This is a genomic window from Kitasatospora sp. P5_F3 (genome assembly GCF_054049135.1).
In genome coordinates this window covers 1-48,196 of the sequence record NZ_JBFUMY010000022.1, presented here as the reverse complement: position 1 = coordinate 48,196, position 48,196 = coordinate 1, and the positions used below count along the sequence as shown (strand labels likewise).

Annotated in this window: 44 protein-coding genes and 1 tRNA gene; 26 read left to right on the top strand and 19 right to left on the bottom strand. The window is 71.6% G+C overall.

The window, feature by feature from the left end:
• The 12 genes from ACXJMZ_RS15890 to ACXJMZ_RS15835 form a co-directional block, all read left to right on the top strand.
• Nucleotides 1-914: molybdopterin-dependent oxidoreductase (locus tag ACXJMZ_RS15890; RefSeq protein WP_457030684.1), on the top strand; the 914-nt coding region annotated here is incomplete at its 5' end.
• The gene (gene nuoH / locus ACXJMZ_RS15885; RefSeq protein WP_457030683.1) at nt 911-2,239 is read left to right on the top strand and encodes an NADH-quinone oxidoreductase subunit NuoH; all 1,329 of its coding nucleotides are present in this window, start codon (nt 911-913) and stop codon (nt 2,237-2,239) included. The genes ACXJMZ_RS15890 and nuoH, both read left to right, overlap by 4 nt.
• Nucleotides 2,240-2,241: 2 nt before the next feature.
• Entirely contained in the window at nt 2,242-2,823 is a 582-nt protein-coding gene (gene nuoI / locus ACXJMZ_RS15880; protein WP_457030682.1) for an NADH-quinone oxidoreductase subunit NuoI, read from the top strand.
• A complete protein-coding gene (locus ACXJMZ_RS15875) occupies nt 2,820-3,677 on the top strand; it encodes an NADH-quinone oxidoreductase subunit J (RefSeq protein ID WP_457030681.1) in 858 nt (285 codons plus the stop codon). The genes nuoI and ACXJMZ_RS15875 overlap by 4 nt, the downstream gene beginning before the upstream one ends.
• A complete protein-coding gene (gene nuoK, locus ACXJMZ_RS15870) occupies nt 3,674-3,973 on the top strand; it encodes an NADH-quinone oxidoreductase subunit NuoK (RefSeq protein ID WP_057227572.1) in 300 nt (99 codons plus the stop codon). Before ACXJMZ_RS15875 ends, nuoK begins: the two co-directional genes overlap by 4 nt.
• 14 nt (nt 3,974-3,987) lie before the next feature.
• On the top strand, nt 3,988-5,883 hold the full coding sequence (gene nuoL / locus ACXJMZ_RS15865) for an NADH-quinone oxidoreductase subunit L (RefSeq protein WP_457030680.1): 1,896 nt from the start codon (nt 3,988-3,990) through the stop codon (nt 5,881-5,883).
• Between the two features lie 31 nt (nt 5,884-5,914).
• Nucleotides 5,915-7,531: an NADH-quinone oxidoreductase subunit M gene (locus ACXJMZ_RS15860; protein ID WP_457030679.1), complete on the top strand. Its 1,617-nt coding sequence runs from the start codon at nt 5,915-5,917 to the stop codon at nt 7,529-7,531.
• Entirely contained in the window at nt 7,528-9,159 is a 1,632-nt protein-coding gene (gene nuoN / locus ACXJMZ_RS15855) for an NADH-quinone oxidoreductase subunit NuoN (RefSeq protein ID WP_457030678.1), read from the top strand. The genes ACXJMZ_RS15860 and nuoN overlap by 4 nt, the downstream gene beginning before the upstream one ends.
• A 160-nt stretch (nt 9,160-9,319) precedes the next feature.
• Nucleotides 9,320-10,333: a polyprenyl synthetase family protein gene (locus ACXJMZ_RS15850; protein WP_457030677.1), complete on the top strand. Its 1,014-nt coding sequence runs from the start codon at nt 9,320-9,322 to the stop codon at nt 10,331-10,333.
• A gap of 74 nt (nt 10,334-10,407) precedes the next feature.
• Nucleotides 10,408-11,070, top strand: coding sequence for a response regulator (locus ACXJMZ_RS15845; protein WP_457030676.1), 663 nt, complete (start codon nt 10,408-10,410; stop codon nt 11,068-11,070).
• A gap of 188 nt (nt 11,071-11,258) precedes the next feature.
• Nucleotides 11,259-13,205 (top strand): 2-oxoacid:acceptor oxidoreductase subunit alpha, encoded by a 1,947-nt coding sequence (locus tag ACXJMZ_RS15840; protein WP_457030675.1) that lies wholly within the window; start codon nt 11,259-11,261, stop codon nt 13,203-13,205.
• Nucleotides 13,205-14,236: a 2-oxoacid:ferredoxin oxidoreductase subunit beta gene (locus ACXJMZ_RS15835; RefSeq protein ID WP_457030674.1), complete on the top strand. Its 1,032-nt coding sequence runs from the start codon at nt 13,205-13,207 to the stop codon at nt 14,234-14,236. Before ACXJMZ_RS15840 ends, ACXJMZ_RS15835 begins: the two co-directional genes overlap by 1 nt.
• A gap of 7 nt (nt 14,237-14,243) precedes the next feature.
• On the opposite strand, the gene ACXJMZ_RS15830 is transcribed toward ACXJMZ_RS15835, so the two are convergent.
• The gene (locus ACXJMZ_RS15830) at nt 14,244-14,624 is read right to left on the bottom strand and encodes a winged helix-turn-helix transcriptional regulator (protein ID WP_457030673.1); all 381 of its coding nucleotides are present in this window, start codon (nt 14,622-14,624) and stop codon (nt 14,244-14,246) included.
• Between the two features lie 93 nt (nt 14,625-14,717).
• On the opposite strand from ACXJMZ_RS15830, the gene ACXJMZ_RS15825 reads away from it, so the two are divergent.
• The 3 genes from ACXJMZ_RS15825 to ACXJMZ_RS15815 all read left to right on the top strand — a co-directional run bounded on the left by ACXJMZ_RS15825 (nt 14,718) and on the right by ACXJMZ_RS15815 (nt 17,125).
• Nucleotides 14,718-15,569: an SDR family oxidoreductase gene (locus ACXJMZ_RS15825; RefSeq protein WP_457030685.1), complete on the top strand. Its 852-nt coding sequence runs from the start codon at nt 14,718-14,720 to the stop codon at nt 15,567-15,569.
• Between the two features lie 106 nt (nt 15,570-15,675).
• A complete protein-coding gene (gene rarD / locus ACXJMZ_RS15820) occupies nt 15,676-16,632 on the top strand; it encodes an EamA family transporter RarD (RefSeq protein ID WP_457030672.1) in 957 nt (318 codons plus the stop codon).
• 103 nt (nt 16,633-16,735) lie between these two features.
• Nucleotides 16,736-17,125, top strand: a complete 390-nt coding sequence (locus ACXJMZ_RS15815) for a hypothetical protein (protein WP_457030671.1) — start codon at nt 16,736-16,738, stop codon at nt 17,123-17,125.
• A 171-nt stretch (nt 17,126-17,296) separates the two neighbouring features.
• Here the strand turns inward: ACXJMZ_RS15815 and ACXJMZ_RS15810 are convergent, their stop codons facing one another.
• From ACXJMZ_RS15810 to ACXJMZ_RS15800, 3 genes are read right to left on the bottom strand one after another with little or no spacing between them, the layout of a single operon-like run.
• Nucleotides 17,297-18,157 carry an ABC transporter permease gene (locus ACXJMZ_RS15810; protein WP_457030670.1) on the bottom strand — a complete coding sequence of 287 codons (861 nt, stop codon included), beginning with the start codon at nt 18,155-18,157 and terminating at the stop codon, nt 17,297-17,299.
• Entirely contained in the window at nt 18,144-19,115 is a 972-nt protein-coding gene (locus ACXJMZ_RS15805; RefSeq protein ID WP_457030669.1) for an ABC transporter ATP-binding protein, read from the bottom strand. The genes ACXJMZ_RS15810 and ACXJMZ_RS15805 overlap by 14 nt, the downstream gene beginning before the upstream one ends.
• Entirely contained in the window at nt 19,116-20,249 is a 1,134-nt protein-coding gene (locus ACXJMZ_RS15800; protein ID WP_457030668.1) for a LolA family protein, read from the bottom strand.
• A 178-nt stretch (nt 20,250-20,427) separates the two neighbouring features.
• On the opposite strand from ACXJMZ_RS15800, the gene ACXJMZ_RS15795 reads away from it, so the two are divergent.
• The gene (locus tag ACXJMZ_RS15795; protein ID WP_457030667.1) at nt 20,428-23,010 is read left to right on the top strand and encodes a bifunctional FO biosynthesis protein CofGH; all 2,583 of its coding nucleotides are present in this window, start codon (nt 20,428-20,430) and stop codon (nt 23,008-23,010) included.
• 150 nt (nt 23,011-23,160) lie between these two features.
• Here the strand turns inward: ACXJMZ_RS15795 and ACXJMZ_RS15790 are convergent, their stop codons facing one another.
• The gene (locus tag ACXJMZ_RS15790; RefSeq protein ID WP_457030666.1) at nt 23,161-24,258 is read right to left on the bottom strand and encodes a tyrosine-protein phosphatase; all 1,098 of its coding nucleotides are present in this window, start codon (nt 24,256-24,258) and stop codon (nt 23,161-23,163) included.
• Nucleotides 24,259-24,453: 195 nt separating this feature from the next.
• Between ACXJMZ_RS15790 and ACXJMZ_RS15785 the strand changes: the two genes are divergently transcribed.
• Entirely contained in the window at nt 24,454-25,548 is a 1,095-nt protein-coding gene (locus tag ACXJMZ_RS15785) for an ADP-ribosylglycohydrolase family protein (RefSeq protein ID WP_457030665.1), read from the top strand.
• A gap of 73 nt (nt 25,549-25,621) precedes the next feature.
• Here the strand turns inward: ACXJMZ_RS15785 and ACXJMZ_RS15780 are convergent, their stop codons facing one another.
• From ACXJMZ_RS15780 to ACXJMZ_RS15770, 3 genes are all read right to left on the bottom strand, one after another.
• Nucleotides 25,622-25,831 (bottom strand): DUF397 domain-containing protein, encoded by a 210-nt coding sequence (locus ACXJMZ_RS15780; RefSeq protein ID WP_184915246.1) that lies wholly within the window; start codon nt 25,829-25,831, stop codon nt 25,622-25,624.
• The gene (locus tag ACXJMZ_RS15775; RefSeq protein ID WP_457030664.1) at nt 25,828-26,685 is read right to left on the bottom strand and encodes a helix-turn-helix domain-containing protein; all 858 of its coding nucleotides are present in this window, start codon (nt 26,683-26,685) and stop codon (nt 25,828-25,830) included. The genes ACXJMZ_RS15780 and ACXJMZ_RS15775 overlap by 4 nt, the downstream gene beginning before the upstream one ends.
• 327 nt (nt 26,686-27,012) lie before the next feature.
• Nucleotides 27,013-27,768 carry a GOLPH3/VPS74 family protein gene (locus tag ACXJMZ_RS15770; protein ID WP_457030663.1) on the bottom strand — a complete coding sequence of 252 codons (756 nt, stop codon included), beginning with the start codon at nt 27,766-27,768 and terminating at the stop codon, nt 27,013-27,015.
• A gap of 278 nt (nt 27,769-28,046) precedes the next feature.
• Between ACXJMZ_RS15770 and ACXJMZ_RS15765 the strand changes: the two genes are divergently transcribed.
• Nucleotides 28,047-29,861 (top strand): hypothetical protein, encoded by a 1,815-nt coding sequence (locus ACXJMZ_RS15765; protein ID WP_457030662.1) that lies wholly within the window; start codon nt 28,047-28,049, stop codon nt 29,859-29,861.
• 19 nt (nt 29,862-29,880) lie between these two features.
• Here the strand turns inward: ACXJMZ_RS15765 and ACXJMZ_RS15760 are convergent, their stop codons facing one another.
• The 4 genes from ACXJMZ_RS15760 to ACXJMZ_RS15745 all read right to left on the bottom strand — a co-directional run bounded on the left by ACXJMZ_RS15760 (nt 29,881) and on the right by ACXJMZ_RS15745 (nt 34,666).
• Nucleotides 29,881-30,738, bottom strand: coding sequence for a YhjD/YihY/BrkB family envelope integrity protein (locus ACXJMZ_RS15760; protein ID WP_457030661.1), 858 nt, complete (start codon nt 30,736-30,738; stop codon nt 29,881-29,883).
• A gap of 128 nt (nt 30,739-30,866) precedes the next feature.
• Nucleotides 30,867-31,631, bottom strand: a complete 765-nt coding sequence (locus tag ACXJMZ_RS15755; protein ID WP_457030660.1) for a polyprenol monophosphomannose synthase — start codon at nt 31,629-31,631, stop codon at nt 30,867-30,869.
• A gap of 2 nt (nt 31,632-31,633) precedes the next feature.
• Nucleotides 31,634-33,124, bottom strand: a complete 1,491-nt coding sequence (locus ACXJMZ_RS15750) for a glycosyltransferase family 39 protein (RefSeq protein ID WP_457030659.1) — start codon at nt 33,122-33,124, stop codon at nt 31,634-31,636.
• A 105-nt stretch (nt 33,125-33,229) separates the two neighbouring features.
• Nucleotides 33,230-34,666: a carboxyl transferase domain-containing protein gene (locus tag ACXJMZ_RS15745; protein ID WP_457030658.1), complete on the bottom strand. Its 1,437-nt coding sequence runs from the start codon at nt 34,664-34,666 to the stop codon at nt 33,230-33,232.
• 72 nt (nt 34,667-34,738) lie between these two features.
• On the opposite strand from ACXJMZ_RS15745, the gene ACXJMZ_RS15740 reads away from it, so the two are divergent.
• The gene (locus tag ACXJMZ_RS15740; protein WP_457030657.1) at nt 34,739-35,716 is read left to right on the top strand and encodes a phosphotransferase family protein; all 978 of its coding nucleotides are present in this window, start codon (nt 34,739-34,741) and stop codon (nt 35,714-35,716) included.
• Here the strand turns inward: ACXJMZ_RS15740 and ACXJMZ_RS15735 are convergent.
• Entirely contained in the window at nt 35,685-36,239 is a 555-nt protein-coding gene (locus ACXJMZ_RS15735) for a phosphatase PAP2 family protein (protein WP_457030656.1), read from the bottom strand. The two genes, ACXJMZ_RS15740 and ACXJMZ_RS15735, sit on opposite strands and share 32 nt — an antisense overlap.
• Before the next feature lie 71 nt (nt 36,240-36,310).
• Entirely contained in the window at nt 36,311-37,612 is a 1,302-nt protein-coding gene (locus tag ACXJMZ_RS15730) for a diacylglycerol/lipid kinase family protein (protein ID WP_457030655.1), read from the bottom strand.
• A 187-nt stretch (nt 37,613-37,799) separates the two neighbouring features.
• Here ACXJMZ_RS15730 and ACXJMZ_RS15725 point away from each other — a divergent pair, with 187 nt between their 5' ends.
• The 5 genes from ACXJMZ_RS15725 (at nt 37,800) to ACXJMZ_RS15705 (ending at nt 40,450) form a co-directional block, all read left to right on the top strand.
• Nucleotides 37,800-38,288, top strand: coding sequence for a hypothetical protein (locus ACXJMZ_RS15725; RefSeq protein ID WP_457030654.1), 489 nt, complete (start codon nt 37,800-37,802; stop codon nt 38,286-38,288).
• Nucleotides 38,289-38,406: 118 nt separating this feature from the next.
• Nucleotides 38,407-38,745: a DM13 domain-containing protein gene (locus tag ACXJMZ_RS15720; RefSeq protein ID WP_457030653.1), complete on the top strand. Its 339-nt coding sequence runs from the start codon at nt 38,407-38,409 to the stop codon at nt 38,743-38,745.
• 179 nt (nt 38,746-38,924) lie between these two features.
• Nucleotides 38,925-39,734: an alpha/beta fold hydrolase gene (locus tag ACXJMZ_RS15715; protein ID WP_457030652.1), complete on the top strand. Its 810-nt coding sequence runs from the start codon at nt 38,925-38,927 to the stop codon at nt 39,732-39,734.
• A 151-nt stretch (nt 39,735-39,885) separates the two neighbouring features.
• Nucleotides 39,886-39,958: transfer RNA gene (locus ACXJMZ_RS15710), tRNA-Arg, on the top strand.
• Nucleotides 39,959-40,078: 120 nt separating this feature from the next.
• The gene (locus ACXJMZ_RS15705; RefSeq protein WP_457030651.1) at nt 40,079-40,450 is read left to right on the top strand and encodes a YrdB family protein; all 372 of its coding nucleotides are present in this window, start codon (nt 40,079-40,081) and stop codon (nt 40,448-40,450) included.
• Nucleotides 40,451-40,463: 13 nt separating this feature from the next.
• Here the strand turns inward: ACXJMZ_RS15705 and ACXJMZ_RS15700 are convergent, their stop codons facing one another.
• The 3 genes from ACXJMZ_RS15700 to ACXJMZ_RS15690 form a co-directional block, all read right to left on the bottom strand.
• Nucleotides 40,464-42,317 (bottom strand): N-acetylmuramoyl-L-alanine amidase, encoded by a 1,854-nt coding sequence (locus ACXJMZ_RS15700; RefSeq protein ID WP_457030650.1) that lies wholly within the window; start codon nt 42,315-42,317, stop codon nt 40,464-40,466.
• A 161-nt stretch (nt 42,318-42,478) separates the two neighbouring features.
• Nucleotides 42,479-44,443 (bottom strand): murein biosynthesis integral membrane protein MurJ, encoded by a 1,965-nt coding sequence (gene murJ, locus ACXJMZ_RS15695; RefSeq protein ID WP_457030649.1) that lies wholly within the window; start codon nt 44,441-44,443, stop codon nt 42,479-42,481.
• 304 nt (nt 44,444-44,747) lie between these two features.
• Entirely contained in the window at nt 44,748-45,638 is an 891-nt protein-coding gene (locus tag ACXJMZ_RS15690) for a phosphatase PAP2 family protein (protein ID WP_457030648.1), read from the bottom strand.
• A 346-nt stretch (nt 45,639-45,984) separates the two neighbouring features.
• Here ACXJMZ_RS15690 and ACXJMZ_RS15685 point away from each other — a divergent pair, with 346 nt between their 5' ends.
• Complete coding sequence (locus tag ACXJMZ_RS15685; RefSeq protein WP_457030647.1) at nt 45,985-46,956, top strand: sigma-70 family RNA polymerase sigma factor; 972 nt, start codon at nt 45,985-45,987, stop codon at nt 46,954-46,956.
• Nucleotides 46,957-47,087: 131 nt separating this feature from the next.
• Nucleotides 47,088-47,279 carry a hypothetical protein gene (locus tag ACXJMZ_RS15680; protein ID WP_457030646.1) on the top strand — a complete coding sequence of 64 codons (192 nt, stop codon included), beginning with the start codon at nt 47,088-47,090 and terminating at the stop codon, nt 47,277-47,279.
• Nucleotides 47,280-47,328: 49 nt separating this feature from the next.
• On the opposite strand, the gene mscL is transcribed toward ACXJMZ_RS15680, so the two are convergent.
• Both mscL and ACXJMZ_RS15670 read right to left on the bottom strand, forming a co-directional pair.
• Nucleotides 47,329-47,745, bottom strand: coding sequence for a large conductance mechanosensitive channel protein MscL (gene mscL, locus ACXJMZ_RS15675; protein ID WP_457030645.1), 417 nt, complete (start codon nt 47,743-47,745; stop codon nt 47,329-47,331).
• A gap of 71 nt (nt 47,746-47,816) precedes the next feature.
• Complete coding sequence (locus tag ACXJMZ_RS15670; protein ID WP_457030644.1) at nt 47,817-48,107, bottom strand: hypothetical protein; 291 nt, start codon at nt 48,105-48,107, stop codon at nt 47,817-47,819.
• Nucleotides 48,108-48,196: the final 89 nt, after the last annotated feature.

The following is a 48,196-nucleotide window of genomic DNA, read 5'->3' as shown; positions in this document are numbered from 1 at the left end:
GGGCCGGTGAGCGCGGCGCCGTCGAGGCGGGTGCGCTGCCCGGCCTGCTGCCCGGCGGCCGTCCGGTCGCCGCCGCCGAGGCGCGGACCGAGGCCGCCGCGATCTGGGGCGGTGCCGAACTCCCGTCCAGGAGTGGCCGGGACACCGACCAGATCCTGGCCGCCGCCGCACACGGCGACCTGGACGCGCTGGTGATCGGCGGCCTGGGGCTGGACGACCTGGCCGATCCGGCGCTGGCCGACGAGGCGCTGGCCCGGGTCCGGTTCGTGGTCTCGCTGGAGATCCGTCCTTCCGCGGTGACCGAACGCGCCGACGTGGTGCTGCCGGTGGCCGCCGTGGCGGAGAAGACCGGCACCTTCCTGGACTGGGAGGGCCGGGTCCGGATGTTCGAGACCGCGATCAAGCCCGACCAGCTGATGGGCCGTCACCTGCACTCGGACGTCCGGGTGCTGAGCATGCTCAGCGACGCGCTGGACCGGCCGATCGGCCTGCCCGACGTCCGCGCCGCCCGGCTGGAGCTGGACCGGTTCGCCCCCTGGACGGGTGACCGTCCGGCGGCGCCGAGCACCGCCACCGTCCCGCTGCCCCGCCCGGCCGTCGGCCAGGCGGTGCTCGGCGGCCACCGGCTGCTGCTCGACCAGGGCACGCTGCAGATCGGCGACGAGCACCTGGCCGGCACCCGGCACCCGGCGGTGGCCAGGCTCTCGCCCACCACCGCGGCCGAGATCGGCGCCACCACCGCGCTCCGGATCACCGGACCGGCCGGTTCGCTCACCCTGCCGCTGGAGCTGAACCCCGAGCAGCCCGACCGCACGGTCTGGCTGCCGCTCAACTCCACGCCGGGCGGCGCCTACCGCACCCTCGGCACCACCACCGGCCACCTGGTGACCATCGCCCCGGCGGAGGAGTCATGACACTCGCTGCTTCCGACACCCTGAGCTTCTTCGGGCACGACCCGTGGTGGCTGGTGCTGATCAAGGCGGTCTTCGTCTTCGCCTTCCTGGTCGGCACGGTGCTGATCGCGATCGTCTGGGAGCGCAAGGTCGTCGCCTGGATGCAGCTGCGGATCGGCCCGAACCGGCACGGCCCCTGGGGCATGCTGCAGTCGCTGGCCGACGGCATCAAGCTGGCGCTGAAGGAAGACCTGGTGGTCACAGGCGCCGACAAGGTGGTCTACGTACTGGCCCCGATCGTCGCCGCGATCCCGGCCTTCATGGCCTTCGCGGTGATCCCGCTCGGCCCGGCCGACAACGAGATCTCGATCTTCGGCACCCGCACCCCGATGCAGCTCACCGACCTGCCGATCGCCCTGCTCTACATCCTGGCGGTGGCCTCGATCGGCATCTACGGGATCGTGCTGGCGGGTTGGTCCTCCGGCTCGACCTACCCGCTGCTCGGCGGGCTGCGCTCGGCGGCCCAGATGATCAGCTACGAGATCGCGATGGGCCTGTCCTTCGCGGCGGTCTTCATCTACTCGGGCTCGATGTCCACCTCGGAGATCGTCGCCTCCCAGCAGCCGACCTGGTTCGCGGTGCTGCTGCCGGTCTCCTTCATCATCTACATCATCGCGATGGTGGGCGAGACCAACCGGGCGCCGTTCGACCTCCCGGAGGCCGAGGGCGAGCTGGTCGGCGGCTTCAACACCGAGTACTCCTCGCTGAAGTTCGCGATGTTCATGCTGGCCGAGTACGTCAACATGGTCACCGTCTCGGCGCTGGCGGCCACCCTGTTCCTGGGCGGCTGGCGGGCCCCGTACCCGATCTCCACCTTCTGGGAGGGCGCCAACCACGGTTGGTGGCCGCTGCTCTGGATCACCATCAAGATCCAGCTGCTGCTGTTCTTCTTCATCTGGCTGCGCGGCACGCTGCCCCGGCTCAGGTACGACCAGTTCATGAAGCTGGGCTGGAAGGTGCTGCTGCCGGTCTCGCTGGTCTGGCTGGTGATGGTGGCCAGCGTCCGCGCCCTGCGGAACGAGGGCTACGCGTTCGGTCAGCTGGTGCTGTACGTCGGGGCACCGATCGTGGTGATCCTGCTGGCCTTCCTGATCCGGGACCTGGTCAAGCCGAAGGAGACGGACGGAGCCGCCGAGGCGGCCGAGTTCGACCCGATGGCGGACGGCTACCCGGTGCCGCCGCTGCCCGGCCAGACCCTGCCGCCGGTACCGCGCCGGCCCAGCCGGGCCCCGAAACTCCAGGACGCCCTCAACGGCGCCAACCACCCCTCGTCGGAAGGGAGCTGACCATGTCTGACGAGACCGACAAGGCGTCGATCCTCGGCCCGGCCGCAGGCTTCGGCGTGACCTTCAAGGCCATGTTCAAGAAGCGGCTGACCGAGCAGTACCCGGAGCAGAAGAAGCCCACCGCTCCGCGCTTCCACGGCCGCCACCAGCTGAACCGGCACCCGGACGGCCTGGAGAAGTGCGTCGGCTGCGAGCTCTGTGCCTGGGCCTGTCCGGCCGACGCGATCTACGTCGAGGGCGCGGACAACACCGACGAGGAGCGCTACTCGCCCGGTGAGCGGTACGGCGCGGTGTACCAGATCAACTACGCCCGCTGCATCCTGTGCGGGCTGTGCATCGAGGCCTGCCCGACCCGGGCGCTCACCATGACCAACGAGTACGAGCTGGCCGACTCCTCCCGGGAGAACCTGATCTTCACCAAGGAGCAGCTGCTGGTGGGGCTCACCGAGGGCATGGTGGACACCCCGCACGCCTACTACCCGGGTGCCGACGAGGGCGCGTACTACCGCCTGGAGATCACCCAGGCGGCACCGGGCACCGTCCAGCAGGAGCGGACCGACCGGGAGCGGGAGGTGCAGGGATGACCTCCACCGGAGAGGCGGTCCAGTTCTGGATCATCGCCGTGCTCGCGGTCGGCGGCGCGCTCGGCATGCTGCTGATGAAGAAGGCGGTGCACAGCGCACTCTGCCTGGCCGCCACCATGATGGCGCTGGCGGTCTGTTACTTCGCCCAGGGTGCGGTCTTCCTGGGCGTGGTGCAGATCGTGGTCTACACCGGCGCGATCATGATGCTGTTCCTGTTCGTGCTGATGCTGGTCGGTGTGACGAGTGAGGACTCGCTCAAGGAGCAGCTGAAGGGCCAGCGGATCGCCGCCGTGCTCTGCGGTCTCGGCTTCGGCGTACTGCTGATGGCCGGGATCGCCAACGCCAAGCTCTCCACCTTCGCCGGCCTGGCCGAGGCGAACGCCGAGGGCAACGTGCAGGGCCTGGCCCGGCTGCTGTTCACCACCTACGTCTGGGCCTTCGAGCTGACCGGCGCGCTGCTGATCACCGCGGCGATCGGCGCGATGGTACTGACCCACCGTGAGCACGTCCGGGCCCCGCTGACCCAGCGTCAGCTGGCCGCCCAGCGGGTCAAGGACAACATCCAGCTGCCGCCGCTGCCCGCCCCCGGCGTGTACGCCCGGCACAACGCGGTGGACATCCCGGCGCTGCTGCCGGACGGCACCATCAGCGAGGACTCGGTGATGAACACGCTGCGCGAGCGCGGCCAGATCCGCGACGTCAGCCGCGACATGCTGGACCGGATGGCCGAGCTGGAGGCGAGCACCGCCGACTGGCTGGGCCGCGCGCCGTCGGCCCGTCCGCCGGTGACCGGCCCGCGCAAGGCGCTGGAGACCACGCCGAAGACCGAGCCGGAGCGGGAGGAGCAGGCGTGAATCCCGTCAACTACCTATACCTGTCGGCCCTGTTGTTCACCATCGGTGCCTCCGGCGTGCTGATCCGGCGGAACGCGATCGTGCTCTTCATGTGCGTCGAGCTGATGCTCAACGCCTCGAACCTCGCGCTGGTCACCTTCTCCCGGCTGCACGGCAACCTGGACGGGCAGATCATCGCGTTCTTCACCATGGTGGTCGCCGCGGCCGAGGTCGTGGTCGGCCTCGCCATCATCGTGTCCATCTTCCGGTCCAGGCACTCGGCTTCGGTCGATGACAGCAACCTGATGAAGCTGTAGGCGGAGGGCCCACGGTGAACTCACTCATTCCGCTGCTCGTGGCGGCCCCGTTGCTCGGTGCCACCCTGCTGCTGCTCGGTGGTCGGCTGTTCGACCGCTACGGGCACTGGCTCGGCACCGCGCTGGCCGCCACCTCGTTCGGGCTCGGCCTGGCACTGTTCTCGGACATGCTGGGCCGGGACGCCGAGCACCGCTCGATCTCCCAGTACCTCTACACCTGGATCGAGGTCGGCGACTTCAAGGCCGACGTCGCCTTCCAGCTGGACCAACTGTCCGTCACCTTCGTGCTGTTGATCACGGGTGTCGGCACGCTGATCCACATCTACTCGATGGGCTACATGGCGCACGACCCGCGCCGCCGTCGCTTCTTCGCCTACCTGAACCTCTTCCTGGCCGCCATGCTGCTGCTCGTGCTGGCGGACAACTACCTGCTGCTGTACGCGGGTTGGGAGGGTGTGGGCCTGGCCTCGTACCTGCTGATCGGCTTCTGGCAGCACAAGCCGAGCGCTGCGGTGGCCGCGAAGAAGGCCTTCCTGGTCAACCGGGTCGGCGACCTCGGGCTCTCGATCGCCATCATGCTGATGTTCGTCGAGTTCGGCGACTTCAGCTTCGCCGGGGTCTTCGGCAACGCCGACCAGGCGAGCGAGGGCAAGCTGACCGCGATCGCGCTGATGCTGCTGCTGGCCGCCTGCGGCAAGTCCGCCCAGGTGCCGCTGCAGTCCTGGCTCGGGGACGCGATGGAGGGCCCGACCCCGGTCTCGGCCCTGATCCACGCGGCCACCATGGTGACCGCCGGGGTCTACCTGATCACCCGGTCCAGCGTGATCTTCAACCTGGCCCCCGACGCCCAGACCGTGGTCGTGGTGGTCGGCGCGGTGACGCTGCTGTTCGGTGCGATCGTCGGTTGTGCCAAGGACGACATCAAGAAGGCGCTGGCCGGCTCGACCATGTCGCAGATCGGCTACATGGTGCTGGCGGCGGGCCTCGGCCCGATCGGCTACGCCTTCGCCATCATGCACCTGGTGACGCACGGCTTCTTCAAGGCCGGGCTGTTCCTCGGCGCCGGGTCGGTCATGCACGGCATGAACGACGAGGTGAACATGCGGCACTACGGCGGCCTGCGCAAGTACATGCCGGTCACCTTCGTCACCTTCGGCCTCGGCTACCTGGCGATCATCGGGTTCCCCGGTCTGTCCGGCTTCTTCTCCAAGGACCAGATCATCGAGGCGGCGTTCGCCAAGGGCGGCACCGAGGGCTGGATCCTCGGCCTCTGCACCCTGGTCGGCGCGGCGGTCACCGCGTTCTACATGACCCGGGTGATGCTCCTGACCTTCTTCGGTGAGAAGCGCTGGCAGCCCGACCCTGAGGGCCACGAGCCGCACCCGCACGAGTCCCCGGCCGTCATGACGCTGCCGATGGTCGTACTGGCCTTCGGCTCGGTCTTCGCCGGTGGGCTGTTCGCCTGGAACGAGTCCTTCGTCGACTGGCTGGAGCCGGTCACCGGACTGGCGCACGGCGACTCGCCGCTGAACGCCACCACGGTCACCCTGCTCACTTCGGTCTGCGTGCTCGCCGGTGTGCTGCTGTCCTGGCTGATGTACGGCCGCTCGTCCGTGCCGGTCACCCCGCCGGTGGGCTCGCTGCTCACCCGGGCGGCCCGCCGCGACCTGCTGCAGGACGACTTCAACCACGCCGTGCTGGTCCGCCCCGGCTCCGCCCTGGCCGCCTCGCTGGTCTACCTGGACAGCAAGGCCGTGGACGGCTTCGTGAACGGTCTGGCCGCCGCGATCGGCGGCATCTCCGGCCGGCTGCGCCGGATCCAGACCGGCTACGTCCGGACGTACGCGCTCTCGATGTTCGGCGGCACCCTGGTGCTGGTCGCCACCACTCTCCTGATGAGGTCGGTCTGATGTCTCGTCACTTCGCAAGGGAGGTACGGCGATGAGCTACCTGCTGACCGCCACCTGTGCCGTCCCCGCCGCCGGGGCGGTGCTCACCGCGGCGCTGCCGGGCGGCACCACCGAGGCCCGCCGCCGGACGGCGAAGCTCACCGCGATGGCCGTCTCGACGGCCGCCCTGGTGCTGGCCGTGCTGGTCGCCGTCCGGTACGAACCCGGCGGTGACCGCTACCAGCTGACCGAGTCGTACAGCTGGATCAGGTCCTTCGGGATCAGCTTCTCGCTCGGCGTGGACGGGATCGGCGCGGTCCTCGTGCTGCTCACCGCCGTGCTGGTGCCGATCGTGCTGCTGGCCTCCTGGCACGACGCGGAGCCGATCCAGAACCCGGACGGCACCTTCGAGAACCTGCGCCGGACCCAGGGCTTCTTCGCCCTGGTGCTGGCGGTCGAGGCGATGGTGATCGTCTCCTTCCTGGCCACCGACGTCTTCGTGTTCTACGTCTTCTTCGAAGCCATGCTGATCCCGATGTACTTCCTGATCGGCGGCTTCGGCGACCGGGCCGGCGGCCCGGACGCGAGCGCCCAGCGCTCGTACGCCGCAGTGAAGTTCCTGCTCTACAACCTGCTCGGCGGGCTGGTCATGCTGGCCGCCGTGATCGGGCTGTACGTGATCGCCGCCGGGCAGGGCCTGGCCACCTTCGACCTGCCGACGCTGACGAACGCGATCGCCGACGGCAAGCTGGTGATCGACCCGACCGCCGAGAAGGCGCTCTTCCTGGGCTTCTTCTTCGCCTTCGCGGTGAAGGCCCCGCTCTGGCCGCTGCACACCTGGCTGCCGAACGCGATGGGCGAGGCCACCGCCGGAACGGCCGTGCTGATCACGGCAGTTGTGGACAAGGTCGGCACCTTCGCGATGCTGCGGTTCTGCCTCGGGCTGTTCCCGGAGGCGTCCACCACCTTCGGCCCTGTCATCCTGGTGCTGGCCCTGATCGGGATCGTCTACGGCGCGCTGCTGGCGGTCGGTCAGAAGGACATCAAGCGGCTGGTCGCGTACGCCTCGATCTCGCACTTCGGCTTCATCATCATGGGCATCTTCGCCTTCACCACCCAGGCGCAGAGCGGTGCCACCCTCTACATGGTGAACCACGGCATCTCCACCGCCGCCTGGATGCTGGTCGCGGGCTTCCTGATCTCCCGTCGGGGATCGCGTCTGATCAGCGACTTCGGCGGGGTGCAGAAGGTCGCCCCGGTGCTTGCCGGGACCTTCCTGATCGGCGGCCTGGCCACCCTCTCGCTGCCGGGGCTCGCCCCGTTCGTCAGCGAGTTCCTGGTCCTGGTCGGCACGTTCAGCAAGTACCCGGTGATCGGGATCATCGCCACCCTGGGCATCGTGCTGGCCGCGCTGTACGCGCTGCTGCTCTACCAACGCACCATGACCGGACCGGTCAAGGAGGGCGTGGCGGGCATGGCGGACCTGAAGGTCCGTGAACTCGCCGTGGTGGCCCCGCTGGTGGCCCTGACCATCCTGCTGGGCGTCTACCCCAAGCCGCTCACCGACCTGGTCAACCCGACCGTGGACGCCACCCAGTCCCAGGTCCAGCAGACCGACCCGGCACCGGCCCACCCGGTCGCCGCCACCACCGGAGGTGAGCACAAGTGAGCGGTTGGCTCGCCGCCGCGGGCGGCAACAGCCCCAGCATCCCGGCGCCGCACATCGAGTACGGCCAGCTCTCGCCGATGCTGATCGTCTTCGGCGCGGCCCTGCTGGGCGTCCTGGCCGAGGCCTTCCTGCCGCGCCGGGCCCGGTACGGCGCCCAGCTCACCATCGCGCTGCTCGGTCTGGCCGCCTCGTTCGGCGCCGTGGTGGTGCTGGCCGCCCAGGGGCACGCCACCACCGAGGCCGGGCTGCTGGCGATGGGCGCGGTGGCCATCGACGGCCCAGCGCTGTTCCTCCAGGGCCTGATCGTGCTCTCCGCCGCGGTGGCCGTGCTCACCTACGCCGAGCGCCGGCTGGAGCCGAGGCTGAACGGCAACGCGGTGGACGCCTTCGCCCCGCAGGGCGCGGCCGTCCCCGGCAGCGAGCAGGAGCGGGAGGCCACCAGGGCCGGGTTCGCCTCCACCGAGGTCTTCCCGCTCACCCTGTTCGCGGTCGGCGGCATGCTGCTCTTCCCGGCCGCCAACGACCTGCTGACCATGTTCGTCGCGCTGGAGATCTTCTCCCTCCCGCTCTACCTGCTGTGCGCCCTGGCCCGGCGCCGCCGGCTGCTCTCCCAGGAGGCAGCGGTCAAGTACTTCCTGCTCGGCGCCTTCGCCTCGGCCTTCTTCCTGTTCGGCACCGCGCTGCTGTACGGCTACGCGGGCACCGTCAGCCTCGGCGGGATCGCCGACGTGGTGTCCGGGGTCGCCCAGGTCACCCCCGCGCTGGCGGGCTCCACCCAGAACGACGCGCTGCTGCTGATCGGCCTGGCGATGCTCTCGGTCGGCCTGCTCTTCAAGGTCGGTGCGGTGCCGTTCCACTCCTGGACCCCGGACGTCTACCAGGGCGCGCCGACCCCGGTCACCGGCTTCATGGCCGCGGCCACCAAGACGGCCGCGTTCGGCGCCTTCCTCCGGCTGTTCTACGTGGCCTTCCCCGGCCTGCGCTGGGACTGGCGGCCCGTCATGTGGGGTGTGGCGATCCTGACCATGGTGGTCGGCGCGGTGCTGGCCGTCACCCAGCAGGACGTCAAGCGCCTGCTGGCGTACTCCTCGATCGCGCACGCCGGTTTCATCCTCACCGGGGTGATCGCCTCCAACAAGCAGGGCATCGGTGCGGTGCTCTTCTACCTGGCCGCGTACTCCTTCGTCACCCTCGGCGCGTTCGCGGTGGTGACCCTGGTGCGCGACTCCAAGGGCGAGGCCACCCACCTCTCCAGCTGGGCCGGTCTGGGCCGGCGCTCGCCGCTGCTGGCAGCGGTCTTCGCGCTCTTCCTGCTGGCCTTCGCCGGTATCCCGCTGACCTCCGGGTTCACCGGCAAGTTCGCGGTGTTCCAGGCGGCGGCGGCCGGCGGCGCCACGCCGTTGGTGATCGTCGGTGTGCTCAGCTCGGCCGTCGCGGCCTTCTTCTACATCCGCGTGATCGTGCTGATGTTCTTCTCCGACCCGCGCCCGGGCGGGCCCGCCGTGGCCGTGCCCAGCGTGCTCACCAGCACCGCCATCGCGATCGGCGTCCTGGTCACCCTGGTGCTCGGGCTGGCCCCGCAGTACTTCCTCGACCTGGCCTCCTCGGCCTCGGTCTTCACCCGTTGAGATTGCCCGACCGGGCCCGCMGCCGCMGGCKGCGGGCCCTGCGTCGTACACACCCGCACGCCCGTGCAGTGATCCACTCGCGACCGGATACCCTCCTAGTAGGCCAGCGGCGGCACTCAGGGACCAGGCCGCGAATCGACCAGGGACAGGAGTGGTCTGCGTGACCGTCGTGGGGCCCTTCGGACTGAGCGTGCAGGACCGCGATCTGACCAGCGACGTGCAGGCCGGCATGGATGCCGTCGAGGCGTCCCTGACCGAGACGGTCAAGAGCGACGTCCCGTTCATCACCGTCACCGCGAGCCACCTGATCGAGGCCGGCGGCAAGCGCTTCCGCCCGCTGCTGGTGATGCTGGCCGCCCAGTTCGGCGACCCGTACGCGCCCGGTGTGGTCCCCGCCGCCGTGGTGGTCGAGCTGACCCACCTGGCCACGCTGTACCACGACGACGTGATGGACGAGGCCCCCGTCCGGCGGGGCGCTCCGAGCGCCAACTCCCGCTGGGACAACTCGGTCGCGATCCTGACCGGCGACTTCCTGTTCTCCCGCGCCTCCCAGGTGCTGGCGGACCTCGGCCCGGCGGCGGTCCGCCTGCAGGCCGACGCCTTCGAGCGGCTGGTGACCGGTCAGATCCTGGAGACCGCGGGCCCGCGCCCCGAGGACGACCCGCTCCAGCACTACCTGGACGTGATCGCGGGCAAGACCGGCTCGCTGGTCGCGGTCGCCTGTCACCTCGGCGCGCTGATGTCCGGCGCCACGCCGGAGGCGGTCGAGATCCTCCGCCACTACGGCGAGCGGATGGGCACCGCGTTCCAGCTCGCCGACGACGTGCTCGACATCGCCAGCGACGGCCACGAGTCCGGCAAGACCCCCGGCACCGACCTGCGCGAGGGCGTGCCGACGCTGCCGATCCTGCTGCTCCAGCAGATGCCGGTGGACGAGAGCGACCCCGAGGACGTCCGGCTGCGCGAGCTGCTCACCCTCGACCTGGCGGGCGACGACGAGCTGCACGCCGAGGCGCTCAAGCTGCTGCGCCGGCACCCCGCGCTGGAGCGCGCCCGCCGGGACACCCTGCGCTACGCCGAGGAGGCCCGCGCGCTGCTGGCCCCGCTGCAGGACTGTCCGGCCAAGGCGGCCCTGCAGGGTCTGTGCGACGCGGTGGCCATCCGCACGATGTGACGGGGTGTCACTCTGATGGCCCGTCGGATGCGGGAGACTGGACGTCGTCCGGTCGCCCTGCCCGAAAGGCCGTCATGCTCCGTGTCGTCATCGCCGAGGACTCCGTACTGCTGCGCGAGGGCCTGACCAGGCTGCTCACCGACCGCGGCCTGGAGGTGGTCGCGGGCGTCGGGGACGGCGAGGCACTGGTCCGCACCGTGCAGGAGCTGGCCGCCGCCGACGCGCTGCCCGACGTGGTGGTGGCCGACGTCCGGATGCCGCCGACCCACACCGACGAGGGCATCAGGGCCTGCGTCACGCTGCGCGGGCTGTACCCGGCGGTGGGGGTGCTGGTGCTCTCCCAGTACGTCGAGGAGAAGTACGCGAGCGAGCTGCTGGCCGGCTCCACCCGGGGCGTCGGCTACCTGCTCAAGGACCGGGTCGCCGAGGTCAGGGAGTTCGTCGACGCGGTGGTCCGGGTCGCCGACGGCGGCACCGCGCTGGACCCGGAGGTGGTGCAGCAGCTGCTCAGCCGCAGCCGCAAGGGTGACGTGCTGGCCGGGCTGACCCCGCGCGAGCGCGAGGTGCTCGGGCTGATGGCCGAGGGGCGGACCAACGCCGCGGTGGCCCGGCAGCTGGTGGTCTCGGACGGTGCGGTGGAGAAGCACGTCAGCAACATCTTCCTCAAGCTGGGCCTGGGCCAGAGCCAGCAGGACCACCGCCGGGTGCTGGCCGTGCTCACCTACCTACAGTCCTGATCGAGCCACCCCTGTGCGGGGCATGAGGACCCCTAGCGTCAACGTTGTGTACCGGTGGAGGGCCCCGCCGGTGACCCCAAGTTCCGGCCCACGCGGGGTTCGGCCGCCTAGGATGCGAAGCAGTGCACCACGCGGACGGGGCACACGGCTCACGCCCGCGGCTGGCGCCCACGAGGAGGTCCGCGGCAGTGACCAGTCAGGTGGATCAGGTAGAGGCAGTGGACGGTTCTGACGACGGCGAAAGCCGTTCGGAGCCGGTCCCGCCGCCGGGTGTGCGGCAGCGGCCCGCGAAGCCGATCCGGCGAGTGGACCGGGTGATCATCCGGTTCGCCGGGGACTCCGGCGACGGTATGCAGCTCACCGGCGACCGCTTCACCTCGGAGACGGCCTCGTTCGGCAACGACCTCTCGACGCTGCCGAACTTCCCGGCCGAGATCCGGGCACCCGCCGGGACGCTGCCGGGCGTGTCGTCGTTCCAGCTGCACTTCGCCGACCACGACATCCTCACCCCGGGCGACGCGCCGAACGTCCTGGTCGCGATGAACCCGGCGGCGCTCAAGGCCAACCTGGGCGACCTGCCGCGCGGTGCCGAGATCATCGCCAACACCGACGAGTTCACCAAGCGCGCGCTGGCGAAGGTCGGCTACGCCGCCGACCCGCTGGGCGACGGCTCGCTGGAGGCGTACCACGTGCACCGGGTGCCGCTGACGGCGCTCACCCTGGAGGCGCTCAAGGACTCCGGCCTGGCCCGGAAGGACGCCGAGCGGGCCAAGAACATGTTCGCGCTCGGGCTGCTGTCCTGGATGTACCACCGGCCCACGCACGGGACGGAGGCGTTCCTGCGGCAGAAGTTCGCCAAGAAGCCGGAGATCGCCGAGGCCAACATCGTGGCGTTCCGGGCGGGTTGGAACTTCGGTGAGACCACCGAGGACTTCGCGGTCTCCTACGAGGTGGCCCCGGCCAGGCTGCCGCTCGGCACCTACCGGAACATCTCCGGCAACCTCGCGCTGTCGTACGGGCTGATCGCGGCCGGGCAGCGCTCGGGCCTGCCGGTCTTCCTGGGCTCCTACCCGATCACCCCGGCCTCGGACATCCTGCACGAGCTGTCCCGGCACAAGAACTTCGGCGTCCGGACCTTCCAGGCCGAGGACGAGATCGCCGGCATCGGCGCCGCGCTCGGTGCCGCGTTCGGCGGGGCGCTGGGCGTCACCACCACCTCGGGGCCCGGCGTGGCGCTGAAGTCGGAGACCATCGGCCTGGCGGTCTCGCTCGAACTTCCGCTTCTGGTGGTGGACATCCAGCGCGGTGGCCCGTCCACCGGCCTGCCGACCAAGACCGAGCAGGCCGACCTGCTGCAGGCGATGTTCGGCCGCAACGGCGAGGCGCCGGTGCCGATCGTGGCCCCCGCCACCCCGGCCGACTGTTTCGACGCCGCGCTGGAGGCGGCCCGGATCGCGGTCACCTACCGCACCCCGGTCTTCCTGCTGAGCGACGGCTACCTGGCCAACGGCTCGGAGCCCTGGCGGATCCCGCAGGTGGACGAACTCCCGCTGATCGACCCGGACTTCGCCACCGGACCGAACCACGACGGCGAGTTCTGGCCGTACCAGCGCGACCCGGCCACGCTGGCCCGCCCGTGGGCGGTGCCGGGTACGGCCGGCCTGGAGCACCGGATCGGCGGGATCGAGAAGCAGGACGGCACCGGGAACATCTCCTACGACCCGGCCAACCACGACTTCATGGTCCGCACCCGGCAGGCCAAGATCGACGGAATCGACGTACCGGACCTGGAGGTTGACGACCCGTCGGGTAACGCCCGGGTGCTGGTGCTCGGCTGGGGCTCCACCTACGGCCCGATCACCGCGGCCGTCCGGCGGGTCAGGGCGGACGGCGGCGAGGTGGCGCAGACCCACCTGCGGCACCTCAACCCCTTCCCGGCGAACCTGGGTTCGATCCTCAAGGCGTACGACAAGGTGATCGTGCCGGAGATGAACCTCGGTCAGCTCGCGCTGCTGCTGCGCGCCAAGTACCTGGTGGACGCCGAGTCCTACAACCAGGTGCGCGGCCTGCCCTTCAAGGCGGCCCAGCTGGCCGACGTGCTGTCCGCCGCCATCGGCACTCTGGAGGAGAAGTGATGGAGAGCCTTCGACTGGTCCCCAAGGCCGAGGCGCTGCAGACCGCCAAGGAGTTCAAGACCGACCAGGAGGTGCGCTGGTGCCCCGGCTGCGGGGACTACGCGATCCTGGCCGCCGTCCAGGCCTTCATGCCCGAGCTGGGCATCAAGCGGGAGAACACCGTCTTCGTCTCCGGCATCGGCTGCTCCTCCCGGTTCCCGTACTACATGAACACCTACGGGATGCACTCGATCCACGGCCGCGCCCCGGCGATCGCGACCGGCCTGGCCGCCTCCCGGCGGGACCTGTCGGTCTGGGTGGTGACGGGTGACGGCGACGCGCTGTCGATCGGCGGCAACCACCTGATCCACGCGCTGCGACGGAACGTCAACCTGAAGATCCTGCTGTTCAACAACCGGATCTACGGGCTGACCAAGGGTCAGTACTCGCCCACCAGCGAGGTCGGGAAGATCACCAAGTCCACCCCGATGGGCTCGCTGGACCACCCGTTCAACCCGATCTCGCTGGCGATCGGCGCCGAGGCCACCTTCGTCGCCCGCACCATCGACTCGGACCGCCAGCACCTGCAGTCGGTGCTCCGGGCGGCCGCCGAGCACCAGGGCACCGCGCTGGTGGAGATCTACCAGAACTGCAACATCTTCAACGACAACGCCTTCGAGGTGCTCAAGGACCCGGGTACCAGGGACGAGGCGCTGATCCGGCTCGAGCACGGGCAGCCGGTCACCTTCGCCGGCCGGGGTGTCTTCCGGGACGCGCTCGGCGAGCTGCACGTCGCTCCGCTGACCGAGGAGAACCAGGCGGACGTGCTGGTGCACGACGCCCACCACCCCAACCCGGCGCTGGCCTTCGCGCTGTCCCGGATCGCCGACGCGGACACCCTGCACCACACCCCGATCGGGGTGCTCCGGGCGGTCCAACGGCCGGTCTACGACGACCTGATGAGCGATCAGCTGGACCAGGCGGTCGAGCAGCAGGGCGCGGGCGACCTGGGGGACCTGCTGACCGGCAAGGACACCTGGACGGTGGCCTGACCCGAGCTCAGCGGGTGTCGTACTCCTGGCGGGACGTCAGCACCGTGGGAGTGTGCCGCTCGACCCAGTGCGCGAGGCCGCCGACCCGGGSGGSGGCCTCCGTACCGAGCGGGGTCAGCCGGTAGTCGACCCGGGGCGGGATCACCGGGTGCGCCTCGCGGTGCACGAAGCCGTCCCGCTCCAGGGTCTGCAGGGTCTGGGCGAGCATCTTCTCGCTGACCCCGGCCACCCGGCGGCGCAGCTCGCTGAACCGGTACTCGCGCTCGGCCAGCGCGATCAGCACCAGCACGCCCCAGCGGCTGGTGACGTGCTCCAGCACGCCCCGGGACGGGCACATCCGGTCGTTGACGTCCGGCGGGTGCTGCAGCTGCTCGACACTTACCTTCATGTCAGTACCCTACTTCAAGGTGCGTACTTCCGATTGGTAAGTCCAGTACATACGGTGAGTGCTGTCAGCACAAGAGCTCACCGCAGGGAGAACATCATGATCGTCGTCGCCGGAGCCACCGGACAGCTCGGCCGCCTGGTCGTCGAGGGCCTGCTGGCCAAGGTCCCCGCCACCGAGATCGCGGTCGCCGTCCGCTCGGCCGAGAAGGCCGCCGACTGGGCCGCCCAGGGCATCGACGTCCGGGTGGTCGACTACGACCGCCCCGAGACGCTGGCGGCCGCTTTCGGCGCCGGCGACAAGGTGCTGCTGATCTCGGGCAACGCGGTCGGGGTGCGGATCCCGCAGCACACCGCCGTGGTCGAGGCGGCGAAGGCGGCCGGGGTCGCGCTGCTCGCGTACACCGGCATCCTGGGCGGCGACGACGCCAACTTCGCCCTCGCCGACGACCACAAGGGCACCGAGGCGGCCATCCTCGGCTCCGGTCTGCCCTACGTCTTCCTGCGCAACGGCTGGTACACCGAGAACTACACCGCCAACGCCGCCGTCGCGCTGGAGCACGGCGCGGTGGTCGGCAGCAACGGCGACGCCCGGATCGCCACCGCGGCCCGCCGCGACTACGCCGACGCGGCCGTCGAGGTGCTGACCGGCGAGGGGCACATGAACCGGGTGTACGAGCTCAGCGGCGACGTGGCCTGGAGCTTCTCCGAGTACGCGGCCGCGCTGGCCGCAGCCTCGGGCAAGCCGGTGGCCTACCGCGACCTGCCGGCCGAGCAGCACAAGGCCGTCCTGCTCGGCGCGGGCCTGCCGGAGGGCTTCGCCTCGATCCTGGTCGAGGTCGACGCGGCCATCGCCCGGGGCGAGCTGGCCCGGCACCAGGGCGAGCTGAGCAAGCTGATCGGCCGTCCGACCACGCCGCTGGCGGAGACGGTCGCCGCAGCCGTCTGACCGGTCAGCGCCTGTCATGAGTCAAACCCTGATACGGAGATGACAGCCCGCCCTCCCTGCCGCTACCTTCGACCGGAGAGCAGCGTGCGCGGAGGGCGGCCGGTCGATGGCGGGGAAGCAAGAGGCCGGTAGCGGCAACGGGATCGGCTACGGCGTGGCCGCGTACGGCATCTGGGGACTCTTCCCGCTGTTCTGGCCGCTGTTGGAGCCCAGCAGCGCGGTCGACATCCTGGCCAACCGGATGACCTGGTCGCTGGTGGCCGTCGCCCTGCTGCTGCTGGTCCAGCGCAAGTGGGCCTGGATCCGCCCGCTGCTCGCCCAGCCACGCAGGCTCGCGCTCTCGGTGCTCGCCGCGATGACCATCTCGGTCAACTGGGGCGTCTACATCTGGGGAGTGAACTCCGGCCACGTGGTGGAGACCAGCCTCGGATACTTCATCAACCCGCTGGTCACCATCGCCTTCGGTGTCCTGCTGCTGCGCGAACGGCTGCGCACCGCCCAGTGGGTGGCGGTCGGCGTCGGGGTGGCCGCAGTCGTCGTGCTCACCGTCGGGTACGGGCGGCTGCCCTGGATCGCGCTCACCCTGGCGTTCTCCTTCGGCACGTACGGCCTGCTCAAGAAGAAGGTCGCGCTCGGCGGCCAGGAGAGCTTCGCGCTGGAGAGCGCGGTGATGTTCCCGTTCGCGGTCGGGTTCCTGATCTGGCTGGCGGTCCGGGGCGAGGGCAGCTTCGGGGTGGCCGGCTGGGGCCACTCGGGCCTGCTGATGGTCAGCGGGGTGATCACCGCGATCCCGCTGCTCTGCTTCGGCGCGGCGGCCCTGCGGGTGCCGCTGAGCACGCTCGGGCTGCTCCAGTACCTGGCGCCGGTGCTCCAGTTCCTGCTCGGGATCACCGTCTTCCACGAGCAGATGCCGCCCGCCCGCTGGGCCGGCTTCGCGCTGGTCTGGGTCGCGCTGGTGATGCTCAGCTGGGACGCCCTGCGGCGGCTCCGGCAGAACCGGGCCGCCCTGCTCACACCCCGGCCGGTGGTGGCCGACGCGCCGCAGCAGGCCCTCTCGGGCTGACGTCCCGTGATGTGAAGAACTCGTTTCCGGATCTCCTCAACCGGGCCGCAGTCCTGCTAACCTCCGGTGCCACAGCTCCGTGCTGCCCCCGGGAGGAGTCGCGATGGTCCAGCTCGCCACCACGTTGGCCCGGCCGTTCCGACGTGCGGGGGCCGTGGACGGGGCCGTCGTGCTGGCCTCCGGCGGGGCGCTGCGGGTGCCTGCTGTCCGCCGTGAGACGGACGCCGCCGAGACCGGCGAACTCCTCCTCAGCTCGGCCCGCCCCGGTGGCCCCGTGACCATCCGGTGGCAGCGCCCCGGCCACCCGGCGATCACCCTGGAGTCCCCGTACCGGCTGGACCGGGTCGAGCTCAAGGGGTCGCACCGGGCCCGCCTGCACGGCCTGACCGCCGGTGTCCGCCTGGTCTGCCCGGACTGGTCACCGCTCTTCCTGGTCTCCCCGGCCCAACTCGCGGTCCTCGCCTGCGCAGCCGCGACGTCGCGCACCGCTTAGCTTTTTGCAGCTCCCGAGGTTGCACCACCAGGGGCTCGGGGAACTGCGACGCCGACCTCTGGAGCGTTGCACCTGCGTAGATGGTCAGGCACTTTCGCAGTTACCCCGGCGTCAGATCTCCTCGCAGTTCCCCGAGCCCCTGGTCAGCTCTGGCTGAGCGCCTGCGGAAGTTCAGGCCGTGATGTCGCGCGACGTGAAGCGGGCCCACGCGGCGGAGCCGAAGACGGCTACGTAGATCGCCTGGAGGCCGAGGTTCTGCAGGACGTTGTCCCAGTAGATCGGCTGCCGGAGCAGGTCGCCGAAGCTGAGCCAGTGGTGGGTGAAGAGGTAGGGCTGGATGGCGTGCAGCTGGGGGAAGGTGTCCAGGATCTGCACGGTGATCACCAGCACCACCGTGGTGGCCATGGCGGCGATCCCACTGCCCGTCAGGGTGGAGACGAACAGGCCGATCGCGACCAGCCCGCCCAGCGAGGCGGCGACCACCAGGGCGATCAGCACCGCCCGGACCAGCGCCGTACCGGGGCCGACGGTGTCACCGGAGAGCAGGGTGACCTGGCCGAGCGGGAACAGGGCTGCGCCGGTGGCCAGGGCGGAGAGTGCCACGGCCAGGGTGGCGGCCAGGCAGAAGGTCATCCCCGCGGCGAACTTGACGGCCAGCAGCCTGGTCCGCCCGGCCGGGGCGACCAGCAGGTAGCGCAGGGTGCCGGAGGCGGCCTCACCGGCGATCGAGTCACCGGCCACCACGCCCACCGTCATCGGCAGGAAGATCGGCAGGGTCACGGCCAGCGAGGTGAAGACCAGGAAGAGGCCGTTCTGGGTCACCTGGGCGATGAAGGCGGGGCCGCCACCGCCCCCGGAGCCGTCCGTCTGCGACTTGATCACCACCCCGATCAGCACCGGCAGGGCGGCCAGGATGCCGAGCAGGGTGATCGTCCTGGCCCGGCGGAAGGTCAGCCCCAGCTCGCTGCGGAACAGCGAGAGCGAAGCTCCCACGGTCACCACGGCAGCAGGCCGCGTCTCAACCAGCGACATCGAAACCCTCCCCGGTCAGTGCCACGAAGGCGTCCTCGAGTGTGCCGCGCTCCACGCCGAAGCCGTGCACCCGGACCCCGGCCTCGACCAGGGCGGCGCAGAGCTTGGGCAGCTCCTGCTCGCCCAGTGGGGTGCCGGAGACCCGGTCCTCGTCGCTGGTCAGGTCGGTGACCTGACGGCCGGTCAGCACCTCGGCGGCCAGCGTGACGTCGGGCGTACGGACCACCAGGCGGCCCGAGGCGCGGGCGGCCAGCTCGGCCACCGTGCCCTGCACCAGCAGGCGGCCCTTGGCCATCACGGCGGCGTGGGTGCAGACGTGCTCGATCTCGTCGAGCAGGTGGGAGGAGAGGAAGACGGTGGTGCCGTCGGCCGCGACCTCCCGGATCAGTGTGCGGATCTCCCGCATGCCCTGCGGGTCCAGGCCGTTGGTGGGCTCGTCCAGCACCAGCAGCTCGCGCGGGCGGAGCAGGGCCGAGGCCAGCCCGAGCCGTTGCTTCATGCCGAGTGAGTAGGCCCGGGCCTTCTTGCCGGCCGCAGCGGTCAGCCCGACCCGGTCCAGCGCCTCGTCGACCCGGCGGGAGCGGGTACGCGGGTCGGTGGTCGGGTCGGCGGCGTCGATCCGGGCCAGGTTGTCCCGGCCGGACAGGAAGCCGTACAGGGCCGGGCCCTCGATCAGGGCACCGACCCGGGGCAGCACCGAGGACACCGCGCCGGGCATCGGCTCACCGAGCACGGTGGCCACCCCGGCGGTCGGGGCGATCAGGCCCATCAGCATCCGGATGGTGGTGGTCTTGCCGGAGCCGTTCGGGCCGAGGAAGCCGAAGACCGACCCCCGGGGCACCGTCAGATCCAGGTTGTCCACCGCGAGCTGACCGCCCCGGAAGCGCTTGGTCAGACCGCTGGTACGGATCACGTCCGCCGAAGCGGCCGGGCCGTCCGACTGCTCGAGAAGAGCCACTCACTTCACCCCGGCCGCGCTCTGCAGCACCTGCGGGGTGACCGCGCCGGCGAAGACCCGGCCGTCGTCGGTGATCAGGACGTTCAGCACCTTGGTGCCGAGCAGGGTGCCGCCGCCGACCGGCTTGCCGAGCGCCTTGGCGAAGGAACTGCCCTCGCCCGCAGGCAGCTTGGCGGTGAGCACGGTCGCCCAGCCCTGGCCGACCAGGTCGAGGCCGCTCGCGTTCTGCCCCGGGGCCTCGGGCGCGGTGCGCCCGGTGGCGGGAGCCTCGTCGGCCCGACGCTCCGTCACCTTCGCGCCCTTGGGGGCGGTGAAGGCGAAGGTCGAGGCGCTCGGCTTGCCGAACGAGACCTGGCTGAAGTGCACGTCCAGCACCTTGGAGCCGTCGGTCGAGCGGACCAGCACCGACAGCGGCACGCCGTTGTCGGCGGCCACCGCGATCCGTACCTCGGCGATCGTCGAGCCGCTCTGCTTCGGCTTCACGCTCAGCTGGTACGCCTTCTGCCCGGCCACCTCGGCGGTGCCGTCGACCACCACCGAGGTGGACTCCGCGCTCAGCGAGAGGAAGCGGCGGGCCGCGTCCTGCGGGGTCACCGGCAGCGGCGTCTTCGGCCGCTGGGCGGCGGCGGCCGCCGGGCCGGTCAGGTGGACCGCGTCGTTGCTCCGGCTGTCCCAGGCCCACAGCTCGCTGCCGTTGTGCACCAGCTCGTAGCCGGTCAGACCGCCGATCAGCCCGATCCGCTGGCGGTCCGGACCGTCCACCGCGACCTGCAGGGTGTGCTCCCCGCCGAGCAGCTCGAGCAGCTTGCTCTCGGGGGCGGCCTGCGAGCTGCCCTGGTCACCGCCGCCACCGCGGCGGCCACCGGCGGCACCGGGCAGCCCGCCGAGCAACTGGGCCGGCACCCCGAGGTCGGCCTTGACCTTCACCGTGCCGGACAGCGACTCGACGTCGGAGCCGAGCGCCTTGGCCACCACCTGCTCCGCCGTCAGGGCGGGCAGCGAGGGCCCCGAGTCGCCAGCCATCGCGGGCACCAGGCCGATCCCGGCCGCGGTCAGCGCCACCACACCGACCGGGACCAGGACCCGGGCGGTGGTGCGTCGTCCGGATCGGTAGGGCCGCACTTGGTCCACCATGACTTCTACCCCTGTCGTCGTCAGATGTCCTGCTCTGCACAACCATTAGAGCCCGCAGCAGGTTCCCCGGCATCGCCCCACAGGGCGGGACGTCCGTACGACCAGGGATGCAGCCGACCCTGAGATCACGTCAGGGTTCTGTCATCCCGATGGACCAACCGCTGGGTATCGTCGCCCCATGAACGCTACGGAGGACCAGCCGCCCGCCCCGACCGCCACCTCGATGCGGCGCGCGCTGCGCCGGGCCAGGGACGGGGTGGCGCTGGACGTCGCCGAGGCCGCGGTGCTGCTCCGGGCCAGAGGTGACGACCTGGCGGATCTCTGTGCCACCGCATCCCGGATCCGGGACGCCGGGCTGGCCGAGGCCGGGCGGCCCGGGGTCATCACGTACTCGAAGAAGGTCTTCATCCCGCTCACCCGGCTCTGCCGGGACCGCTGCCACTACTGCACCTTCGTCACCGTGCCGGGCAAGCTCCGCAAGGACGGCCACGGCCTCTACCTGTCGCCCGACGAGGTGCTGGAGATCGCCCGGCAGGGCGCGGCGATGGGCTGCAAGGAGGCGCTGTTCACGCTCGGCGACCGCCCCGAGGACCGCTGGCCGGAGGCCCGCGAGTGGCTGGACGCGCACGGGTACGACGACACCCTCTCCTACGTCCGGGCGATGTCGATCCGGGTGCTGGAGGAGACCGGGCTGCTGCCGCACCTCAACCCCGGGGTGCTGAGCTGGACCGACTTCCAGCGGCTCAAGCCGGTCGCCCCGTCGATGGGCATGATGCTGGAGACCACCGCGACCCGGCTCTGGTCCGAGCCCGGCGGCCCGCACTACGGCTCGCCGGACAAGGAGCCGGCCGTCCGGCTGCGGGTGCTGGAGGACGCGGGCCGCAGCGCGGTGCCGTTCACCACCGGGGTGCTGATCGGCATCGGGGAGACCTACGAGGAGCGCGCCGACGCGCTGTTCGCGATCCGCCGCACCTCGCGCCGCTACCACGGCGTGCAGGAGGTGATCGTGCAGAACTTCCGGGCCAAGCCGGATACCGCGATGCGCGGCATGCCCGACGCCGAGCTGGAGGAGCTGGCCGCCGCGATCGCGGTCACCCGGCTGGTGCTCGGCCCGTCCGCCCGGATCCAGGCGCCGCCGAACCTGGTCGACGAGCAGTACCCGCTGATCATCGGCGCGGGCATCGACGACTGGGGCGGGGTCTCGCCGCTGACGCCCGATCACGTCAACCCCGAGCGCCCCTGGCCGCAGATCGAGGAGCTGGCGGCCCGGACGGCCGCCCAGGGCTTCGAGCTGCGCGAGCGGCTGACGGTCTATCCGGAGTACCTGCTGCGCGGCGAACCGTGGCTGGACCCGCGCATCATGCCGCACGTCCGGGCACTGGCCGACCCCTCCAGCGGGCTGGCCAGGGAGGACGCGATGCCGGTCGGCCTGCCCTGGCAGGAGCCGGAGGACCTGCCGGCCTCCTTCGGCCGGACCGAGCTGCACGTGGAGATCGACACCGAGGGCCGGACCGGCGACCGCAGGGCCGACTTCGAGGAGGTCTACGGCGACTGGGAGGAGCTGCGGGCCCAGGTCGGCAGTTCGGCGCCCGAGCGGCTCGGCGGCGACCTGCGGGAGGCCCTGTCGGCCGCGGCAGCGGACCCGAGCCGGCTGACGGACTCTCAGGCGCTGGCCCTGTTCCAGGCCGACGGCGCCGCGCTGGACGCGCTCTGCGGCATCGCCGACGCGGTCCGCCGGGACACCGTGGGCGAGGAGGTCACGTACTGCGTCACCCGGAACATCAACTTCACCAACGTCTGCTACACCGGCTGCCGGTTCTGCGCCTTCGCCCAGCGCCGGACCGACGCCGACGCGTACACCCTCTCGCTGGACCAGGTCGCCGACCGGGCCGAGCAGGCCTGGGAGGTCGGGGCCACCGAGGTCTGCATGCAGGGCGGCATCCACCCTGACCTGCCGGGCACCGCGTACTTCGACATCGCCCGGGCGGTGAAGGCCCGGGTGCCCGGGATGCACGTGCACGCCTTCTCGCCGATGGAGGTGGTCAACGGGGCCACCAGGACGGGTCTCTCGATCCGGGACTGGCTCACCGAGGCGAAGGCGTCCGGGTTGGACACCATCCCCGGTACGGCGGCGGAGATCCTCGACGACGAGGTCCGCTGGGTGCTCACCAAGGGCAAGCTGCCCGCCGCCACCTGGGTCGAAGTGGTCAGCACCGCCCACGAGTTGGGCATCCGATCGTCCTCCACCATGATGTACGGCCACGTGGACAACCCGACGCACTGGCTGGGCCACCTGCGGCTGCTCGCGCAGATCCAGCAACGGACCGGCGGCTTCACCGAGTTCGTCACGCTGCCGTTCATCCACACCAACGCCCCGGTCTACCTGGCCGGGATCGCCCGGCCGGGACCGACCATGCGGGACAACCGCGCGGTGATGGCGATGGCCCGGCTGCTGCTGCACCCGCACATCCCCAACATCCAGACCAGCTGGGTGAAGCTGGGCGCCGACGGCGCGGCCGAGATGCTCCGCTCCGGCGCGAACGACCTCGGCGGCACCCTGATGGAGGAGACAATCTCCCGGATGGCCGGCTCCGCCTACGGCAGCTACAAGTCCGTCCGCGACCTGGAAGCCATCGCCGAAGCCGCCGGCCGCCCCCACCGCCAACGCACCACCACCTACGGCGAGGTCACCCCGGAACGCAGGGCCGCCGCCCTGGCCTCGGACGGGCACCTGCCGCAGCTGCTTCCCGTTCTCGACTAGACGTCAGCCATCTACGGTCAGGGGCTCGGGGAACCGCGACGCCGACCTCGAACAAGGTGATCCGTCCGTGGGTGGTCAGGCACTTTCGCAGTGACCCGAACGCCAGATCTCCTCGCAGTTCCCCGAGCCCCTGGGTAGTGCAACTGAACGTCAGCCCGCGAGCAGACGGCTCCGCAGCTTGTGCACGTCCACCTCGAGGCCGTCCTTGAGGTAGCCGTCGAAGGAGCCGAACTTGGCCTGGACCTCGTCGAAGCCGGCGTTCAGGTACTCCGGACGGACGTCCAGCAGCGGCTTGTAGATCGCCTGGTACGAAGCCGGCAGGTGCGACAGGATCGCCGCGTTGGCCGCCGCCCGGTAGTCGTTGCTGGCCAGGTAGTCGGCCTCGACCGTGCTGCGCGGCACGCCGAGCGCGGTGAGCAGCGCGGCGTTCGCCCACCCGGTGCGGTCCTTGCCGGCGGTGCAGTGGAACAGGATCGCGTGCCGGTCGTCGGCGGCCCGGAGGACGCCCCGGTAGGCGGACTTGGCGCTCTCGGCGGAGACCATCACCCGCTCGGCGTCGATCATCGCCTGCACCGCTGCGGCGGGCGAGGTGACGTTGAAGGCGCCGGTGTCGGCGACCCCGAGCACGTTGGCGTCGACCACGGTGGCGCCGGCCGGGATGCGGTCGGGGGCGGACTTCTGCTCGGCGGGGGTGCGCAGGTCGAAGATCTGCCGGATGCCCAGGCGCTGGAGCTTGGCCAGGTCGGCCTCGGTCAGCTTGCTGAGGTCGTCCGAGCGGTAGACCTCGCCCATCTTCACCCAGTGGCCGTCGGCGGTGCGGTAGCCGCCCGCGTCACGGAAGTTGGGGGCGGAGGCCAGGTGCAGCGAGCGGTCGGCGACGGTCAGCGACTCGCCCCGGTCCGGGACCAGCTCGAAGAACCAGCGGTCGGCGGTGGCCAGCCCGGTGACGGTGACGGTGGCCGAGCCGCTGCCCCGGGCGACGGCGGTGCGGTGCCGGATGCCGTCCCGGTCGGTGCCCGCGTACACGGTGACCCGGCGGGTGCCGGGGGCGGTCCAGTCGAGCTTGAAGGAGCCGTCGGCCTGCTGGGTCACGGTGGCGGCGGTGAACGGGATGCGGTGGGCGGACTGCTGCGCGGACCAGGTGGGGGAGTCGGCCAGCGCGGTTCCGGTGGCGAGCGCGCCGGAGCCGAGGGTGAGCGCGCCGGTGAGGGCCACGGCGAGGGCAAGACGGGAGGGGGAGGTGGTCATGGTGCGGACGTTAGGAACCCCCGGGCGTTGCGGGGTGGCCGCCGGATGGCGTGGTGGCAACAATTTGTTGACGAGCTGGCGTTCGAGGGCGAAGGTCCAAATCGGAGCGGTATTCGAATACAGTGCGGATGCGCTCCAGCCCGGCCCACCCCGAGTGGTGCGCCCCGTACCCGAGGAGAGAGGTGCCGTCCGTTGATGCCACTGTGGTCACGCGCGCAGCAGCAGGACTTCCGCAGCAGGGTGCGGGGCTGTCTGCTCGGCGGGGCGATCGGTGACGCGCTCGGCGCCGGGATCGAGTTCGAGTCGCTGGAGAGCATCCGCGCCGCGCACGGTCCGGCCGGGGTGACGGGCTACGTGCCCGCGTACGGCAGGGCGGGCAGCGTCACCGACGACACCCAGATGACGCTCTTCACGGTGGACGGTCTGATCCGGGCTCATGTCCAACGGGACGGCGGGAGTTGGCACCCGCCGACCGACGTGCACCAGGCCTACCTCCGCTGGGCGGCGACGCAGTACGACTGGGGCCCGGACGAGCGCAGGTCCGGCCTCGGCTGGCTCGGGCGGCAGGAGTGGCTGTACGCGCAGCGGGCCCCCGGGCAGGCCTGCCTCTCCGGGCTGACCGGCCCGGACGCGGAGCGCGCCGGGACGCTGGACGCGCCGCGCAACCCGGAGTCGAAGGGGTGCGGGACGGTGATGCGGGCCGCGCCGTTCGGGCTGCTGACCGCCTGGGAGCCCGGACTGGTCTTCCAACTGGCCGTCGAGTGCTCGGTGCTGACCCACGGTCACCCGACCGGCTATCTGGCCGCCGGGGCCTTCGCGGTGATCGTGCACACGGTGGCCAGGGGCGGCACCCTGGAGGAGGGCGTCCACCTGGCGCTGGCCACCCTGTCGGACCACCCGGGCCACGAGGAGACCACTGCGGCCCTGCGCAAGGCCCTGGACGCGGTACGGGCGGGAGAGCCGTCGGCCGACCGGGTCGAGGAGCTGGGCCAGGGCTGGGTCGCCGAGGAGGCGCTGGCGATCGGGGTCTACTGCGCGCTGGTCGCCCAGGACGTGAAGTCCGGCCTGCTGCTGGCGGTCAACCACTCCGGCGACAGCGACTCGACCGGGCTGGTCTGCGGGAGCCTGCTCGGCGCGCTGCACGGCGAGACTGCGCTGCCGCCCGAGCTGCTGGCCGAGCTGGAGGGCCGGGGGACGATGCTGGAGCTGGCCGACGACTTCGTGCTGGAACTGCTGCACGGGCCCGAACTGCGCGGCCCCGCCTGGTCGGAGCGCTACCCGTTGAAGTAAGGCCCTACCGGGGAAACAGCGGAGCGGGCCGCCGACTGGTCGCCKGCGGCCCGCTCCCCGGAGCGGCAGAGTCTCAGATCTCGCCGAAGGCGCCGGTGGCGGTGGCGGTGGCGAACGCGGCCCACGCCTCCTTGCTGAAGTGCAGCTGGGGGCCCTCGGGGTCCTTGGAGTCACGGACGGCGATGGTGGCGCTGCTCGGGACGGCGATCTCGACACAGGCGCCGTTGCCACCGCTGTGGCTGCTCTTGCGCCAGGTCAGGTTGCTGGTCGACTTCGTGCTCATCTCTTGAACCCCTCTGCATAGGTGTGAATCAATGACCGGCTCTCCGCGACGCTGAGCGCTGCGGCCCGCAGGTGGTCGTACAGATTGGTATAGCGGCGGACGTCGGCCTCCTTCTCCAGGTAGAGGTCGCTCGTCACTCCTTCGAAGTAGACGACGGTCGAATCCGCCGACTCCGGAAACTCCATCAGGGAGAATGTCCCGGTCATGCCGGGATGCGCGCCGTGCCGGAACGGGATCACCTGCAGGTTGATGTTCGGCCGCTCGCTCAACTCCAGCAGCTGGAGCAGCTGATCGGCCATCACCCGCGGGCCGCCGACCACCCGGATCAGCACGGCCTCGTCTATGACCACCCAGAGACTGCCGAGCTGGTCCTCGCCGTATATCCGGCTCTGCCGCTTCAGCCGGACGTCCACCCGCCGCTTGATGGCGCTCACGTCGGTGTCCGGCTGGGTGCCCTCGACCACCGCCTCGGCGTACTCCCTGGTCTGCAGCAGGCCGGGCACGAAGGAGGACTCGTAGGCCCGGATCGAGCTGGCCTCGGCCTCCAGGCCGATGTAGACGCTGTACGGGATGTCGCCGAACTCGTGCCACCAGCCGCGCTGACGGGACTCCCTGGCCATCTCCATCAGGCCGGCCCGGATCCGCTCGTCGCTGACGTCGTAGACGTCGCAGAGATCCCGGACGTCCCGCTGGCTGATCGAACGGCGGCCGTTCTCCAGCCGGCTGATCTTCGACTGGGAGACCATCAGACGGCCGGCCACCTCTTCGGCCGTCATCCCCTTCAGCTCACGCAGACGCCGCAGTTCGGCGCCGAGCCTGCGTCGCCGAACTGTCGGATTGATGTTGGCGGACACATCGACCTCCGGCCGGACCTCTGGCGCGCCGGAGAGCGGCGCGCCTCGGAAGACTGTGGAAATTGGTACCAACCCCCCTGACTTGGAGCAGCATGCCATCTTGGCTCAGTACGGCGCGGGGGAATCGCAGGAGCGCACTAGAACAGACCATCGGAAAACCACTCAATCGGGATTGCCGCCCTTGCGCCCCGGTGCCGGAACCGATATAGGGGCCCGGTGTCCGGAAATGCCAACGGGGCGGTCGGGGCAAGCAGTTGACTGCCTGGCCCGACCGCCCCGAAAGGGTCCTTCCGATCACCGGCGCGCACGGTCCGCCGCGCGCTCCGTTCAGCGGGCTACCGCTCGCCCGGCCATCCCGTGGCCGTTGCCGCCCGCGGTCGGCCGACTCGGCGCCGGCCGACCGGCCGGAGCGGCCGGCCTGGTCGGCCCGGCCACCGGCGCCGGACCACGGGCCTGGTTGGGCAGCCCGTTCTGAACGTCCATCACCGCGTGCGCCACCATGCCGCCCAGCGGGTCGTACCTGATCAGGTCGCGCAGTCGTGACCGCGAGGACCTGCCCTCGTTGCCCGGGTAGAGGTGCTTCCCCAGGCCGACGGCATGCGCCAGCGCGGCCAGTGCGGCCGTTCGGGGGTCCGGCGGGACGCCCGTACGGATCGCAGTGTCCAGCCGCTGCTTGATCGCGGCGTTGGTGCAGTCGTCCGACGCCTGGTACCGCGTCGTCGGCAGCACGCCGCACATCTGGCCCGGCACGGCGGTCACCATGCCGCACCTCTCCAGGTGCGCCAGGTAGGTCTGCCTGAGCCCCAGGCGGGGCCCGCCGATCCAGTGCGCGGCCCGCACCGGGCTGCCACGACGGCGCAGCAGTTCCAGTGCGTGGTCCAGTGTCGGGTCACCGGTCGGCCGTGGCATCACCACGGCGATCCGGTCCCCGTCCGGGACGATCCTTCCGGCCAAGGACAGCTCGACGAGCTGTGCCCCGGCGAGTCCGAGGTCGAGGGTCTGCGGCTGCGCCGTGGTGCCCGTGGTCGGGTCCAAGGCGAGCAACAGGAGTTCCTCGGGAATAGTTCTGCGGCTCTTGCCCATCCAAGCCTCCCCGCGTGGATGAATGACAGAGTGACGCCTCTCACAGCGGCTTGTCGAGTACGCCTCCGAATCGTGACCTAGCGGTGGGGCCTGGAACCGCCCCCCACGGGCCTCGCGTCCCTGGCTGGGAGTGCCTCGACGGAGGCCGGTTCGGCCGAATAGTGGCCGGTCGGGCGGGGTGTGACGGCTGTTACGGCCGTCGGTGCCGGAGACTGGACAGCTAACCGGCGAATGGAAATCGGGTTCGGCCGGTACGGCGGACGAGGAGGTTGGATCACGTGGGCGAGTCCCCCGACAAGGTGCGGCACGACGGGGAAGGCGAGGAGGAGGTGTCGGTCGACCCGGCCGGTACCGAGTCGAGCGGCTCCACCGTCCAGCTGAAGGTCCGTGATGTGGACAACCGGACCACCATGCTGAGGCTGCCGGTGGACAACGTGACCACCATGCTCCGGGTGCCCGAGGAGGCCGTTTCCGAGGCTGTGACCAGCCCGGACACGTCGGACCCGGAGACGGCGGAGCCGGTCGGGTCGATCGAGGAGCCCGACGCGGTCGATCCCCGTCTCGCGGTTCGGGACGCCAAGGACGAGGCGGACGTGGCCCGGGCCGAGGTCGAGACCGCGACCGATCCCGATCCCGATCCCGATCCTGATCCCGATCCCGATCCCGAGGTTGAGGCGAAGGCGGAGGTCGAGGCCGAAGCGGAGGTCGTGGCCGAGGCCGAGGCGGCGGTGAGGCTCGCGAAGCCGCCGGTGCAGGTCTGGACCCACCCCGAGCCCGCTGCCCTGCCGGTCGAGGAACCGCCCGCGCCGCTGCCGCTGCCCGAGACCACCGACGAGGCGATGGAGGTGCTGGCCGCCCTCTCCGCCCGTCCGGTCTCGCCGTTCCGGCGGGGCGCCAAGCGGGTCACCGTCTGGAGCCTGTTCCTCGCCGTGGTGGTCGGCGTGGTCGTGGTCGCCCAGCTGCTCCGCCCGCTGCCCGACCCCAAGGTGAAGCTCTCGCTGGCCGGCTCGTACACCTTCACCGGCAACCCGCTCGCCATGCCCTGGCCGGCCAAGGGCCAGGCCGCCGCCGAGGTGGTCGGGGTCGGCAGCCTCGGCAGCTCGGGCCCGGAGACCCCCGCGCCGATCGCCAGCGTCACCAAGGTGATGAACGCTCACCTGATCCTCCGGGGCCACCCGTTGAAGAAGGGCGAGCCAGGTCCGGTCATCACGGTGGACAAGCAGGCCGCCGCTGAGTCCGCCAACACGGACGAGTCCCGGGCCCAGCTCACCGAGGGCCAGAAGATCTCCGAGTATGAGGCGCTCGAACTGCTGATGCTGCCCTCGGCCAACAACGTGGCCCGGCTGCTGGCCCGCTGGGACTCCGGTACCGAGGCGGAGTTCGTCAAGAAGATGAACGACGAGGCCAAGGCGCTCGGCATGACCAACACCACGTACGCCGACCCGGCCGGGTACAACAACGACACCAAGAGCACCGCGAAGGACCAGCTCAAGCTGGCCGGACAGGTGATGAAGGACGACGTGTTCCGCCAGGTGGTCGCCACCCCGGACATGACTTTCAACAGCCAGCGGATCTACAACACCAACGCCCTGCTCTCCGCCAGGACCGGCGTGATCGGCGTCAAGACCGGCTCCAGCACCCCCGCCGGGTCCTGCCTGATGTGGGCGGCGGTCAAGGAGATCGGCGGCACCAAGCGGATGATCCTCGGCGTCACACTGGGGCAGCCGGCGACCACCGCCGACAGCCTGCTCAAGGCGGCCCAGACGGTCAGTCAGAAGATCATCACCGCCGCACAGGACGGCCTGACCGGCCAGACTCTGGCCAAGCAGGGCCAGGTCGTCGGGTACGTGGACGACGGGCTCGGCGGGCAGGTGCCGGTGGTCGCCGCCAAGGACCTGACGGTCGCGGGCTGGCCCGGGATCACCGCGCAGCTCACCATGAAGTCCGAGCAGCTCGGACACTCCGTCAAGGCCGGCACCCCGGTCGGGACCATCGCGGCCGGCGAGGGCGAGGGCAGGGTCGAGGTGCCGGTGGCCCTGCAGTCGGACCTGGCGCCGCCGTCGATCCTGTCGCGGCTGCTCCGGATCGCCTAGGCGGGGCGGGGAGCCCCGGTCAGTCCTTGCTGCCCCAGGTGCCCGGTTCGGTGCGGGTGCCGAGGTGGCGGGCGACCTGGGGATCCTCGGCCACCACGCGGCCCAGGGCGATCGCCAGGGTGATGGCGGTGAACATGACGATCAGCCAGGACAGCGAGGTGAACACCACCCCGTACGGGCCGAACTTGGTGATGCTGCGGGAGACCGCGCTGGGCAGGTAGACCTGGGCGGCGATGCCGAGGCCGGTCATGGCGATGCCGGCCAGCACGGCGCCGGGGAGCAGCGGGTACCAGCGGACCCGGCTGCCGAGCAGCAGGTGCTGGGTCCACCACCAGAGGGCGGTGGCGAGCAGCAGGAAGAGCGGCAGCCCCAGCCAGGCCCCGGCGCCGAAGCCGTCGCGGACCGGGGCCTGGAAGACCAGCACGACCAGCCAGACCACCAGCCAGGCGAGCCAGCGCCAGGCGGCCACCCGGGTGCCGGACTTGGGCACCTCCCAGCAGCGTTCGCAGACCCGCTGCATGGCCCGGCTGAGTGCGGTCGCGGAGAGCAGGGTGACCAGGGCGCCGATCAGCCCGAAGCTCTGCGCCACGTCGTCGTGGCCGGCCGACATCAGCTGCTGGACCTGCTGCTGGGCGTCGCCCTTGATGCCCAGCTGGTCCCGGAGCGAGCCGACCACGTTGTCCCGGACGCTGCTGGGGGCGAACACGGCGACCACGAAGAGGGCGGGCAGGGCACTGAGGAAGGCCTGGGCGGCCAACCGGGTCGCGCTGTCCAGCAGGTTGACCCGGACGAGCTGCCCGACCGCCCGGCCGACGATCGGCACCCGGTCGGGCAGGCCCTTCGCGGTCGCGGCCAGGGCGGCGAGCCTGCTCCTCATCCGGGCCCACCGGCCGGGCTCCTGCTGAGTCCGAGTCAGCGACTCTGTCACGCGAACCTCCGAGGTGGCCCTTGGGCCTCCATCCTCACCCGGAAGCAGCGGCCCCGCATGCGGGGCCTGACGCGCCGTTACCTCCGCCCGCGCAGCCTGTCGAGCCGGGCGGTGACGCCCCAGGCGGTGACCCGCCAGAGGGCCTCCAGCACGATGCTGCGGCTCATCTTGGAGGCACCCAGCTCGCGCTCCACGAAGGTGATCGGCACCTCCGCCACCTTGTAACCGGCCTTGACGGTCCGCCAGGCCAGGTCCACCTGGAAGCAGTACCCGGCCGAGGCGACGTGCTCCATCCCGAGCCCCTCCAGCGTCTCCCGCCGGAACGCCCGGTACCCACCCGTCACGTCCCGGATCGGGACGTCCAGCATCAGGCGCGAGTACAGCGAACCGCCGCGGGAGAGCAGCAGCCGCGAACGCGGCCAGTTCACCACCGCGCCACCGGGGACCCAGCGCGAACCCAGCACCAGGTCCGCACTCCGCAGCGCGGTCAGCAGCCGGGGGAGTTCCTCCGGCCGGTGCGAACCGTCGGCGTCCATCTCGACCAGGACCCGGTACCCGCGCTCGATCCCCCACCGGAACCCCGCCAGGTAGGCAGCCCCCAGACCCTCCTTGCCCTTGCGGTGCAGCACGTGCACCTGGCTGTCGGCGCCCGCCAGCTTGTCGGCGATGTCCCCGGTGCCGTCCGGGCTGTTGTCGTCCGCCACCAGGACGTGGACCTCGGGCACCGCGGTCCGGACCCGGGAGACGATCCGCTCGACGTTCTCCGCCTCGTTGTACGTCGGAATGATCACGAGCACCTCACCGAGATCGGCGAAGGGACTCTCCTGGTCGGCCGTGGTCACGTCTATGCCTTTCTCACCAGCAGTGACACCGTCAGACCCGGCAGGCGCTGGATCCGCGGCGGAACGAACGTGTGCTGCAGGGCCTCGATCTGGTCGCCAGGCAGGCCCTCGTACGGGTTCTCGCCCGTGCCGATGGTAACGACCCAGGTCCGGGGCGCGTGACCGACGCAGCGGTCGGCCACCGGGCAGGGGACGGCGTGCAGGTCGTCGGCCCGGACGGCGTCGCGCTCGACGAACATCGGGACCGGGCGGACCGGGTCCGGCAGGTAGAAGGAGATCCCGGGGCCGACCATCGCCCAGGCCTGGTCGCCACCGGGCGCGACGATCCCGTCGCCCGGCCGGTAGCCCGCCGCGATCACGGCGGCCGCGCCCGAGAAGTCCCGGTGGCCGTGGGAGAGGAGGGTGCGCTGTTGGAGCTGTCGCGGCGCGCCGAGCACCAGCGGGACGGCGATCAGGACCAGCGCGGCGGTGACGGCCAGCGGACGGGGCGTCAGGCGGCCCAGCAGAGCGGCCACGGCGGCGACGCCGCCACCGGCCAGCCCGGCCAGCGCGGGCACCGTGAAGAGCAGGTAGCGCTCGGTGAAGTACGAGGTGGTGCCCTGCGAGGCCACCCAGACCACCAGCACAGGCAGTACGGCCAGCAGCAGCGCCTGCACCGCGCCGCGGGCGAACCGGGGGTGCAGCAGCGCGAGCAGGGCGAGTCCGGTGAAGACGTACATCTCCCGGTCCGGGGCCAGCAGGGTGTGCCAGAAGTAGCGCAGGTCGTGCACCGTGGGGGTGGGCAGCCAGCCGAGCTGACGGGCCGACTGCCGCCCGCCGTAGACGGCCACCGGTACGGCCGGGACCAGTGCGGCCAGCACGGCCAGGGCGAACTGCCCGAGCAACCGGCCGGCGCCGCGCTCCCGGCGGTGGCTCCACCACCGGGCGAGCACCAGGGGCAGCTGGCCGGCCAGGCTGCTCAGCGAGACCAGGTGGAAGCAGCCGGCCACCGCCATCGCCAGCGCGTAGAGGGCCCAGCGGCCCACCCCGGGCCGGTCCAGTGCCCGGAGCAGCAGCCAGCAGGCCGCCGCCACCGCGCAGGTCACCACGGCGTAGCTGCGGGCCTCCTGGGCGAACCGGGAGACCAGCGGGACGGTGGCCGCCAGCAGCCCGGCGGCCAGCCCGGCCGTCCGGCTGTCGAAGAGCCGCTGCGCGGTGAGCGCGGTGAAGGCGGCCGCCCCGGCCATGGCCAGCACGGAGGGCATCCGGAGGCTGAGCACCGAGTCGCCGAACACCTCGGTCCAGAAGTGCAGCAGGACGTAGTAGGCGCCGTTGCTGGCGTCGACGTTCGCCAGTATCCCGAGCAGCCGGCCGAGGTCGCGGGTGGCGGCGCTCCAGCTGGCGATCTCGTCCCGCCACAGCTCCGGACGGGCGATCCCGAGCAGGCCGACCAGCAGCATGGCCAGGGCAGGCCACAGCCAGACGCTGCGCAGGAGTGCTCGGACGTGACTCAAAATCTGATAATCCATCAAAATAGGGACAAATCAGAATTCAGCCTAGCGCCCGAAGTGGCGCCCGGACGAGTCGGTCGAAGAGTCTCCGGCCCACGGCCGGCCGGTTCAGCCGCCTCCCAGTCGTCGGTTGCGCAGTCGTCGGTCGGCGTGTCGCTGTTCGGCCGGACGGCCCGTCAACTCACCCAGGGCGACGCCGATTTCCCGGGCCACCCGGTCGGCGAAGGCCGCCGGCTCCTCGGCGGCGTCCGGTCGCTCGGGTACGACCCGGTCCACCAGGCCGGCCGTCACCAGATCGGCGGCGCCGATCCCCTGTGACCGGGCCAGCTCGGGTGCGTGCGCGCCGTCCCGGTGCATGATCGCCGAGGCGCCCTCGGGGGGCAGCGGGGCGAGCCAGCCGTGTTCGGCCGCTAGCACCAGGTCGGCGGGCAGCAGGGCCAGCGCGCCGCCGCCCGAGCCCTGGCCCAGCAGCACCGAGAGCACGGGGGTACGGAGTGCCACCAGGGTGCTCAGACAGCGGGCGATCTCCACTGCCAGGCCGTCGAGTTCGGCCTGGGCGGAGAGTTCGGCCCCGGTGGTGTCCACCAGGGTGACCAGCGGCAGCCCGAGCTGCTCGGCGATCCGCGCCGTCCGCCGGACCGCGCGCAGGTCGGCGGCGGTGAACGGCCGCTCCGCGCCCGGACGTTGACCGACCAGCACGGCCGGTTGCCCGTCGAACCGGACCAGCGCCCGCGCCAACGCCCGGTCCGGGGTGGCCAGTTCCAGCCGTCCCGGGTCGGCCGCCGCCAGCACCGCGTCCGTCCCCGGCCGCCCAGGCAGGCGGCTGCGGCCGACCGACGCCCAGGCGTCGGCCGGTGCCGGGGAGTGGGCGGGCGCCGCCTCGGGGGCCGGTCCGGCCGGATCGGACAGCACCGCGAGCGCCCGGCCGACCGTCTCGGCCAGCCGCTCGGGCGCCACCACCGCGTCGACCAGGCCGCGCTCGGCCAGCGTCTCGGCGAGCTGGACCTCGGCGGGCAACTCGACTCCGCGCAGCTCCTGGTGGGCCCGGGGGCCGAGGAAGCCGAGCCGGGCCCCCGGCTCCGCCAGCACCAGGTGGCCGAGGGTGCCCCAGGAGGCGAACACCCCGCCCATGGTGGGGTTCCGCAGATAGGTCAGATAAGGCAGCCCGGCCTCCTGATGGGCCAGCACGGCGGCGGAGATCCGCACCATGCAGAGGAAGGCCGCCGTGCCCTCCTGCATCCGGGTGCCGCCGGAGACCGGCAGCGCCAGCAGCGGCAGCCGCTCGGCGGTGGCCCGCTCCACCGCCCTGGTGATCCGCTCGGCGGTGGCCACCCCGATCGAGCCGCCCAGGAAGCCGAACTCCGAGACCACCACCGCCACCGGCCGCCCCGCCAGCAGGCCCCGACCGGTGGTCACCGCCTCGTCCAGGCCGGTCCGTGCGCTGGCCCGCTCCAGCGCCGCTCCGTACGCCGGGTCGGCCCCGTCGTAGTGGACCGGCTGGTCCCAGCAACTGAAACTCCCCTGGTCCAGCAGGAGTTCGATCATCCGATCCGCCGTCAACTCACCCTCCCGGAAAGATCCGTCATCGGGCTAACCCTGCCCGATAGGGTCGCCGCCATGGCTGCGGAAGAGCGTGTTGACGATCACTATTGGGCCGCCACCCGGGCCTGGGTCGCCTCGACCCTGGGGCCGGGGGAGCGGATCGGTGCGGCGGAGCGGCTGCGCGGGGGTTGGACCTCCGAGATGCGACGGCTGCGGATCGACCGGCCGGACGGCGGGCCCACCCATCTGGTGCTGCGCTCCTTCGTCCAGCCGTTCTTCCTGGAGCACGCGGAGGCGCTGCTCGGGCGGGAGGCCGAGGTGCTGACCCTGCTCGGCCCCACCGAGGTGCCCGCCGCCGCGCTGCACGCCGTGGATCCGGCGGGTCTGCACTGCGACCACCCCTCCCTGCTGATGGCCCTGCTGCCGGGCCAGGTGCGGCTGGACGACGACGGGGCCGGTCCCCGGGCGGAGCTGATGGCCCGCCAGCTGGTGGCGATCCACCGCACCGCCGTCACCACCCGCCCCCGGGCCTACCAGGCCTGGACCGGTCCCGAGCGGGTCCGGGTCCCCCGGGGCACCGGCCGCCCCGAGCTGTGGGAGCAGGCGGTGCGGCTGATCGACCGTGACCCGCCGCCCTACCGGGGCACCTTCCTGCACCGGGACTTCCACCCCGGCAACGTGCTGTTCAGCGGCACCGGCGAGGACCTGCGGATCAGCGGGGTGGTCGACTGGGTGGAGACCTCCTGGGGCCCGGCCGACCTGGACGTGGCGCACTGCTCCACCGCCCTGGCACTGCTGCACGGCCCGGCCGAGGGCCTGCGGTTCGCCGCTCGCTACACGGCCGCCGGCGGCACCCTCGACCCGGACCGGGAGGCCCACCTGTACTGGCGGCTGCTGGACGCCCTCGCCTACGCCCCCGACGCGGAGAAGGTGGCCACGCCCTGGCGTGAGCTGGGCCGCACCGACCTCACCCCGGCCCTGCTGACCGACCGCCTGGAGCACTACCTGGCGGGCCTGCTGCTCAGCCCCGGGGGAGGTGCCGGGCCAGCGTGATCCGGACCGCCGTGGCGGAGGCCACGCCGAGGAGTGCGCCGGCCATCACGTCGCCCGGGTAGTGGACGCCGGTGTGCACCCGGGAGTACGCCACGGTCGCCGCCAGCAGGCACAACGGCACTGCGGTCCGGGGCAGTTCGGCCCCCACCGCGACGGCGAAGGCGAAGGCCGAGGCCGAGTGCCCGGACGGGAACGAGGCCGAGGTGGGCATCGGCACGTGCCGGGCTTCGGGCACCAGCGCGCCGAGCCGGTCCGGCCGCTCCCGCCGCACCAGGTTCTTGCCGAGCAGGTTGGCGGCGGCCGAGGCGACCCCGATCGCGGCCACCCCGAGCAGGGCCGCCCGCCGGGTGGGCCCGCTGCGCAGCGCCAGCAGCCCGGCCAGCGCGAAGGAGATCTTCGAGTGGTTGGCGGTGTACGAGAGCCGCCGCATCGCACCGTCCAGCGAGGACGTCGGGGTGATCGCGATCGCGCCGTACACCGCCCGGTCCAGGGCCGCCAGATCCAGCACGATCGGTCCGGTCATCGGGCTACTCATCGATCGCCACTTCCCTTTTCCGCTCCGGTTCCGTCATCCTGTCGCACCGCCGCCCCGGGTCAGTGCCCCAGGGCCAGCCTGCCGACCTGTCGCCAGTCCCGCAGCGGGGCGMCGGCCGCCSCCCCGGGGCGGTCGCGCGGCACCAGCACCCGCAGGGCCCCCGGCCGGATCGCGCACCGGACCGGCGTCGGCAGCGTGAGCGCCTCGCCGTCCACCGCCACCGGGATGGTGTCGCTGTCGGCGGTCACGGTCACCTGCCGGGCCGTCAGTACCGTCATCCCCTGGGCCTGTTCGCCGCGCAGGGCCAGCTCGGCGGCCTGCGCCGGGCCGTCCACCCGCAGGCTCACCACCCCCAGCCTGCCACGGTCCAGCCGGGGGCGGCTGCCCGCGCCGAGCAGGTCACCGGTCTCGTACGGGTTGTTGCTGATCAGCAGCGCCTGAGGGTCTGTCAGCACGGTGTCGTCCGCCTGCACGGTCAGCCGGGCACCGGCCCGGTTGGCCAGCAGGTCGGGCAGGACACCGAGCGCGGTGGCGGCCTTGGCGTCCCGGTACTCCGGGCTCTGCACGATCTCCGCGTACGCGCCGAAGGAGACCGTGTTGACGAACGGGCGGCCGGCCACCGACCCGAGGTCGACGCTCAGCTCGACGCCGTCGGTGAGGGCGTCCAGGCAGCGGGCCGGGTCGGTCCGGTCCAGGCCGAGGTCCATCGCCAGGTGGTTCCGGGTGCCGGCCGAGATCACCAGGAACGGCAGCCGGTGCTCGGCGGCGACCGCCGCCACCAGGGCCTGGGTGCCGTCGCCGCCCGCGACGCCGAGCAGGTCGGCGCCGTCCCTGACGGCCTGTCGGGCCAGCTCGGTCACGTCCTGGTCGGTCAGCAGCAGGACCCGGGCGCCGAGCGCCTCGGCCTTCGCCACCAGGCCGAACTTCTCGACCTTGCCGCCGCCGGACCTCGGATTCATGATCAGCACCGGCCGGGCCGGCCGCGCGGCCGGGGTCTCCCGGACCGTCCGCTCCTTGCGGTCCTGCCGCAGCGCCCCCGCCGCGGCCGACACCGCGCCGGTCCAGAGCGCCACCGCCAGCAGGGAGGCCACGCCCATCCCGCTGTTCACCAGCAAGCCCAGCACCCAGACCGGCGCCGCCACCGCGAGCACCATCCCGAACACCCGGGTCGGCCCCCGGTGGGCCAGCACCCACCAGACCCCGGCGGCCGCCACGCCCAGCCCGATCAGCCCGGCGATCATCACCCCGATCCCGCGCAGCCCGACCAGGGTCACCAGCACCAGCACCGCCGCCCCGGCGCACCCGACCGCGACCCGCGCCAACCGCTGCGCCCGCATCGCACCCTCCACCGATCGACCCATTCCCGGCTCTCCTCCCGATCTTGCCCCAACCCCATCAGCCCCACCTGCCCGCCACGACGTCGGGGTGACACCTCGTCGGTTCCCGCCGCACCTGAATGGGCCTGGCCTGTGGCATCGCCCGGACTGCTGTGTCCAGGATGGCGGGACACCTCTGCCTGAAACACCGTCACCGACCGATCGGACCGCGATGACCGACCAGCACAACGTCGTCCTGCTCGCCTTCGCCGATGCCGAGGCCTGCCGCGCCGCGCTGGAGCAGGCCAAGCACCTGCCGGGCCTGCGGCAGGCGGCGGTGCTGGAGCGCTCGGCGGACGGCCTGCTGGAGATGGGTGACAGCTTCGCCCGGGGCGCGGGTGTGCCGACGGTCGGTACCGGCGTGGTCGGCGGGCTGATCGGGATGCTCGGCGGCCCGGTCGGCGCCTTCCTCGGCTTCGCGGCCGGGGCCGCGCTCGGCAACGCCGCCGAGCAGGAGCGGGGCGCGACCGGTGGCGCCGGTCTGATCGTGCTCGGGCCGAGGGTCGGGGACGGCACCGGGCTGCTGGTCCTGGACATCAAGGAGGAGGCCCCCGAGCCCGTCGACGGGTTCGCGGCCGAACACGGCGCGACCGTGGAACGCATCCCGGCCGACGACTTCGCCGAGCAGGTCAAGGCAGCCGAGGAAGCCGCCGACTCCTGAGCGCTTCGGCCGGCTGGGCGTCACAGTCCCGTAAGGAGCCGGGGTATGACCGGGGCTCGGCTCCTGTGGTGTGCTGGCGAGGCAGGCCAGTTACCTTCCCGAGCCCAGGAACCCTCAGGTGTCGAACCGTTCGTCAGCGCGCCGCGCGTCCCGCCCGTTGGTCGCGTTGCCGGCGGTCCTCGCGCTGACGGTCGGCGGGGCCGGTCTGGTGGAGGACCTGAAGACCTCGGAAGGACCCGATGTCCGGGTCTACCTCTCCGCCATGCCCGCCGCCGAGTCCAAGCTGGAGAACCTCGGTGGCGGCGCGGTCGAACTCGGGCGCCTCAAGGGCAACCTGGGCAGCCAGGACTACGTGGTACCGGCCGGTACGGACCTGTCCCGGATCCGTAGCGCGGTCATCTGGTGCCACCGGTTCGAGGTCGGCTTCGGGGCTGCGGACCTGGCCCGGTCCGCATAGCGTTCGCTCCGATCCCATTGCAACGCAAGGGCGGGCTCTCGTTGCATTTGGCTTGAGGCGGCCGCAACGATTTCCTGGCGTTTACCTGCGGGTATACCGTTTTTGAGCAATGAGCTTGTTGCCTGAATATGGAATGCAACGTAGCTTTTCCCTCGTTCGAAACAACGAGCCAGGAGAGCATGATGCAGAAGTTCGCCACCCCCGCATGGATCGGCATGGTGTCGATCGACGACACCGCACTGGCCGTGACCGACACCGGCGGCTCCGGCCGTCCCGTGGTCTACCTCAACGGCTCCTACGCCGACCAGTCGCACTGGCGGCGCGTCATCACCGAACTCGGCGGCGACTACCGGCACATCACCTACGACGAGCGCGCCCGCGGCAAGTCGAAGCGCGCCACGGACTACTCGTTCCAGGCGTGTCTGCGCGACCTCGACGCCGTCCTCACCGCCAGGGGCGTGGAACGACCGATCCTGGTGGGTTGGTCCTACGGCGCCATGCTCGCCGTGCACTGGGCCGCCCAGAACCCGGACCGCGCCCTCGGCGCGGTGTCCGTGGACGGAGCCCTGCCGCACGAGTGGCTCGACGATGCTGCCCGGGAACAGATCCGCAAGCTGTTCCGCAGGATGAGTCCGCTGTTCCCGATCGCCCGCCCGCTCGGCCTGGCCGCACGGATGAGCGCCGCGCAGCACGCCGAGATCAACATCGAGGCCAACGAGCTCTGCGCGCCCACTGCCCTCAACCCGGTCTTCGACCGTCTGACCGTCCCGGCCCGGTACGTGCTCGCCACCGGCGGAAACCTGGGCGGCGACGCCAAGTTGATGGAACAGATCCGCGCCAACCTGGACCCGGTGCTCGCCCGTAACCCGAACATCCGGGTCAGCGCAAAGGTCGCGAGCAACCACTCCAAGATCCTGCGCAAGGACTTCCGAGCCGTCGCCGACGCGGTACGCGAGCTCGCCGCCACCCACGCCCACACGGTCGGCTGATGCGAACTGAGGAGATCCCCGACAGCACGATCCGCTAGTCTGTCATCGGTCAGACGGTCATCCCGCAGTGGGAACGGTCGGCGGCGGCCTCACGGCAACCGTCCGAGTTCTCACACACCGTCTGACCTGGTGCTTGTCTCCACAGGCCCCCGCCTCATTAGCTCAGGGGATAGAGCACGGCTCTCCTAAAGCCGGTGTCGCAGGTTCGAATCCTGCATGGGGCACACCTGGCCAAGGGCCCCGGACCACTGCGGTTCGGGGCCCTTCCCCGTGCGTGGGGCGGACGCCGCAGTCGGTCCGGGTCCGTGCTCGTGCTCGTTCTTGCGACGAAGGATGGCAGCCGGATGAAGCTCCCGACCTCCCTGCACGTGGTCAACGAGGGCCTGGCCTTCGTCCTGGAACTGGCGGCGCTTGCCGTGCTCGCCTGGTGGGGGTGGCAGTTCCCCGACCCCACGGTGCTGCGGCTGCTCCTGGCGGTGGCCGCTCCTGCGGCGGCGGCCGTGCTGTGGGGGTTGTTCGCGGCGCCGAAGGCCCGGATACCGGTGCCGCTGCCGGGAGTTCTGGCCGTGAAGGCGCTGGTGTTCGGTGCTGCGGTGGCCGCCCTGTACGGCGTGGGCCGGCCCGGGTGGGCCGTTGTCTTCGCGGGCGTGGCGGTGGTGAACACCACCCTGGCGACCCTGGACCGGCGGGCCTGGATGCACCGGCGAAGCGACTGATGACGGGAGCCGGTCAGCCCGCAGGGTAGGTGGCGGCGGCGGTCAGCTCGACGTCGGTGGACTTCAGGAAGCCCAGCCGGTGGCCGTAGCGGACCGGGTAGTAGGTGTCCTCCCCGGTCACCACGGCCCGCACGCCGTCGACGTCGTAGAAGTTGTCGCCCTTGACCGGGGTGTCGCTGAGCAGGGTGTACTTCTGCCCGGCCGGGACGCTCACGTTCAGCGGGACGGGGCTGTGCAGGGCGGCGTCGTACGTCACACCGGGGTACCTGGCGTAGGCCGCCGGCTCCGGGAACGCCCGGCCGTACAGCGGGATGCTCGCGACACCGGCGCGCGGGGTGGCCACGTGCCGGCCGGGCCGGTTGTCGGCGGCGGCGTTCCGGCCGTCCGGGTTGTGGAACCAGCCCTGCACGCCGTCGTACCAGATCGCGGTCCAGTCGCCCTGCCGGTCGGCCACCACGTAGCTGCTCCCGGCGACCGCCTTGGCGCGGACGTCCGAGGCCGCAGTGGTGCCGCCGCTGATCAGCGGGGCCGCGGCGTCGGGGGAGGTGCGCAGGTGGACGAAGTTCTGCGGGTGCGGCCGGACTTCGGCCACCGGCGGCTGGTTGGTGGCGTCGAACGGCGGGGCGATGGTGACCACTCCGCCGACCGTCGGCGAACCACCGGTGGTGGCGCGGATCGGCGCGCCGACCAGGTCCATGTAGTGCGACCAGTCCCAGAAGGTGCCCGGGTCCCAGTGCATCGGCGGCACCGAGTCGATCGGCTTGGGGATCTCGTCGTGGCCGATGATGTGCTGCCGGTCCAGCGGGATGCCGTACTTCCCGGCCAGGTACCTGGTCAGCTCGGCCGAGGAGCGGTAGAGCTGCTCGGAGTACCAGGTCGGCCGCTTGTCGGGGTTCCGGCCGAGTGCGTAACCCTCGTGCTCCAGGCCGATGCTGTGCATGTTGAAGGTCCGGTTGCCGGTGTGCCAGGCGGTGTTCGCGGTGGCGACCAGCTGGGCGACCCGGCCGTCGCCGGCGCCGATCAGGTAGTGCGCGCTGGCCTCGGTGGCCGGGTCCTGGAAGGTCGAGACGGTGTCGTCGTACGACGCCTCGGTGTCGTGGATGACGATGTACTCGATCTGCTGACCGTCGGCCGGGCGGTCGGTGACCGCGTAGTTGGCATCGTCGGCCCAGGCACCCCGGCAGCTCAGGGTCGCCGGGCACTCCAGCTTGCCCGGCGTGGCGGAACGGGACCGCGCCGGGTGGTCCACGGCCGGCGCGGAGTCGGCGGGCGTGCTGACGGTCTGACCGTCCATGGTGGTCCTGGCCACGCCCTCGCGGACGGTCTCGAAGACCTGGTCGGCGAAGACGTTGCCACCTGCGGCGGGTGCGGTCCGGCTGAACCGGACCACCGCGTTGTACCAGGTCTCCGGTCCGGTGCCGAGCGAACCGCCGCTCTCCTTCTGGTACTTGGCGAGCAGCGCGGCGCCGCCCCGGATGCTCTGCTGGGGGCTGGTACGCAGCTGTTCGGCCGGGCGGCCGAGCAGCGCGGCCGCCTCGTCCAAGGTGTGCAGGGCCGGGTTGTAGGGACCGGGCAGGTCGACCTGGGTCAGACCCATCACGTTGTAGTCGCCGGTGGTGCTCGGCTCGCCGTTGTGGGACTCCCAGCGGGTCTGCTGGTAGGCGAGCGCCAGCAGCACGCTCTGCGGCACCTCGAACTCGGCGGCTGCGGCGGCGAACTGGCGCTGCCGGGTGTCGGAACCGGTCACCGGGGCGGCAGAGGCGGCGATCGAGAACAGCGCGAGCCCGGTGCTCGCCGCGACCACGGCGGCGGCGAAGCGGGCCGGGCGACCGGCGGGGCCCTGGCGCTTCCGGAGTACGACAGTCAACGGTGTCAGCAGACCCTCCCCGGTCCGATCCGGCCGCTGGACCGGTCTCGGCCGACGCTAACAGCTGGTCGGCCGTCCGCGAACGGCCGAGCGGCCTGGAGGTGTCACGGGTCTGTCACAAGCCGCGCCGGCACCGGGTCCTGACGGTGTGTCGGAAGTGGTCAGCGACGGTGCTTGCCGCCGCCGACCGCCGGCTCCGGGTAGGGGATCCGCAGCTTGCGGGCCAGCGGGGCGACCGCCGCACCCGCACCGAGCGGACGGGCCAGCAGCAGCACCGAGACCAGCACCGCGAGCGGACCGGCCGCCAGCGCCGCCAGTGCGGCGGGCACCCCGCCGCCCAGCGCCGAGTCGAGCTTGCCGGTCAGCCAGTACGCGGCGAGCGCGCCCGGGGCGCAGGCCAGCGCCAGCGTCAGGTGCAGGGCGACCAGCCGGCCGCCGTCCAGACCGCTGCGGACCCGGGGACGGCGGCCGGTACCGAGCTCGACGGTGGCGTCGGCGGGCAGCGGGGCCGCGACGGCGGCACCCTCCTTGCGCAACCGGCGGCCGAGCGCCCGCCCGGTGATGGCCGCGCTGATCAGCACCGCGACGGTGTGGGCGCCCGCCATCCCGACGATGATCCAGCGGCTCGGCAGCACCAGGTAGGCGACCCAGGAGAGCAGCACGTTGCTGCCGGAGGTGATCGTGGTGAGCCAGAACGGGGTCCTGGCGTCGCTCATCGCGTAGAAGCCCCGGGCCAGCGCGTACTGGGCGCAGAACGCCGGCAGGCCGAGCGCGAAGGCCATCAGGATCTGGGTGACCACGTCGATGTCCGCGTCCGACACGCCGGGCCCGTGCTTGTAGGCCAGGGCGGCGATCGGGCCGGCCAGCGACAGGAAGATCGCCGAGGCGGGGACGATCATCCCGGCCGAACTCCGCAGGGTCTGCGCCAGCTCGCGGCCGACGTCCTCGAACCGGCCGGCGGTGACCGAGCGGGACATGCCCGGCAGGATCGCGGTGACCAGGGAGACCGTGATGATGCCCTGCGGGACGATGAAGAGCAGGTAGGCGTTGTTGTACGGGGTGTAGCCCAGGCCCTGGGTCAGGCCGTCGTGCTTGGCCAGGGAGGCCGCGCCGGTGGCCAGGTTGGTGATCGCCATGAAGGCCAGCTGGGTGACCACCACCAGCAGCAGCGCCCAGCCGGCCGCCCGCAGCGGGGTGGTCAGACCGGAGCCGCGCCAGTCGAAGCGCGGGCGGTAGCGGAAGCCGGAGGCACGCAGCGAGGGCACCAGGGCCAGCGCCTGGACCAGGATGCCGAAGGCGCTGCCGAGCCCGAGCAGCATGGTCGCCCCGTCGGAGACGTCCCCGGCGTCCTTGGCGTGCACGAAGATCGCCAGGTAGAGGCTGAAGACCGCGATCACCACGACGTTGTTGAGCACCGGCGCCCACATCATCGCGCCGAACCTGTCGCGCGAGTTGAGCACCTGGCCGAGCAGCCCGAAGAAGCCGTAGAACAGGATGGCCGGCAGGCAGTACCTGGCCAGCGCGATGGTCAGGTCGCGCTGGACGGTGTCGCCGGGGCCGTAGGGGGTGTAGCTGTCGACGATCAGCGGGGCGCAGAAGAAGGCCACCGTGGTGATCGTGACCAGCACGACCCCACAGACCGTCAGCAGTCGGTTGGTGTAGGCGACACCCTTGTCCGCGTGCTGCTGCGCGGCGCGCACCAGCTCGGGGACGAAGACGGAGTTGAGCACGCCGCCGATCAGCATGATGAAGATCGTGTTCGGCAGCATGGTGGCCACCGCGTAGCCGTCGGCTATGAAGCCGGTGCCGAGCGCGGCGGTGATCACGCCGGCCCGGACGAAGCCGAGCGCGCGGGAGGTCAGCGAGCCGAGCGCCATGATCATGCCGTTGCGGGCGGTGGAGCCCGGCTTGGCCGCCTCGGCGGGCGGCGCCACGGTCGGAGGGACCGGGGGCAGCGGCGGGACCGGAGCGTACGGAAGGCGGGGGCTGGGCACCTGCCGGCCGAGCTGGACGGTCGGCTGGCCCGTGCCGGGCATCGCCTGGTCGTCGTCGGATATCTGACGCAGCGGCATGGTGGGCGGGTCGCCGTACGGGCCGGAGGGCCCGTCCGTCGTGTGCATGGTCATTCGCCCCCCGTCGCTCGGTGCCTGGGCAGTGGACGTGCGGTTGCTGTGCTGCGACTGCCCGGCCCGGCCGGGTGCAGGCACACCCGGCGGCAGCAGTCTGCCTCACTGCGGCACCTGGTGGGGAGATCCGTGCCTTGTGCCGGACATCTCCCGACCTGCGGGGAGACGGGTGGCCACCCGCCCCGAACTGCCGCGCGTGGGGTAGTTGATCCCGATTTTTCCGGTACCGACCGGGACTGATTCGGTTGGTGGGCCCCTGTCCCTTCCCTCCCGGTGCGATCCTCGAACGAGGATGTGACGCTTCTCACGGACCGTCAGCTCGGCGGGCGGGCTCCCGAAGCGGCTCGGGGGCGGGGTCTGCGGCGGGGTCCGCGGGGGCGGTGAAGGTCTGGTCGAAGCCGAGGTCGGGGTCGAGGTCCGGGTCCGGGGCGCCGGTGGCCAGTACGCGTTGGATCCGTGGCCTGGTCCGCCAGTCGACCCGGCGGACGTCCCGGGACAGGGCGCCGGGCTGCCACAGCTCGACGGCCAGCGTGACGGCGCCGACCACCAGGGCGGCGGTCAGCCAGCCGGCCAGCACGTCGCTCGGCCAGTGCACGCCGAGCGCGATCCTGGTCCAGCCGATCGCGAGCACGGCGAGCGAGGCGGCGGTGCAGGCCACCGCCCGGCCGGCCCGGTTGGCCCGGGGCCAGACCAGGATCACCAGTGCGGCACAGGTGATGGCGGAGGCGAGGGCATGGCCGGACGGGAGCGAGTACCCGTCGGCCTGGGCGACCTGGATGGGGAAGTGCGGCCGTTCCCGGCCCAGGACGTTCTTGCCGAGCCAGCTGGCCAGCCAGCCGGTCAGTATCAGGGCGGCGGCCCAGCCGCCGAGGGTGCGGGCGCCGATCGCCCAGAGCCAGACCGCCGCCAGGCCGAGCAGCACCCGCATGGTGATGGTGCTGCCGATGTCGGCGAGGGTCTGCATGGCCGCCGTCCAGATGTTGTGCCGGACCGCGTAGCCGTGCAGCGAGTTCACCCAGCCATGGTCGAGCCGGGCCAGCGGGCCCCAGTGGGCCGTCACCAGGGCCAGCAGGACACCGAGCAGTGCGGCGGAGCCGAACGCCAGGGCCGAGCAGATCAGCAGTCGCTGCCGTCGGCGGACGGCGGAGGCGGCCGACCCGGGATCGGCGCGGGTGCCGTCGATGGGCGGGTACATGGCTGACACCTTCCCAGGGCGAGTAATGGATCCGGCCCCGGAGCGATAGCGATTTGGCATCTTTTGTGCGGAGAAGCTGCGGATGGGTGCCGTCGTTCGTTGACGGAGTGCCGAAAGTCCGCCCAGTACTCCCGGTTGTCGTGATGTCACCAAGCGTTCATGATCGCGGGTGAAAAGTCGCAGGATACTGCATCGGAAGAAGAAACTGGGTGAGTTGGGAATGTTGTCCGATTTCTGTGCGTTGGATCGTTACGTGTGAGCCTCTCCGAGGCCCGCATCTCTTTGCCCCGGCTCACACCTGGCGGGGCGGGATCCGAAGACCGGCACCAGCAGCAAGGGAGCAAGCATGGCCACTCGTGCCGTCGTTCGCGACAGGGCCGACCGGAGTCGCGCGGCCCGCCCGAACAACCTTGAGGCCGACCGCGACCTTGTCGGTATGTACCTCGACGAGATCGCCAGGACGCCGCTGCTCGACGCCGCCGAGGAGGTCGAGCTCTCGCTGCGGATCGAGGCCGGTGTCTACGCCCAGCACCTGTTGGACCAGCCGCCGCTGCCCAAAGGCACGAAGCGGGCGGAGCTGGAGGCGATAGCCGAGGACGCCGAGCGCGCCAAGGACGTCTTCATCAGGTCGAACCTCCGACTGGTGGTGGCGGTGGCCAGGCGTTACCCGCGCAGCGGTCTCCCGCTGCTCGACCTGATCCAGGAAGGGAACGCCGGCCTGGTCCGGGCGGTCGAGAAGTTCGACTACGCGAAGGGGTTCAAGTTCTCCACCTACGCGACCTGGTGGATTCGGCAGGCGATCACCCGGTCGATCGCCGACCAGTCCCGCACCATCCGGCTCCCCGTCCACCTGGTGGAGGAGCTCGGCCGGATCCGGCGGGTGCAGCGCGAGAAGGCGAAGGAGTTGGGCCGCGAGCCCGACCCGGCGGAGGTCGCCGCCGAGCTGGACACCACGGAGCAGCGCGTCAAGGACGTGCTGGACTGGGCCCGTGACCCGGTCAGTCTGAACATGGCGGTGGACGACGAGGGCGAAACCCAGTTCGGTGACCTGGTGGAGGACACCGGCGCGGTCTCGCCGGAGGACGCCGTGATGGTGATGCTCCGTCGGGAGGAGCTGGACGATCTGATCGGCCGGCTGGACGACCGGACGGCTTCGATCATCCGGTCCCGGTACGGGATGGAGGACGGCCGTGAGCGGACGCTCACCGAGGTGGGCAAGCAGCACGGGCTGACCAGGGAACGGATCCGCCAGATCGAGAAGCACGCACTGGCGGAGCTCAAGAAGATCGCCGACCACGCGGGCTTCGAAGCCGCCTGAGCCGGTGCGGCAGTACACGGACCCTGTCCGGGCTTCGGCCCCGGCGGGGTCCGTTGCCGTTGCGGCCTAGGGCTCGTGAGACGGGCCCTAGGCTTGAGGGAGCAGTCGGGCGAGTGAGAGGGAGTGGCGTGGTGCCGGAGCAGCAGCCCGAGCAGCAGAAGCCGGAGCAGGAACCGAAGCCGAAGCCGAAGCTGGTCTTCGAGGACCCCTTCGACCGGCAGACCAGCGACGACACCGACCAGGGCTGGGGCGGTGCCGGGGAGAGCGCAGGGCGCGGGATCGACTGGTACCGGAGTCAGCGGCCGCCGCACCACGGGGGGTAGCAGGGCGGCGGCCGGGCGTGCGGTGGACCGTGAGCGGACTGCGGGTGGGTCAGCGCTGGCGGACCAGGGCGTCGCGGATCTCGGTGAGCAGCTGAACCTCCTTGGCCTCCGCCTCGGCGGCCTCCTCGAGCGGGGTCTTGCGCTTGGCCATCAGGTGCTTCATCGGGACGATCAGTGCGAAGTAGACCACCGCCGCGGTGATCAGGAAGGTGAGCACGGCGCTGAGCACCGATCCCCACAGGATGAAGATGCCGGAGGTGACCTTCCCGTCGGCGTCCACCTCGCAGGGGCCCTTCAGGCAGGACGAGTAGGACGACAGGTCTTTGGTGCCGAACACCCCGACCAGCGGGTTGATGACGCCGTCGACGAAAGCGTTGATGACCTTGGTGAAAGCCGCGCCGATGACGAAGGCGACGGCGAGGTCGATGACATTGCCGCGGAGCAGGAATTCCTTGAAGCCCTTCATGCCGCGCTGAACGAGGCCGGGCCGGATCGGTCACGGGTGATCTTCGCGGCGCGGAGTTGACGCTCCGTCGACTAGGAGGGCGGAGCCGTGCCGGGGCAGCGGGGTGCGCTGACGGCCTCGGCCGCCACGGCGGGGGACGAGGCCGGGGGTGGTGAGCCGGGGCGGAGCGGGCCGGCGGCGAGGGCGGTGGCTGCGGCCAGCAGGCTGGTGGCGAGCAGGCCCGGGCGGTGGCGGACGGCCCGCTGGAGCCGGTGCCGGCCGCCGGAGCCGCGGCGGATCGGTGGGAAGACCGGGACCACCTGGCGGGGCGGGACCGATGAGATCGCGCTGGGCGCTGTGGCGCGGGCGTGCAGGGTGGTCATGGGGCACCGCCTCTGATCGGGACGCATCGTCCGGGGAACGTCGCGGGATCAGCGTGCGGCCGGGCCGGAGGCGGTGGTGGAGCGAGGCA

What these genes read in the sequence shown, in the direction of transcription:
- rarD (WP_457030672.1), top strand. Translation starts at nt 15,676, where the DNA reads ATGGCGGGGAAGCAAGAGGCCGGTAGCGGCAACGGGATCGGCTACGGC.
- ACXJMZ_RS15740 (WP_457030657.1), top strand. Translation starts at nt 34,739, where the DNA reads ATGGCTGCGGAAGAGCGTGTTGACGATCACTATTGGGCCGCCACCCGG.
- ACXJMZ_RS15725 (WP_457030654.1), top strand. Translation starts at nt 37,800, where the DNA reads ATGACCGACCAGCACAACGTCGTCCTGCTCGCCTTCGCCGATGCCGAG.
- ACXJMZ_RS15705 (WP_457030651.1), top strand. Translation starts at nt 40,079, where the DNA reads ATGAAGCTCCCGACCTCCCTGCACGTGGTCAACGAGGGCCTGGCCTTC.
- ACXJMZ_RS15770 (WP_457030663.1), bottom strand. Translation starts at nt 27,768, where the DNA reads ATGGGCAAGAGCCGCAGAACTATTCCCGAGGAACTCCTGTTGCTCGCC.
- ACXJMZ_RS15845 (WP_457030676.1), top strand. Translation starts at nt 10,408, where the DNA reads ATGCTCCGTGTCGTCATCGCCGAGGACTCCGTACTGCTGCGCGAGGGC.
- ACXJMZ_RS15835 (WP_457030674.1), top strand. Translation starts at nt 13,205, where the DNA reads ATGGAGAGCCTTCGACTGGTCCCCAAGGCCGAGGCGCTGCAGACCGCC.
- ACXJMZ_RS15760 (WP_457030661.1), bottom strand. Translation starts at nt 30,738, where the DNA reads ATGAGGAGCAGGCTCGCCGCCCTGGCCGCGACCGCGAAGGGCCTGCCC.
- ACXJMZ_RS15715 (WP_457030652.1), top strand. Translation starts at nt 38,925, where the DNA reads ATGATGCAGAAGTTCGCCACCCCCGCATGGATCGGCATGGTGTCGATC.
- nuoH (WP_457030683.1), top strand. Translation starts at nt 911, where the DNA reads ATGACACTCGCTGCTTCCGACACCCTGAGCTTCTTCGGGCACGACCCG.
- ACXJMZ_RS15685 (WP_457030647.1), top strand. Translation starts at nt 45,985, where the DNA reads ATGGCCACTCGTGCCGTCGTTCGCGACAGGGCCGACCGGAGTCGCGCG.
- ACXJMZ_RS15795 (WP_457030667.1), top strand. Translation starts at nt 20,428, where the DNA reads ATGAACGCTACGGAGGACCAGCCGCCCGCCCCGACCGCCACCTCGATG.
- ACXJMZ_RS15690 (WP_457030648.1), bottom strand. Translation starts at nt 45,638, where the DNA reads ATGTACCCGCCCATCGACGGCACCCGCGCCGATCCCGGGTCGGCCGCC.
- nuoI (WP_457030682.1), top strand. Translation starts at nt 2,242, where the DNA reads ATGTCTGACGAGACCGACAAGGCGTCGATCCTCGGCCCGGCCGCAGGC.
- ACXJMZ_RS15800 (WP_457030668.1), bottom strand. Translation starts at nt 20,249, where the DNA reads ATGGTGGACCAAGTGCGGCCCTACCGATCCGGACGACGCACCACCGCC.
- ACXJMZ_RS15860 (WP_457030679.1), top strand. Translation starts at nt 5,915, where the DNA reads ATGAGCTACCTGCTGACCGCCACCTGTGCCGTCCCCGCCGCCGGGGCG.
- ACXJMZ_RS15735 (WP_457030656.1), bottom strand. Translation starts at nt 36,239, where the DNA reads ATGACCGGACCGATCGTGCTGGATCTGGCGGCCCTGGACCGGGCGGTG.
- ACXJMZ_RS15810 (WP_457030670.1), bottom strand. Translation starts at nt 18,157, where the DNA reads ATGTCGCTGGTTGAGACGCGGCCTGCTGCCGTGGTGACCGTGGGAGCT.
- murJ (WP_457030649.1), bottom strand. Translation starts at nt 44,443, where the DNA reads ATGACCATGCACACGACGGACGGGCCCTCCGGCCCGTACGGCGACCCG.
- ACXJMZ_RS15875 (WP_457030681.1), top strand. Translation starts at nt 2,820, where the DNA reads ATGACCTCCACCGGAGAGGCGGTCCAGTTCTGGATCATCGCCGTGCTC.
- ACXJMZ_RS15745 (WP_457030658.1), bottom strand. Translation starts at nt 34,666, where the DNA reads ATGATCGAACTCCTGCTGGACCAGGGGAGTTTCAGTTGCTGGGACCAG.
- mscL (WP_457030645.1), bottom strand. Translation starts at nt 47,745, where the DNA reads ATGAAGGGCTTCAAGGAATTCCTGCTCCGCGGCAATGTCATCGACCTC.
- ACXJMZ_RS15670 (WP_457030644.1), bottom strand. Translation starts at nt 48,107, where the DNA reads ATGACCACCCTGCACGCCCGCGCCACAGCGCCCAGCGCGATCTCATCG.
- ACXJMZ_RS15815 (WP_457030671.1), top strand. Translation starts at nt 16,736, where the DNA reads ATGGTCCAGCTCGCCACCACGTTGGCCCGGCCGTTCCGACGTGCGGGG.
- ACXJMZ_RS15780 (WP_184915246.1), bottom strand. Translation starts at nt 25,831, where the DNA reads ATGAGCACGAAGTCGACCAGCAACCTGACCTGGCGCAAGAGCAGCCAC.
- ACXJMZ_RS15790 (WP_457030666.1), bottom strand. Translation starts at nt 24,258, where the DNA reads ATGACCACCTCCCCCTCCCGTCTTGCCCTCGCCGTGGCCCTCACCGGC.
- ACXJMZ_RS15785 (WP_457030665.1), top strand. Translation starts at nt 24,454, where the DNA reads ATGCCACTGTGGTCACGCGCGCAGCAGCAGGACTTCCGCAGCAGGGTG.